The sequence below is a fragment of the Pseudomonas putida genome (genome assembly GCF_005080685.1).
GTDB lineage: Bacteria > Pseudomonadota > Gammaproteobacteria > Pseudomonadales > Pseudomonadaceae > Aquipseudomonas > Aquipseudomonas putida_V.
In genome coordinates this window covers 4291662-4347415 of record NZ_CP039371.1, presented here as the reverse complement: position 1 = coordinate 4347415, position 55754 = coordinate 4291662, and the positions used below count along the sequence as shown (strand labels likewise).

Below are 55754 nucleotides of genomic sequence, written 5' to 3'. Positions count from 1 at the left end.
ACGAGCTTTTGCCGATATTGGCTCGCACTGGTGCGACCTGATGGAGTTTGTCACTGGGGAGCGCATCGCGAGTGTGATGGCTTCGTTTAGTGTGACCGTCGCCGAGCGTCCGGTCAGTTCTGCAGTGAGCTTCACTCACGGCGATCCTGTGGAGCCGGTCATGACGGTGAATACCGAAGATGCGGCATCGGTGATGTTCCGTACAGAATCGGGTGTTTTGGGGGCCGTCGTGATTTCGCAAGTCTCCGCTGGTCGCAAGAATCGCTTGTGGTTCGAATTCGACGGCGCGCAGAAGTCGGCGGTGTTCGACCAGGAAAACCCAGAAACTGTCTGGCTAGGTAGCCAAACCAGCAACACTATCCTTGCTCGCGATCCTGGCCAAGGTAGCGCCGATGCCCGGCGGCTTTCCTCCTTGCCGGCGGGACATGCACAGGGGTATGCGCAGTGTTTCGAGCATTTCGTCGCAGATACCTACGCTGCCATCAACGGGGAGGTGCGGGAAGGCCTGCCTACGTTTGTCGATGGTTTGCGCGCAGCGCGCATTGCCGAAGCAGTGATTGAATCTGCTCGTAGTGAGCAGTGGGTCGCGGTCTCTCGCGTGTGAGAGTCGCGCGCCGATGCAGTTACAAGTCCTTGGAGAATCTTATGTTCCGCACTACTTCCCCAGTTACTCTGTTTACCGGGCAATGGGTTGACCTGCCTTTGGAGGAGGTCGCTCGACGAGCTGCCCAGTGGGGTTACGATGGCCTTGAAATTGCCTGTTCCGGCGAACACCTGGATGTCTGGAGGGCCAGTGAAGACCCTCGGTATCTCAATGATCGTCTTGATATTTTGAAACGTCATGGTTTGCAAGTGCGCGCCATCTCGAATCACCTTGCCGGGCAGGCAGTTTGCGATGATCCTATCGATTTTCGCCACAAAAATATCCTGCGTGGTCGGGTTTGGGGCGATGGCCAGAGTGAAGGGGTGCGCCAGCGCGCAGCGCAGGAGATGAAGCTGACCGCACAGGTGGCACGTCAGTTAGGTGTCGACACGGTCGTAGGCTTTACCGGGTCATCCGTCTGGCAATACGTCGCAATGTTCCCCCCCGTGCCGGAAACTGTCATTGAGCAAGGTTACGAAGACTTCGCCAGGCGATGGAACCCAATCCTGGATGTCTTCGACCAAGAGGGTGTGCGCTTCGCGCATGAAGTACATCCAGGCGAAATCGCTTATGACTACTGGACCAGTCAGCGCACTCTGCAGGCCCTGGATCATCGCAAGGCGTTTGGTTTCAACTGGGATCCATCCCACATGCTTTGGCAAGGTCTTGATCCAGTCGGTTTCATTACTGATTTCAGCGACCGCATCTACCATGTGGACTGCAAGGACACTCGACTGCGCCGTGGAAATGGCCGCAGCGGTCTGCTCGGCTCACACCTGCCCTGGGGGGACCCAAGGCGGAGCTGGGACTTTGTTTCTACAGGGCACGGCGATGTGCCTTGGGAAGACGCCTTCCGTGCATTACGCAGCATCGGTTATCAGGGGCCGATTTCCATCGAATGGGAAGATGCAGGGATGGACCGAGAGCACGGTGCGGCCGAGGCGGTAAATTTCATTCGTTCGCTCCTATGGAAGCTTCCTGAATCACGCTTTGATGCGGCATTCAGTACCAACTCCGCTGCTTAGCAGCTCAACAGCCCATTGAAGTAGCAACTACCGCCACCCCCAATCCCGCCTTCCAGAACCCGGTTTGTGCAAGGCATGGTCGCGACGGGATTGGGTGGCCTTGTCAGCGTTGCAGGAGTGGTGGCCTCAACTACGCCATCCCAGCGCCGGCGCAACCTGGGTCAACACTGTCTCGACAATGCGGGCACAGTATTCCACTCCCAGTTGGTTCGGTACTGTCAACAGAAGCGTATCTGCTTGCGCGATTGCCTCATCGTTGGCCAACTCGCGGATCAGCCGATCGGGATCTGCTGCATACGACCGGCCAAAAATTAACCTCACATCGCCAAAGTAGCTGATTTGGTCTTGGCTTTGTGCATCGCCACCGAAGTAGTGATGATCCTTTCGGTCCAGCAATGGGAAGATGCTGCGGCTGACTGACACCCTGGGCGCATGCAGGTGACCGGCTTCGCGCCAAGCTTCACGGTAAGCCCGAATCTGAGTTGCTTGTTGGAGGTGAAATGGGCGTCCGTCCTGATCATCCATCAATGTCGAGCTCTGAAGGTTCATGCCTTGGCGAGCGGCCCATTGTGCTGTGGCAAATGAGCTGGCTCCCCACCAGATGCGTTCCTGCAGGCCTGAAGAGAACGGCTCAAGGCGCAGCAGTCCTGGTGGGTTGGGATACATTGCCTGTGGGCTGGGTGCGGCGATGCCTTCGCCACGCAATGCATTCAGAAGTGTTGCGGTATGTTCGCGGGCCATGTCAGCGCACGTTTGACCTGGCGCGGGTATATGGCCGAAGTGACGCCACCCGTCCAGCGCCTGTTCTGGAGAGCCTCGGCTGAGGCCCAGTTGCAGGCGTCCGTTTGCAATGTGATCGGTGGCACCAGCCGTCTCAGCCATGTACAGCGGGTTTTCGTAACGCATGTCGATAACGGCGGTACCAACCTCGATCCGCGAGGTGCGTGCGGCGATTGCTGCTAGCAGCGGGAAGGGGGAAGCGAGTTGGCGGGCAAAGTGGTGCACTCGGAAATACGCCCCGTCGGCTCCCAGTTCTTCGGCGGCGACGGCGAGATCGATCGATTGATGCAGTGCGTCGGTTGCTGAGCGAGTTTGCGATTGAGACGATGAGGTCCAGTGTCCGAACGAGAGAAAACCTATTTTTTTCATGGTGTGGAATTGTCAAAGGTCAAGAGCGCACGACGGGATTGGCGTCGGCAGAACGCGGGGACATGCCTCGCAGTGGAGTTCGCCCTGCTCGATCATTGGTCGGTAACAATCGAGCAGGGAGGGGCACAGATGTATGTATTAGGTCCCAATGTGGCTGGGCGTGCTGTGCTGGCGGGCTCGACGAATCGAGTGGGGCGAGGCGATCAGTTGTAGTAGGGCAATTATCACCGCCAAGGTGATGCCAATAGGGAAAACCGATGCGTAACTGTGTAGGTGATCGAAGATTGCACCGGCACCCACTCCACCGACCGTGCCGCCAACAGCCCCCATCGCTAAGATGATGCCGTAAAGCACCGGGAAGGCCCGGGTGCCAAAATAGTTGGTCAGGGTTGTGATCCAGCACACTTGGGTGGCACCGTAACCCAGTCCGAATAAGGTCGCGAACAGCACCAGTGCATAAACCCCGTTGGGTGCTTCCGCCAGCGCCAGGCCGGCCGCGAGTATCAACATGGCGATTGCGCCGAGCAGGTGTGGCGCGAAGCGGTCCCCGAGCAATCCGGCCGCAACATTACCTACCAGCGATGCTCCGACAATGATCGATACGGCTGAGGCGGCGATGGTCGACGAATAACCCAAGTCCTGCAGGTGCTCGACCCCATGGGACAGAAAGAAAACCCAGATAATGCAATTAGTAAGGCTGTAGAGCAGAAGGCAGGAGAATTGGCGAGTCCGGATCGCGTCACTCACCTTCCAAGGTGTTGGGGTCTTGTACACCTTGGTTCCCGAGGAGTGCAGGTCCACTACCGGAGGGCTGACCTCCATCGTGTGCGGGTCCGGTGTGAGGTTGGTCGGTATTACCCAGAGAATCAGCACGCCGGCGACCAGCAAGCAACATATCGTTACCCACCAGCCTGCTCGCCAGTCGCCCGCTTGTTCGATCAGCCATGCAAACAGTGGCGAGCCGATGATGCCTGCGAAATCGATCGCCGAAAGCACCACGGAGACGGCAAGCGCGCGACGGTGTCGGAACCAGGAGGCGACCACTGTCTGGACGGGCAACACGCCAGCTGCGCCGACACCCAGCCCGAGAACCAGTCCGTAGATGACTATGAATTGTGCTCCACTGTTCACCACGGTGCCCATCAACACTGCGCCGATGAGTGCCAATAGCGTGCCAGCGATCGCCACCCTGCGAATGCCGAAGTAACTGAACCCGAGTGCAACGAGTGGCGCGGAAATGCTCATGACGGCCACGAAGAGGCTCATGCCGGCACCGAGCAGCGTGCGTTCCATCTGCAGCGCTTCGGCCATGTGTGCATTGATCACCGATGCGCCTATCATTGGCGAGGAGACTATCAACGCTACGATGAGCCACAGTGGTACCAGCTTCCAGGTTGGCTCCCTGGTGGTGACCAAATTGCCTTTGGAGTGCTTCATTACGGTCTCCATCTGCGATTCTGAGCCGGACGTAAAGCAAGTTGTTCCGTCGCGGCTAGGCTTTTGTTTTTGTTCTTGCTATCCGCAGCTCGTATCGGTCAGGTTGGCCTGTCCGATACGAGAAACGCAGTCGATCCTGGGCACGCAGCGCATAGGTACTACGGCACGGGGCCGTCTCTCAATCGGCGTTCCATGTGTCGTATGGGGCTGGCGGAGCAGGTATCAGCTGCGGGGCACGGTTAATGTCATAGCGCGTGTCGACCGATGGTGGTTCATCATATTTAGCCTTGCCGGCAGCCAGCGGTGGCTCCGGCGGTGGGGCACCATCTGCCCAGCTGCGATAATAATCGGCGGCGAAAGTCGGGTAGACGTTCAGGTGCCAGATGCGCCAGCCGTCGTCAGTTTTGATGAAGTCCACCGAGTACTTGCACCAGTACCAAAAGGCAATGCGCGGCGAACCCTCGACCCAGAAGAACTTGTGGGCTTCCTGACCTGGCGAGTTCCATACCGCCTTGGCGGTACGAGCGTCACCAGCGACCTCAATGATGGGGGTGGTCAGTGTATGTTCAACAATCTCGCCCCGCAGGTCTCGGGGTGCGAGATCCTCTTCGAACAGGATGCCGAAGCAACGCTGGGCAGCGTCGATGCCGAAATATCGGCCAAAGGGACCGTCGATGGTAACGTCTTCGCGCTCGGCGAATAGCTGTACGATTTCGGCATTGCGAAACGCTGAGTGAAGGTATTGGTAACGGCTCATCAGGTTTTGTACTTCGACGGCCGCCTCCAGGCGTTCAATTCTGGTTTCCAAGGATTGCGTATTCATCTGGTCAGCTCCGTGGTCAGTACATGGCGTCTGCGTGGGGCCCCAGGCCCTGACCGAGCAGCGCGCGGCCTGCAAGCATCTGCGCATAGCGCCAGTCGAGCACTGCGTGATTGCGCATTACCTGGGTGTTTCGGCAGATCAGCTCCAAGGGGTGGCCGTCACGCTGAATGCTGGCCCCGGCATTCTGAAGCAGTATGTCCACGGCCTTGAGGGCTTCAGTGCCGCTGGCCGTTACGCATAGATTTAACCGAGCACGTTCCTCCAGCGCAGGCTCGTCGCTGCCGCGGCGGTATAGGTGCTCAGTGCGGGACACCGCCTCGTCGAGCAGTAGCTGAGCGATTTGCAATTGTTGCGTGGCTTCTCCAAATGCTGACCAAGTACCTGGCTCTTCGACGAGCAACTGGCGGCTGGCCGGCCGCATGCGATGGGTCATGGCGGCAGGGTACATTTCAAGGGCTGCTTCAGCCGTGCCTACCGCAACCGCGCCGTGAATCAGTGACAGCACGCGGTACATGGGGTACTGCAACACGTGGTAAGACGGATAAAGGGCTGCACCATCGTTCTCGCGAGACGAATACCGGATGAAGTCCACCACGCGATGTTCGGGGATGAAGGCGTCACATAGTTCGAAGTCATTCGAACCCGTTGCTCGCATACCTGGGACATGCCAAGTGTCATGGATCGTTCCTTCGTCGATTCGAGCGATCACTGCCAATGGCCCGGTTTCCGGGCTTCCGGCTGAAACCACCACCCACTTCGAGTGCAGGATTGCTGAGGCGAAACGCCAGCGACCACTGACTCGATAGCCACCCTCGACGCGTTCGGCGCTGCCGGGAGGGGCCGCCGCCGCCGCTGCCAGGCCTTCGCCGTCAGAGAACACCTCGGCCTGGGCCTGGGCATTGAGCCGACTGAGAAGCCATTCGTGGGAGATCAGAAAGGCCGCGACCCAGCCCGTTGATGCATCGCCGCGGGAAAGATGACGAACGATCTCAATGAACGCGGCAAAGCTGATGGATGAACCTCCGGCCTCCACCGGGCGCATTGCCTTGAGCAGGCCGGCTTCGCGCATCGCGGCAATTACCGCCTCTGGGATCCGGCGTGATCGGTCGGCTTCACGAGCGTACTCTCGTACCATTGGCACCAGGTCTTTCGCAGCCTGAATCAGGCGTGCCTCACTGGAGGAATAGGGTGTTGGAAGCTTGGTATTGCTCAGGTTCATCGTTGTCATTTCAGGTCTCCTTTCTGGTTGCCAACGTCCGGCAAACCTCCTGCAAACATCGTCGGTGCAGTGCGGCCCAGTACGTCTCGACCACTCAACTCGGCGAGAGGGTCGAAGCGAATAGCACCGTGAGAGCAGAGCACTCGAATATCGCGATGGAAGCGTTGTACCGGGTTACTCAGGGCAAATGCCGAAGACCCGAGCGCTGCTTCGAGCTCGGCGATCGCGTCCGCACACAGCTGGATTGCGTACACCAACTCCATATGCAGACGGGTAGCCTCTGGAGGTGACAGATCCATTCCCGCTTCGCTGAGGCGATCAATCCCGTTCGCAGCATGTTCGATCGAGGCACGAGCCACGTCGATTGCGGCGCGCCCTTTGCCAGCACTAATTTGAGCGCCTGGACAGTCGGCAATGGTCGGGTAGGGCAGATTGAAAGGCGTGCGCTTGGGTGCCATGTCCATGAAGCATTCCATGGCTCCCTCTGCCATACCCAGTGCGACAGCGGCCAGGTTCAATGTGATGACGACGATGCGGGCCTGATCGCGCCAGGTGAACGCCGCGCCCTGGTATCGATCTTTGAGGGTGCCCATGCGCTGGGGAAGTTCTGACAGGTCGAACAAGCGATGGGCGGGTACAAATACATCATGCTCGGTGAGGATGGTATTGCTCGCCGTCGCCGCCATCCCTGCTGTGTTCCAGTCATCAAGAATGGTGTAAGCCTCGCGGGGAAGCAGGGCAAGCCCTCGGGCAGTGCTGCCCTCGATGTCGACCCCGACCATGGCCCACTGCGCGGTGCGACATCCGCTCGCAAAGCCCCAGCGTCCGCGTACCAGCCAACCGCCTTCTACGGCCTTGGCGCTGCCAACCTGGCGAGCGAAGATCGATGCGCCAACCAGTCGAGGGCCGCAGTTGCTCGGGCTGCCATCGAATACTTCGCGAACCGCTTCGGCAGGGTACGCGACTACCAACAGATGATTGTTTGCTGCTGTCGCAGTCAGCCAGCCTGCCGAACCATCTCCGCGTCCGACTTCGCGCAGGACCTCGACAAGGTCGCGGGCACCGGCGGCCAAACCGCCAAACTCCAGCGGGGTTCCAAGATCGAATACGCCAATTTCACCCAGGCGCTGGGAGGCATCTGTAGTAAGAAAACGTTGGCGTTCGGCTTCGTCAGCCTGCTTGCGTAGTAACGGAACCAACTCAGCTACTGCCATGCGCATTTGCTTGGCTGTAGTTGAAAGGGTGTCGTGGGGGGAGAGCAGCAGGGCTTTTGCGTCAATGGCGCTTTCGCCTGCCAGCGTCTCGAGTGTCCGAGAAATGGTGGTCATCGGGAGCTCCTTCAGTTCAGTCGATCTGGACCCGGACATCATTAATGCTCCGGCGGTGGGGGCGGGAGTGCGGCACTCCAGTGTTCCGTCATCTGTCCGGTGCGTACCCGGAACATGGTGGGCACGAAGCGCTCGACGTCGCCGCTTGGTGCCCCCTGAAGCAAGAGAGAAACCACTTCCCCCGCGTTCATGATGCAGATCGGCATTGGGGGCCAGAGGTCGATGCCGGCCTCAAGTGCACCACGGAAGAACGCAGCCAAAGGCGCCCTGCCATTACCCAGGTGTGGGTCATGCTGACGGTAGTCGGAGCTGAGGAAGCGTTCGAGCAATGCATCGATGTCCTCGGCTAATCGGCCGCTGGCGATTAGCCGAGCGAGTTCGCGCTGAAAGTCCACGACAACTCGCCGACGAGCAGTGTCCTCGGGGGTGTCGCTCTGCACCAGTCGGTCGATGTATTCCTCGTTGTCCATCCAGCACCGGAAAAATGCGGGATCGAGGATGGTTGCGAGGTTGCCTTCGAAGCGATAGGGAGGCGAGAGCGAAGTTGGATCTGAGTTCAAGTGCAGGTCTGCCACTGGGCTTTCTCCTGAGTGCTGTTTTTATTGTTCTGCGCAGCATTAGCTGGCGTGCGATCAGTCTATTAGTGAACGGTACTGTTCTGTCAACATTTACTTGCCTGCATTTTTTGGTTGTTGCGCTCTGTAAGCACCTGAAATTTCGGCAGTGCAAAGGTGATTTTTGGTAGTTAACCTATTAAAAACAGTGAGTTAAACGTTAATTTTGGCGAAATTTTTGATTGGGTGGGATAGCCGGATTGGCTAAAGACATGGCGCTTGCAATGGCTCGAAAGCTTGTTTAGAGTACGAAACAGTACACACAAACAAGAAAGTGGAGATAGCCGTGGTAGAGCTTCCCGAAAAAAACGTACAAAAGAGCCCTCGTGCAATGCATGAGGTCGAACAGGCTGTGGAGGGGCTTGCTTCGGATGATTTTCGTCAGGCCTTTCGAAGCCATCCAGCTGGCGTGGCGGTAATCACTGCAGACGATGGCGGCGGGCCGGTCGGCCTGACCGCAACCTCGGTGTTCTCGGTAAGTGCCGAGCCTCCGCTGTTCTCGTTCTCGCTCTCGTCGGCATCGCCGACGGCTCAAGCAATTGCAAATGCCGACACGTTGGTCATCCATCTGCTGGGTGTAGAGCAGCGGGAAATAGCACAGCTGTTCTCTTCCCGTGGCGCCGACCGATTTGGCGATACGCGCCGATGGGCGCGCTTGGGCAGTGGCGAGCCGTACCTGGTCGACGCACCTATCTGGGTCCGAGGCCGGGTGGTTGAACGCCTGCGGATGCAGGCAGGCGCATCGATTGTGATCGCTTGCCATGCGCTCGAAGCGCATTTCCCAGCGGCAGATGAATACTCGCCCTTGGTCTATCACGACCGCGCCTGGCATCAGCTTGGAGCGCACTCCAGGTTGCCCGACTGATTCGTCGGCTTCCTCAACTCCCGTTCAATGAAATCAGCGAAGGAATAACCATGCCCAAATTACTGATCGTCATCGCCAGCACTCGACCAGGGCGCCTCGGGCTACCCATTGGCAAATGGGCCGCTGAGGCGGCGGCAGCACATGGTGGATTTGAAGTCGAAGTTGCCGACCTTGCCGAGCTTGACCTCCCCTTGTTCGATGAGCCCTTTCCTCCGCGAATGGGCAAGTACATCCATGAGCGCACCCAGCGTTGGAGCGAGCGGGTTGCCGCTGCTGATGCGTTTCTGTTTGTGACGCCAGAGTACAATTACGGTCCTCCCGCTAGTCTGCTCAACGCCATTACCTACCTGTACTGGGAGTGGACCTACAAACCGGCTGGTTTCGTCAGCTACGGGGGCATGGGGGCAGGCCTGAGAGCGGTGCAAGCGCTCAAGGATACGGTCACCGCTGTGCGGATGATGCCGGTTGCCGATGGTGTCGCAATCCCATTCGTGATGAAGCAGGTGCAAGACGGCGTATTCCATTCGACGCCCATCATCGATGAAACCTTGCCTTTCCATCTCAATGAGTTGCTGCGCTGGTGCAATGCTCTGGCACCATTGCGTGCCGAAGTGCCATTGCGCCGCCGTGAGCTGCCACCTGGAGCACCACCACCTCCACCTGCCGGCGCACCAGTCGCAGCGAACATTGCTCCACCTCTTGAAGGAGTGCGGCAGTGATCATCATCGAAGACATTGCCTTCGTCCGCTACCAGGTAACCGATCTTGGGAAGATGCAGGGTTTTCTTGAAGACTTCGGGATGCAGCGGGTGGCGCTTACCGCCACTGCGCTGTACATGCGCGGAGCGGGAACCGCTCATCATTGCCATATCAGTGAACTCGGCAAACGCAATGCAGCCGTTGGCTTCGGCGTATTCGCCCGGTCTCTAGCTGATTTGCAGAAGCTCGCCGCGCAAACGGGGATGCCTGTCGAGGATAATCCCGAACCTGGAGGAGGTAAGCGGGTACGGTTACTTGATCCTGCCGGTTTTCGCCTGGACGTCATCCATGGTCAGGCTCGTCATGAGCCTTTGCCGGGAAGAGCTCCGGTGCTTATGAACGCCTCGTCCGAGCGCCAGCGTTTTGGCCGAACGGTGAGGGTTGGCAGGGCTCCGAGCCAGGTCATGCGCCTTGGGCATGTCGCGGTGCTGGTGCCGGACTTCACCGCGTCGTTGGCGTTCTACCGTGACGTGCTGGGTATGCGTATTTCCGATACCTACTGGGCGGGCGAAGAGAGCAACACGATTGCTGCGTTCCTGCACTGTGGGTTAGGTGATCAGTGGACTGACCATCACACCGTAGCGTTGATCGCAAGCGAGGAGCCTAATGCCCGCTTCGATCATGCGGCCTTTGAAGTGCTCGACCTGGATGACCTGCATCAGGGGAGCGAGCACCTGAAGGCCCAAGGTTACAGGCACTCATGGGGCGTTGGTCGTCATGTTCAGGGCAGTCAGATCTTTGATTACTGGCGCGACCCGTTCGGCAACAAGATCGAACATTGGACGGACGGGGATCTAGTCAACGATAGCACGCCCACCGGTCACGCACAGATAAGCAATGACGAGCTCAGTCAGTGGGCTCCCCCGCTGAATCCCGAATTCTTTAATTGAATACGCTGTATCCCACTTCCCTGGAGAACCCATGAAACTTGCGCGCTACAGCTACAACAACAAGACCATTATCGGCGCCATTCACAATGAACGTGTGGTGCCTTTGTCCGAGCTGGATCCTGCTGCACCTGCCACCGTGCGTGAGGTCCTGGCTGCAGGTCCGGAGCTGCTTGCAAGGCTCGAGAAGGCACTGGTCACCAGTCGTGGCGGCGTGCCGCTGGTGGAAGTACGCCTTGAGGCGCCAATTCCTGATCCGCAGAAGTACCTTGCCATCGGCATGAATTATCACGACCACGCAGAGGAGTCGCGGCGTGCTGGCTTGAAGGTGCCGGAGCATCAACTTTGGTTCAACAAGCAGGTCAGTTGCATCACTGGCCCGTTCGACCCGGTTTACAAGCCCCGTGTAAGTGAGAAACTCGACTATGAGGCTGAGTTGGGTGTCGTGATTGGCCGTCGTTGCCGCTATATATCCGTCGAAGAGGCTGCCAGTGTAATTGGGGGATACTTCGTTGCCAACGATGTATCAGCGCGCGATTGGCAGTTCAGGAGCCCGACCTTCACCCTGGGTAAGTCGTTTGACAGCCATGGCCCAATCGGTCCGTGGATCACCACAGCGGACGAAGTCACCGATCCTCATGCCTTGCAGATGCGCCTGTGGGTGAACGGTGAATTGCGCCAGAGCACCTCTACCGGGGGCATGATCCACAACATCTGGCAGCAAATAAGCGAGCTCTCTCAAGTCATGACGCTTGAGCCTGGAGATCTGATCGCGACCGGCACCTGCGCTAATGTCGGCATCGCCCTTGGCAAGTTCCTCCAGCCTGGAGATGTGGTGCGCGTTGAGATCGAAGGACTTGGCAGTATCGAAAACCCTATTGCGGTTGACCCTCTGTAAGTCACGAAACGGTGCGTGTTATTGCGCACCGATCGTACTAAGGACTCTGATATGTTCGAAGTGTATTTATTGATCGATGGAAAGCCGAAAGCGTCGAGCAACGAAGCGAAATTCGAGCGGCGTAATCCTTTGTCGGCGCACAGTGTTTCACGTGCAGCTGCGGCAACGGTAGAGGACGCGCAGGCAGCGGTCGATGCGGCTTTCCGGGCCTTTGGGGCATGGTCGAAGACAGGTCCAGGCGAACGCCGAGAGTTGCTGTTAAAGGCCGCGGAGGTTGTCGAGGCACGCGCTGATCGATTCATCGAAGCGATGGCGGCGGAGACCGGAGCTAGCGAGTCGTGGGCGCAATTCAACGTGCAATTGGCAGCCAACATCCTACGTGAGGCCGCTGCGCTGACCACTCAAATAACGGGTAGCGTGATTCCCTCGGATCAACCGGGCAATCTGGCGTTGGCTATGCGTCAACCAGCAGGTGTGGTTGTCGGCATGGCTCCCTGGAATGCCCCGGTAATACTTGGTGTCCGCGCCCTCGCAGTGCCGTTGGCCTGCGGTAACACAGTGGTATTGAAGGGCTCGGAGCTTTGCCCTCACACCCATGAGCTGATCGTCGACGCATTATTTGAGGCGGGTTTACCTGCTGGAGTCGTCAACTACCTTACCTGTGCGCCGGGAGATGCAGCGTCAGTGGTGTCATCGATGATTGCGCATCCAGCCGTGCGCCGAGTGAACTTCACGGGCTCTACCAGGGTTGGTCGCATGATCGCGTTGAGCTGCGCCGAGCACCTTAAACCTGCCGTGCTTGAGCTCGGGGGCAAAGCTCCTCTGTTAGTGCTTGACGACGCGGATCTGGATGCGGCGGTGGATGCTGCAATCTTTGGAGCGTTCGCTAACTCTGGGCAGATTTGCATGTCGACCGAGCGGATCATTGTCGATCAGAGCGTTGCCGATGAGTTTGTTGAACGACTGGCAGCTCGCGCCAAGAGCCTGCCAATGGGTGATCCCCGAGAGATGACGCCCGTTGTGCTCGGCTCATTGATTGATGACGCTGCGGTGGCTCGCTGCAATGCGATGATCGATGATGCGCTGGCCAAAGGCGCCACCTTGCTGTGCGGGGGCAAGGCTAGCAACACATTGATGCCTGCCACGCTGCTCGATCATGTCACCTCGGATATGAAGATTTATCACGACGAGTCGTTTGGGCCGGTGAAGCCAATAGTGCGCGTGAATGGGGTGGAGTCGGCAATCACTTGTGCCAACGATAACGACTATGGGTTGTCCGCTGCTGTCTTCGGGCGCGATGTTTCACGTGCATTGGAGGTGGCCGGGCGCATCGAGTCGGGGATCTGCCATGTCAATGGTGCCACCGTTCATGACGAGGCGCAGATGCCCTTTGGCGGCATCAAGGCCAGCGGATACGGTCACTTTGGTGGTCAGGCGGGAATCGACGCCTTTACCGACCTGCGTTGGATTACGCTCCAGACCACTTCACGTAAATATCCTTTCTAACACTGCAGCCCAATAGGAGTATGACAATGACAATCGAATTGAGGCCAGGTGTGCGTTATCGGATGCCCGTGGTGTTCGGCCCGGCTCCAGGCCCTCGGCAGAAGGCCGATGGGACGATGTGGACGGCTGATGAAACCGGCATCATGCAGGCCCAGTGGATGACCGTGAAGTACCGTACTGAGCGAGCCAGTCTTGAACGTATCCTGCCGCCCGGTTTCGAGTTGCGTGGAGAGCCCGAGGTGCACGTTTCCCTGGCTTACTTCAACAATCTTTACTGGCTGGCCGGCCGCGGCTACGGGATCCTCAACGTGGAAGTGCCTGCGGTGTATACCGGAAAATCGGAGCGTATTGAGGGAGCCTTTTGCCCAGTGCTGTTCGAAGGTATCCCGGACGCGATCATGACTGGGCGCGAAGAGTTAGGGTTCCCTAAGTTGTTTGCCGAAATTCCGAAGTTGGCAATCAATCACCAGGCCGGAACTGCAGGCGGCGAAGCTTCCTGGTTCGACTTTCGCTTCTTCCAGATGGAGCTTCAGGGCTTGAAGGAAACCCACGGCGACAAAAAGCTGCCAGGGCCAGGCGGTGCAGCGCTGTTCTATAAATACCTACCGCGCACGGGTAGTTCAGGTTCCGGTGGGTGTGACGTGGCGTATGTGACGACCTCTCAGCCGTTGCCAGATGCTGAAGGGGACAGTTCGCCGATCAAATTCAGCGATGCAAATTTCAGGAAGTGGACTGCCGAAGCCGGATCGGTGGCTTGGAATCGTGCGACGTTTGAGCAATTGCCGACAACGTTCCATATCATCAACGGTTTGGCCGATCTGGAAAATTTGGAGTTCCTGGGCGCTGAAATGATCGAGTTCTCGGCGCCTGGCGTCGCAGTGTCTGCAAATGTGCTTCGGCCAGTGGAAGGCTGAAACATATACGAGGTGACGTCCTCAGTCAGGGCCCAGGTTCCAATTTGGTTCCTGGGCTTTTTGCTCTCGTTACTCAGGCGCGGCGGACCAGCTTCATGAGCACGTCATCTACCAGTGAAGTGAGTACACGCTCATCGATGATCTCATCGAGCATTGCCCGATGCAGTAGGGCAGGTAGTGCAAGTTCCGCGACGAGGTTTAAGTCTGCCTCGGGGGAAACCTCGCCGCGGGCGATGGCGCGTTTGAGTGGGCGTTGAAGAGACTCGCGATAGTTTTCTCGGGTTTCCTGACGCATGACGGCCATGATGGTCGAGTCTCTTTGGGCGCCATCGATTAGGGCAATGATCAGGCGCTTGTTGGTTTGTAGCATCGCTGCTGCAGATTGGAGAATGGCGAGAAACTCCTGGCGCAAGGAGCCCAAATCACCAGGGTCGCCAGGACTTGCACCTCCAAAGCTCATGCGAATGGCATCGCGGATCAGCTCCGATTTGGTAGCCCAACGCTTGTACAAGGTTTGTTTGGACGCCTGTGCAGCAAGAGCAATGGCGTCAATGGTCACCCCCTCGATACCACGGTCCGCTACGAGTTCGAGCACGATGCGCTGAATGTCCTCAAGCCGTGATTCCCCGCGCGCGCGTGGTGTTTGTGGTTTGAGAGTGGATTTGTCGGATGCTTTTTTCTGGCGTTTAGGCGCCTGGGCAATGGTATCGATCACGTTTTCTTCGGGCGTTTGCACAATGCTCTTTCCGTATCTGAGGGCAGCGGTGGCGCGGGTGGCCAAGCCCTCGAAGAATGTCTGCAAGTAGCGGGGCTCGGAAGGTTAGATTACAGGATGGCGAACCACAGGGTGAGGATAGCACGATAAGGTCGCAAAAACGGTACTGGCTTGTTTGTTTTGTCGGATTTTAGTGGCAGTCTCGACGCCGAGGTTTGGGCTGGAAAGCCAGAAGCGTCCTTTCTGGTCGGGACTCTCGTGGTAAAAAGAGAATTTGATATTTGCTCCTTTTTAAAAAAATTTTATGGAACGAGTAAGTACAAAATCCGTGAGCAGTTGCTCTTCAGTCATCCTTGCCTTTGGGCTCACCGCTGCCAAATCGACATGCCGTCGACGGTACTGACTTGAATGCTGCAAGGTATGCGGGAACTGCTTCGGATTATTAGCTCTCCCCGGACGACTTCATGAATCGCTGGTGTGCTGATGTCCTCCAGTTGCGCTTGAATAACGTCCACGGCCTTTCTCGCCATGCGTTCGATCGGTTGAGCGTAGGTAGTCAGCCCTAGCAGCGGCCAATTGGCCATTTTGATGTTGTCGAAACCGACCACAGAGATATCCTTGCCAGGTGAAATGCCAGACTCGAACATTACATTCAGTACGGCAATAGCCGTCAGGTCATTGGCGCAGAAGATCGCATCCGGCGGCTCCGGCAAGGCTAGCAGTCTCTGCGTTGCGGCCATTGCCTCGAGCATGTCGAAATTGCCCATTTCTCGTAAGGGCTGGTTTTGGCCCAGTTGTGCAAGCCTTGCATAGAAACTCTGTTCCCGATCACGGCTGGTAGAGGAGTGAGCTGCACCCGCAATGAAAGCCGGTCGACGATGGCCTGTCTGAACCAGGTAGTCTGCTATCAGGGCGCCACCGTCGGTATTGTCACCCGTAACGCTCGATATTGCCGGCGAATCGACTTTGCGGTTGAGCATCGCAACAGGCAGGCCAACCCTTTTGCACTCATCAGCAAAGCGTGAAGAAAGACTTGCTGAAACCATGATTAGAGCATCAACCCGGTGCCGCAGCACATCTTCCATGATCGGGTCGGAATTTTCCTGGTGGGCTGTCGAAAATAGCAATACCCGATACCCCTCAGGTTCCAGTGCTTTGGACAGGCACTCCAGCACTTCCGCATAGAAAGGGTTGGTCATGCTCGGTACCACCACACCGATCAGCCCTGATCGACGTGTAATCAGTGAGCGAGCCACCAGGTTGGGGCGGTAGCCCAGAGTGGTGGCTGCCTCCATCACCTTGGCTCGAGTTGCCTCGGCCACACTGGCGCCCTTGGTGAAGGTGCGGGAAACCGCTGATTGTGAAACACCGGCAAGCTTGGCCACATCATGCGCGGTCACTGGTCGACGGACTGAATCAATCATCTTGAGCCCAGCTCTAGGCAAATCACTATCGTAACGATTGCAGGGCGACCCAGTCATCCAGGTCCTACAGGAAAACTTGGCTATGCCCCTTCTCATGGTGACGAGACTGATTTAACATCGGCTTGCATACGTATGCAATCGTCCTCAAAAAATAACAATCGTGGAGGCTGCACATGGCCAAATGGCTCAAGAAAGGCGTAGAAGCACAGGTCATCAAAGAAGCAGACCAAAAGGTTAGGGAAACGGTCGAGCAGATTCTCGCTGACATCGAGGGCCGCGGTGACGCCGCAATTCGTCAGCTCTCGATTCAATTCGATAAATTCGAACGCGACAGCTACCGGCTCACCCCGGCAGAAATCGATGCGTGCTATTCGCAGCTGAGCAAGCGGGATTTGAATGACATCTCCTTTGCCCAAACCCAGGTGCGCAACTTCGCCCAGCATCAGCGAGACAGTATCCGAGACTTGGAAGTCGAAACGCTTCCTGGCGTCATCCTCGGTCATAAGAACCTGCCGATCAATGCTGCGGGCTGTTATGTGCCTGGTGGCAAGTATCCGTTGCTGGCATCAGCACACATGTCGGTGCTGACGGCCAAGGTTGCCGGTGTGCCACGGGTTGTCACCGCCGCGCCGCCGTTTCAAGGTAAGCCGGCACCTGCCATCGTGGTTGCGCAGCACATGGCAGGGGCAGATGAAATCTATTGTCTTGGCGGTATTCAGGCCATTGGTGCCATGTCAATCGGTACGGAGAGTATCGCTCCAGTAGATTTCCTGGTGGGGCCGGGTAACGCATTTGTTGCCGAGGCAAAACGGCAGCTGTTTGGTCGTGTGGGGATCGACCTGTTTGCAGGGCCAACCGAGACCCTAGTGATTGCAGATGAAAGTGTCGACGGCGAACTTTGTGCCACAGATCTGCTCGGGCAGGCCGAGCATGGTCCGGATTCTCCGGCAATACTGCTCACTACCAGTGAATCTCTCGCTCGCGACACGCTCGCCGAGATCGAGCGTCTGCTGGCGATCCTGCCAACTGCCCAGATTGCCCGCAAAGCGTGGGACAGTTTCGGTGAGGTAATCGTCGCTGACAGCGACGAAGAGATGCTGGCTATTGCTAACGAACTGGCCTTCGAGCACGTGCAGGTGATGACACGTGATCCTGACTGGTTCCTCCAGCACCTGCGCAATTACGGTGCGCTGTTCCTAGGACCGCGCACGAATGTCGCATACGGTGACAAGGCTATTGGTACCAACCACACCTTACCGACGAAAAAGGCGGCGCGTTACACCGGCGGATTGTGGGTTGGCAAATTCCTTAAAACCTGTACTTATCAACGGGTGATTAGCGACGAAGCCTCAGCGCTGGTGGGATCCTACTGTTCGCGCTTGTGTGCGCTTGAAGGTTTCGCCGGACATGGCGAGCAGGCCAATATTCGCGTGCGTCGTTATGGAAAGCGTAACGTGCCGTACGCCGGGATCGATGAATAACGAAGACCACATAACGCCAGGTTTGGCTTCATTCGTGACCACGGTGTTCTCGCAGAAGGTATGTGCAAAGCCGTTGTCGCGAATGGCCAGTTCAGTCTTGACGTGTGCAACTAGAATGCAGGAAACACCAATGTCTAAACATCACCCATTCTCGCCACCGTCCTTTCGACTGGACGGTAAGATAGCCCTGATCACCGGCGCCAGTGCTGGCATCGGTGCTGGCATTGCGTCGGCGTTCAGCGCCGCAGGGGCAAAAGTAATTATCCTGGCGCGCAAGCTTGAGCCGTTAAACGAGCTTGCTGCCAGTATCGAGGAGCAAGGCGGTCAAGTGGAAATCGTGGCTTGTGACGTGACGGATCGCATTGCAATTCGTTCTGTTATTGCTGCTATGCCGCGCCTGGACATCCTGGTTAACAATGCAGGCACCAATTTCCCTGAGCCTGTTCTTGAGGTGACTGATGAGCACCTAGACACCATGCTTAATCTTAACGTCATGGCTTGTTTCGTAACCGCTCAAGCGGCGGTGAAGAAAATGCAAAGCAACCCTGGGCCCAACCCCGGAGTGATCATCAACATTTCCTCGCAAATGGGGCACGTTGGCTCGCCCAACCGTACTGTTTACTGCATGACCAAGCACGCGGTCGAAGGCCTTACCAAAGCGTTGGCAGTGGAGCTTGCCGGCATTGGTATTCGGGTCAATACAATCTGCCCCACATTCGTCGATACTCCCTTAATCCGACGCATCGTCGATACCCCGGAAAAAGTAGCATTCCTGCTGTCGAAGATACCAATGGGGCATATGGCGCAAGTGGAGGATGTGGTCGGGGCGGCGCTTTACCTTGCAAGCCCAGCCGCTCGTATGGTCACGGGTACCTCATTGATGGTAGACGGAGGCTGGACTGCACAGTGAAGGGAGGTCGATATGGCTAGGAGTCGCTGCCCTGATTTGGCAACGCTCCTTGTCATTTCGAACTTCATCAAGTCGGCACCCGCATTTGTAATAAACAGCCTGATTCAGGGGCGCTCCCTAGCACTTCAAGTTTCAACGCATGTCGTGCACTTGTGATAAACAATGTGCGTCCATCTACCCCTCCGAAACATAAGTCAGTAGGGCTGGGTACTGGTAAGCCAATCATACGGTCGAGATTGCCTTCTGGATCGAAGCGCGCAAGGCTCCAGCCGTCGAGTTGAGTCGTCCAAACTCCACCTTCCGGATCCAGTGCCAAACCGCTTAAGGTGCCACCGCCACGTGGAAGGGAGGCTAAGCGGCGAATGGAAGGGTTGTTGGTGTGAAGCTGCAGAATATCGCCATTGGCAGGCACTAGTGCATGCACCGTTTCGCCTTTGGCATCCCATTGAAACGCGCAGATTTCTTCTGGTAATGACCATCCGTGGCGTAGTTCACCTTCGGCGCTGACCTCGCCGACAATGCAGCCATTGCTATTTTTTGCGCAGGCCCACAGTGCACCAGAAGGGTGGGTAGCCAAGGCTAGTAAGCGGCTGCCCAACAGGTCTTGGCGCGGGTGTTCTCTACCTTCCCAATCAACTAGGGACCAGCCGCCAGCTTGAGATATCAATAATCCGTCTGTTTGCAGTTCCATTCCTCGCACACCGTCGAGAGCTGGCTGCAGTAACCGCTTGCTCAATTGCAGTGGCCGATGCTCGGCGTTGCAGGCAAAGCAAAGGCCCCGGTAGGGGCCTTTCTATTCAAGTGAAAAGTCACGCCATGAGCCGTTCGGTGGTCTCGCTGGCGTGATTCGACTGCAGCGCCACTAGGTACTCGGACGCCTCACGGGCCTGACCGCTGGCGCGGAAGATGGCCCGCTTATCTTCCTTGAGGATCTTCAACCACGACGCCAAATACTCTTCGTGGCGCAGCTCGCCCTGGGTGCCGGTGAGGGCGCAGAGGAATGCCGCGCCCATTTCGGCGACCAACTCCTCGAAGGCGTACGCCGTGGAGCCGAAGGCGTGCCCACCCGTGATGCCTTCCCGGTTGAGGCGGCCGTGGTGACCCGACCAGTGCGTCAGTTCATGTAACGCGGTTGCATAGTAGCTGCCGACGTCCGTGAACTGGGCCTTCGTGGGCAATTGGATGAGATCCCGTATCGGTAGATAGAATGCGTCATCCCCGTAGCGATGCTCGATACGGGCGCCGCTGGCGGCCAACAGTCACTCGGCAGGTGCATGATCGATGAACGCCACCGGATCGTCACTCTCATCGTGGTGCTGCTCGTCGTTGGGTAGTCCCTCGGTCTGCTCAATGTTGAACAGGCAATGCGTCCGTAGCAGTGCGAACTGCACCATCTTGACGTTACCTTGCTCATCAAGGACGACCTGACCGTCTTCGTCGTGCGCTTCCTTGCTCATGGGTTTGTACAGCACCCCGAGGGTCGATTGTTCGCCCTTGCGTACGTGACCACCAGCTTTGCGGGCCTGGTTGTAGGTGAGCCAGCGATCCTGGTGGTATCCGCGCAGGCGGGCTTCGGCCCACAGTAGTGGAATGTTGATGCCGGCATAGGGGCGCTGGGTGATCGCGTTAATGGGGAAAGGTGCGTCAGCACTTGAGCCTGAAGTGGTCCAGGGTTTGATCCACGGAATGACCCCGTGGCTCAGGGCACTGACAATCTTGTTGGTGACGTCCAGGTAGATATCGGACATGACGTTCTCCAGTCAAAGAAGGGGAACGCTGCCCGGCCGGGAAGGGTTCCCGGTGGGGTTAGTGGACAGTGGTAGTGTGGGCGTTCAGGCCGATGAGATGTCCACACCGATCTCATGTGGCAACCTGATGTGAAGAAAAACAGGGCCGGTCTCTGGCGTGATGTGAGTCACCAGTAACTGAGGGGCAGTTGCCGATGAGCGTGAGTCGTTCTGGGAAGGTTGGCTGAGCGGTAGCTCGAGCGACTGGTGCAGGTGGCGACGGTCTACCGATGCCAGGGCGATGCCCAATACGGCTTGCAAGCGCTGCCCTGATTGCTCGACTGCGTCAGTAGCCGTACCAACCTCTGCGATGAATTGCCATATGCCTGGGCTTAGGACAATGGCGGGTAAGGAGCGGTTCTTACTGGACACTGTTGCCTCCCGGGAGCTGATCCTGCGATGGCTTCACGCGTAACTCGAGGGAAGTCCCATCGCCACAACTCACACTGCGAACTGGGCGTGTCTAGGCATTAAAACGCGCTTGCCTGTGGGGTCAATGCTCAATCTAGGGCACCGAGCAGGTCGAGTTTCCAGCCGCTTCCAGCGAAGGCTTTCCATCCCAAAATTCCAGATGAATGGCTCGCTGCTGTTGGCGTGGAGATTGATTGGAGCGATATCCCAGAGAGACACAAACTCGTGCTTCCCTGGAACATCGTATGTGTCTCCAAAGCAGTCAGGACTTCCCGGGCAGGGCAATCTCAGCAGCGATGTACAGGTGTGTGGATGTGGCCTCAATCACCAATGCCCCGTCGGTGCCGCGTAGGCTTTCCAGAACGGGATCATCAAGGTCGAAGTACTCGGCGAAATCGTCGCCACCGAATTCACTGCGTGCGCGATTCCACCAGGCGTCAAAGTCGTCGACGTCAGGGTTGCAGCCCATGGCGTAGGCAATGTGTTTGCGGCTGCCTCCGTCGGGTTTGTTTTCGCCGAACTCGGACATGAGGTAGACACCCTGGTCTTTGACCAGGACGACTCGGCAGCCGATGACGGCAGCTTCAGTCAAGACAGCATGAAGTTCTGTTCCTGTGAAGCGCAACATGGTGAGTTCCTCCGGGCAGTGCAGAGGAATGCCACCCATGCGGGAAGAATTCCCAGCACGGAAATGGAAAAGGAGCTTCAACGGAGCAGGGCTCAGTGAGGCCGATGTGAAAGGGCGCTCATCACCGCGGGGGCGGTAACCGGGCGAGCCACCGAACGCTAATCGCCCTTGGGACAACCGTCACGGGAGTGACGTGGCCTTGAAGGTTGAGGCCACCTGGGGTGCTGGAATTCCAGCGCTTGCAGGTCCGGTTTATCAAGCGGGTTGGCATAGCGTCAATGGTTATTTTCAGAAGGGTGCACTGTGTCAATCCATGCAGTGCCACTGACGATGACCAGCGTAAACCAAATGATCAACGGTCATGGAAATCCTCGGGAGAGGAGTAAGCTAAAGCTTGGATCCAAATTGTCTGTAGCGGTTTGGCCGCAAGTGCGGTGAAGTAAATGGAGGTACGAAAATGAAGGCCCCAGCTACTTCAAACTCTTGCCGTACTCCATTCGGCAGGTACTTGATTCGTGCCGCAGGTCGAGCGGGACGATTGGTGAGTCAGCTAGAAGTCAGCGTTATGCACTCATCGATTTTGGCGAGCGTGCCGTTTGGGTATCGTCGGCTCGGTATGCAGACCGTTAAGTTGATTCTCTTGCTTGCTGTCGCATCAGTCGCATTAATCCTGGCTATCGGAATGGTTGCTCTGTGGACCATCGCGGCGCTGCCTATCAGTACTGATAGGCAACCTCGGATACATGAAATGAGTCACCCTCGACATCATCTCAGATATCCAGAAATGTACGATGACGATGGCACCCCGAGGTAAGCAGTCATTTCGATTTGGGGGCTGCCGACATTAGTTGCGATGTCCCTTTTCAGCCTGTGCCTGAGCCCCTTCCGTTGCGCGCGTCAAGAGAGTTTGTACGCCACTGCCCACGTTGTATCCAGCCCAGCTCATTACGCTGAGGAAAAACATCGGCAACACGACAAACATTACTCCCATCACATACTCGATGACTTGTGCAGTGACCGTCCCATCCATGAACCCTGCTGTTGGCAATGACATTAGCGCCTGGTCCGTGGCAGAGACCTGGTGGTACAGCGTGTCGAGCATACTCGAGTCGATCCAGCGGGCCAGCTCCCACCAAAACGTCAGCATGTGCAGCGTGAACAGCGCGAATGTGATCGTCATCAACGCCTTTAGCTGGTAGGTGCTGATCAGCAGCACCAGCGGCAAGCTGATGATCGTGCCCATGATCAGGAAGGCCTGCACCATGGGCAATGCAGCGCGCAGTGCATTCATCGCTGGGAAATTGCTGAAAGAACCCAGTGCCAGGCCGGTATTGGTGGCGAGGTTGTTGAGCCCTTGCGTCAACGAGCCGCCTCGCGCACTGCTGCCGTAGTCCTGGAACACCTGACCAGGCGCCATGCTCAATGACTGCTGGCGCGGGCTCACCAGTTCACGCAGGGTGGCATCTTCGATTTCGGTCGAGCTGCGCCCGGTCAGCCAGCCGCGCAACTGCGTGAGCAGATTGGGATCGACCTTGGCGACCAGGCGATCGCGCAAGCCGACTGTGGCATCACTCCACCATTGCTTGCAAGTCGGGTAACCTGCTCCGTTGTCCAACTGGGGCAGAGAGGTATCTCGCGTCTCGTTATATGGCCAATCAACCCGAGGCGTGCGCGAGCGATCCGTGTCGTAGTAACCCGGCGTGTCGAGTAGGTAAGTCGAGCCAATCCAGGACGCATCGTAGCTCTGCGATTCGTCCAGCTCGGGGCGGTTGGTAAATAGTCGCGAGCGCGAAAAGCCATAGCAGTCGCGAGTAAAGTCGGCGACCTCCTGCAGTAGTACCTGGTCATTGATCCGCGAGCTGTCAATCTCCATGCGCATTGCACGAATGTCGGGTGCGCAGGGAATCGACGCTGTGGCAGCGGCGGTGATGCCCTTGCTCATGGCATGCACCAGGTACCACCACACCGGCACGTTGGCGGATTTCTCGCCGATGGTATTGAAGGTGGTTCCCCAGGCCGTGTCGGCGGGCTTGGCCATCGACACGCCACAGCGCTGGCTCGCCGCATCGTCGAAGGTCACGGAGGACAGGTTGAGCGGGAAAAACGGCATGCAGCCAAACAGGATGACGACGTAGCTCATCCACAGCCGGTTCTCGACGCGGGGGATCGACAGCAAGCCCTTGTTGCCCTCGTCGGCCCCCTGTTGGCGGGCGGATAACCACTCCTGCAGGATAATCGCCCCAAACGGCGCAGCGAACAGCCCGGTGTCCGCCAGCGTGTTCCAGATGCCGTTGTTGATGATCCACGCCAGCAGCGACAGGTAGTATTCGAGGTAGCTGTTGGTGCTCATGTTCATGGCTGCACCTCACACGCGCGACAGTTCGACCAGGATGATCGAGCTGAAGCCGATCAGACCCAAACGCAAGAGCCGTTGCTGGTCTTCAGGGGGCGGCCGCAAGCGGAGTGCTCCGGTCCAGCCGGCGAAAATCAGGGTGTACAGTAGGGCTCGCCAGTAGGCGAGATACGGCGTACTCCCCCGTGACTCCTTGATCCATTCCAACTGGGGGCCGCTCAATTGCAGCGCCATCGAGGCCATCAGCAACATGACCATCACGACGCCGAGGATCAGCAGGCCCCGAACGACCGAGCTCCTCACAGAAAACGGCATCATGGCGTGCTCCTTCCCTGATTCGCTCGCTGCAGGCGGTCTGGGCGTGGATCGCGCTGGTCGATATTGCGTGAGGCATCGGCGCCACCGGCGTGGCGATCAAGGACCAGGCTGGCGGTATTGGTGGCCAGCGCTTGGCGCACTTGCAACTCCGTTTGCAGCAGGCGGATCTCGCGCTCCAGCGTTTCGACGTTACTGTTGAGGGCGGTAGTGGCGGGCTGCGCCGACGCCACATTGGGTTCACGGCTACCGGCCAGCAACGTGCGCTGCAGCAGCATCGCCTTGTAGATCACGCTCGACAACGCGGTCTCGCTGGCCAAACGTCGGGCCAATAGGTTCTGATCAGGGTCATCGCGCAGGCCCTCGATGACGCCGCGCGAGACCTGCAGCAACGGGCTGGAGACTTTACCGAGGTTTTCTGGCGTGGGCTCCTCTGCGCCCGACAGCATGCGCTGCAAGCCCTCAAGATGCTGCGTGTAGGTTTCCTGGATCAGTGGCGTAAGACCGGCGCCCGCGCTCACGCGCAGCGTCTCGCAATCGTCACAGGTCTCCACCTCGGTTTCGCCGAGCACGCGAGCGGCCCATTCGGCAGCCTCCTCGGGGCTCGCCCAGGCCTGGCAGATCGCGCCGTTCTGACAACTCGAGCCGACGGCCGAGGTGTCTTCGACTGAGCGGTTGTGCAGCAGGTTGTAGCCCGCTTTGACCACGTCCGAGGTCACCCGGATCGGCGCCTGGCCATGACCGCCGGCTTTTTGCCCGCCGACCCAGCTGACCCCGTTGTTGCCGTTGTTCGATTCGGTGTCCTTTACCGCAGTCACGGCATCACCGTCGGACTGCTCCAGGTTGTGCTGCATTTCCTGGTTCTTCGCCAGTGCCCCCCAACCGGCCTGGTCCACCTTGTCAGCCATCTTCGCCGCCATCGCCTGGCAGGTGAGCTTTGACCGGTCAAAGTCGATGCGCCCCTGCAGCACGCCGTTGCTCAGCAGCTCGTACAGCCCGGGGTTGGCGCGCTGGATGATCATTGCCGGCAGCGACATCACCGCCTGGGTGGCGTTCTGGATGACGTTGCCCATGATCTGCTGGAAACCCTGGGTGGCACCGTTGAGCTGGTTCTGCAGGGTGTTGGAGAGGTTCATGTTTCCGCACATCATGTTTGCCCGCCAGGACAGGCCCACTCCGAGTCCGCTGGGACGGTAGAGCGAGGACGGCGCGCCCGCCGCCGACCCGCCACCGATGGTGTACATCACCCGGTCGTCCAACACCTGGGCCTGGTCGCCCAGGTGGTAGCCACTCTCGGCGGCGTGGCCGACGGTGCAAACGAAGAGACATACCAACCCGATCGAGAGGGTGTTCATCACTGGCCTCCATCAAAATCGATGCTGAATAGGAAGGTCTGGCCCATGCGTTGGCAGCACCTGTACGGGCGCCACAGCGACCAGGCGTAGGCGCCCTCGGCACTCTGGATCTTTGGGCTGGGGAAGATGGCGCAGGTGGTCTGCACCATCGGTGCGAGCAACTGCCAGCGGTGGTTGTTGAGGTTGTTCTCCATCACCGGCTGCGGCGGCCAGTAACCGGGAGCTGGCATCGGCTGCAGCGGCAGATACACATGGGGTTGGCCTACGCGGGTGATGAAGTCACTGGCGCGCTGCGCCATCACCGCAGCGGCCTTGAAGTCGTCGGGCTGTACCAGGAAGCCTTGCCGTGGATAGACGCTGCCCCACATGTTGCCGAGGGCCTGGCTCCCGATCTCGCGCACGCCCGGGACAAGCGCCTGCGGGTACACGGACTCGGGAAGGGCGTGGCGCCACGCCAGCGGATCAAGCGTGCTGAGGTAGTAGGGCGCAAGCGGCACCGCTCCACTCGGACACGCATAGCCGAAGCTGTTGGCCAGGGCCGTCAGGGCAGCGCCGCCGGGATGCCCGATGCCGTCGACATTCTTGAAACGGGGCAGGTTGTTGCGCTGCGCCGAGGGCGTGATCAGGTTGCCCCCGCCTTGCGCCATGGGCGTCGGTGCCGACAGGGCAGACATCTCGCTCCAGGGGTTGCTGCCGGTGTCGGAATAGCTCGACACCACTAGCTCGGGAATGAAGTGGCGAATCTTGGGCGAGGTTCGCACCGTGCAGCCGAAGGGCGTGCACAGCAGCCAATAGCAGACCCCGACGACGCGGTACTCCAGACACTGCAGTGATCTGACTGAGGCAATGATGGCGGGGGTGGTCAGCGCCAGGCACTGCTCGGCAGCCATGAGCAACGCGATCGCGAGAAAGGCGCGACCTCGGCCAGGTTTCTTCGGCTGTGGCGTTCGGCATGGGGTAATCAGGTTCATCGGCAGCGCTCGGCAAGGGACAACGGTGTGCATCCATGCGCCGAGTTGCAGCATCGCGGATCAGGCTAATGAGGGGGACGGACAAACCGAGACTCGTACGTTCGGTTTCTTCAGCCGGCAGGATCAGGACAGCAATCTGTCCTAAATCACCGATTGAGTACAAATGTACTCCTGTCGATTTTTATTGATCAGCAGGCCCAGAACATCGTGTGTTCCGAGGTTCAGGACATGCCCCGCAGGCGGTCGATTTCCGCCGCAATCTGCAGCGCAGCCTCCAGCTCGGACAGCTGATGCGCTTCCATCAGCCGCCAGCGTTGAGCCTTTTCCTCGGGCTCGGTCATGGCCAGGGCGAGGTACAGGCTCGGCGGAACTGCGCGAAATAGCGTCTCCAGTTGCTTCGACAAGACTACCCCCTCGGTGTATTTACCCGAGGCTTTGCTCGCCGACAGGAGCAGGGTCTTCTGTGCTGGCGTGAGTTTCTTGAAGCGCGCGATCTCTTCGATCTCCGCCGGCGGCATGTTCAGGCAGATCCACCACTCGATCATGTTGAGCATGGTCTGCGCCGCGTCGGGGAAGTCGGCCAGGTTTTGCGTTGCCAACCAGAACCAGGCGCCGAGCTTGCGCCACATTTTGGTGCCTTTGACCACGAAAGGTGCCAACAGCGGGTTCTTGGTGATGATGTGGCCTTCGTCGGTGACCATGATGATCGGGCGACCGAGGTATTGGTCGCGTTCGGCAAGGTTGTTCACCGTGTTCATCAGGCTGATGTAGCTGATCGACATCTGCGCTTCATAGCCCTCGCGGGCATAGGTGGCGAGGTCGACGATCGTGACATCGCTTTCCGGCCAAGGGGTGCCAGGCCGATCAAATAGCGCACCCTCAAAGCCCTGGCAGAACAGGTCGATGGACTCGGCCATTTCCTGAGCCCGCTCGCGACGCTTGTCGGGCAGGTGGGCGTCGCTGGCCACCGTGCGAAGCGCATCACGGACATGGCGCGTCATGACCTGCTGGCCGCGGGCCGCACACTGCCTGGCGGCGTCGAGGATGCACTCGCGAATCAGGCTGCGGTCTGCCCGGGTCAGTCGCGCTTCTTCCTTGGCTTCGCCCCCGGTGATCATCAGGCGGGCGGTGATCTCCAGCTCGCCCAGCACATCGCGTTGCTCTTCACTGCCCGAAGCGTCTTCATCCAGGTCTTCGGTCGACAGACTGGCGACCTGGTCGGGGCGTTCGATCAGCCGGCGGGCATCGGCGAAGGGAGCCAGGCTCAAGCCGCTGCCCGGTTTCAGTTGGACCTTGTTGACGGTCAAACCGAGGGTGGCGAAGTAGTCGCCCTGCAGGCCAAAGGAGTTGCCGGCTTCGACAATGAACAGCCGAGGCCGGTACACGGCCATGACCTGCATCAGGATAGAAACCAAGGTGGCCGACTTGCCGGCGCCGGTCGGGCCGAACAACAGCAGGTGACCATTCATGGAACGGTCGAAGCGTGACAAGGGATCGAACGATAGCGGAGCGCCACCTCGGTTGAAGAAGGTGATTCCCGGATTGCCGGTACCGATGCTGCGTCCCCACAGCGGCAGCAGGTTGGCAACATGCTGGGCAAACAGCAACCGAGTGTACCAGTTGCGCTTGTCGCGTGCGGGGTTGTAGACCATCGGCAGCCAGCGCAGGTAGCTGTTGCACGCGGCCACTTCATCGCCCTCACGCACCGGCTGCAGGCCGGCACCGAGCAGTACATTGGCCGCCTGGATCGAGCGCTGGCGCAATTGTTGTTCATCGGCGCCGCGCAGGTACAAGGCCAGGGTACCGCGGTACAGCTTGTGCTGGCGGCCGATCAGTGCGCGGGCCTCTTCCACGTCCTGGCGGGTCTGGGTCGAGGCCAGGTTTTCACCGATGGCTTTGCGCGCCAGGCGGTTGAGCTGCTCCTCAAGCACATCTTGGGGCGTAATCACCAAGGTCAGGCTGAGGATGGCCTGCTCGGGTAGTTGATCGAACAAGGCATTGAGCGCCTCGCCCTTGCGGGTCTCGCCGGTCAGCTGGCCGATATGGGGCGGCCTGCGCAGTTTGTCGACCACCATCACCGCGTGTGGCTGCCGATCGAAGTACCACAGCCCCTGCTCGATGTTCGAGCGCGGCTCGTGGAAGAACAGCCGTTCGGCAAAGTCGTGGTCGAATGGCAGTGACAGCCCATCGCCGTCATGGGTCTCTGTGAAGGGGACGCGCTGATAGAACGCCGCCGGCGATTCGCCAGTGAGGGTGGGGGCCGGGTTGAACCAAGGCAGCAACCACGCGTAGAAGTCACGCCCATTCAGCCGACGAGGATTGACCCCGCAGGCCTGCAACGAGGCCATCAGGCGGTCACAGGTCCTTCCCAGCAACTGAGCAGGGTTTTGCCCTTCGTCGTCGGCCTGGTCACCGAGCCAGCGATAGACCACTAGCCGAATCCGTCGATTGCTGCCGCGCCAAGGCAGGTGCGACACAACAGGGTCGTCAAACAGTCCGCCGGGCTTGGCAATGGCGCCAAGGTGACGCCGAATCGACGTGAGGAAGGCGGTGGTGAACGGTGTGCCTGTCGCCCGGGGTGCAACGTACTGCCCCAGGCGCTCCAAGTACGGGGAAAAATCACTGTCGTCCTGGCAGAAGAACTGGACCACCCAGGGCGCTTGATCAAGCTCATCGAAACTGTCCTGCAGCGCATCTTCCAACGCATCGCGCGCCGCCATCAGCCACTCGGGCTCGCGGCCCTCGGTGCCGATCGGCTGCAATTCGAACACGGCGCCCACCGAGCGGTTGTCGTCGAGCAGAAAGCACTGTTCCTCCTCGAGGTATTCGACCCAAGGCAAGTGGTCGGTGAAGCTGGGGTAGTGCGCGTACTGCGCAGCCTCGTCTGCACGTGTTGCGCGCCGACGCTGCGCCGCGCGCCAGGGCTTCCAGCGCGGTGGGGTGCGATCGGCATCCTCATCCATCACAGATCGTCCAGGCGTTCGCCGGGCAGCGCGTACTGGACCTTCTCGTACAACGGGAACACGGTCGAGTAGCCAGGCACGGGTGCCTGTTGGGTACCGGCCAGGTGCGGATAGACGTACATCACCAGGTCAGGGTTGGGCAGGCGTGGGAACTGAGCGCGGATCTCGTTGGCGGCCGTACGAGTGTAGGCACTTTGGTCCTTGATCAGACGCTCGGGATCGAGAACCGGCCGGCGCAGCTCACCGCGGGCCTCTTGCAACTGCTGCGTGCCGACGGTGCCACCGCTGTTCCAGATATCCAGCATGGTGTGGTCGCCGTGGGGCAGCATCTCATCCTTGCTGGTGGTGCAGCCTGCCAGAAGTAGGGACAGCAGCAGGCTAATCCAGGTCCAGTACCGAAACGGATGGGCGTTCATGATTCACTCTCCGGCCTTTGGGTTCGTAGTCGATGCTGATTTCGTGATCTAGGTGCAAGGCCACTTTGGCCCCGGGCGGAACGTAGATGGCGGCAAAGGCTTCGCCGTAGAGCTTGTTGACCCAGTCACGAATGTCGCCGATGCCACCGCTGATGACCGAGTTCAGCGCGCTGTTGCCACTGTTCTGGCTCAGCCCCAAGCTGCCGCTGGCCGAGTTGATGAACGAGGTGTTGGTCTGTTCGCTGCCCAGCGCTGCGGCGAAGCCGGCGCCGGCTGCGGTGATCAGGCTCTGGCTGCCCAGGTACTGCTGGGCATTGGAGCGGCGCTCGCCGGCGATGCAGGGAATGCCGTAAGGGTCGGAGATGTAGCCCAGGCCCCCGCGGATTTTTTCGGTGTCCGAGGTCTGTGCGCTGCTGCGGTTGCGACTGACCACCTTCTGTGGCTGCGGCACCGTGCGAACGGTGCCGTCGCTGAAGACAAAGGTCATCGACTCGACCTGGCCGCGCACGCAGGACAAGGTCCAGTCACCGGCCGCGGTACCGCTCATGACAGCACCGACCACGTCCGGCAGGTCGATGCCGTTGGCGGTGAGGTTATCCGGTCCCACCAGCACCTTGAACGGGTAGGGATCATTCACCGTGCCGTCCACCGGCACCCGGCCAAGCAGGGCAGTCATGGCGATCGAGCCCATCAGGGTCGAGTTCTCGGGGATGGTGTAGACCGGCTTGGCGCCTTCGGCCCGATCCTGGGTGTTTTCCAGGTCGCGCTTGCCCTTGGCCACGGCGCGCAGATGGTCTTGGCTCCGGTCGATGGCGTTGTTGTCCAGGCCATGCAGATCCTTGAACTTCGACGTCAGAGACGACAACGGCCCCTCCGCTTTGCTGGCCCCCTCCTGGCCGGCACGTGCATTGGAAGGCTCGACCCACTGCACCGCATCCGCTGACGGTTGGGCTCCGGAGAATTGTTGCTCGTCACCCGGCTCGAGACCGAAGCCCGCGGGTACATCGGACTTTGCTGCCGGCTTGCTGGTGAGCTGGTCCTTGAGTCGGGACAGCAAACCCTGGGTCTCGCGGTGCTGTTGCTCGGCCTTCTGCCGAGCAACGTTGGCCTGCTGGCGCTGCTCGGTGACTTGTTGGGTGACACTGCTCAGCGTGCTCTGGATCCGGCTGTCGATATTGCCTTCGCGCGTGCGCAGCCGGTTGTTCTCAGTCTGCAGGGTTTCGTTGCCTTTCTTCAGCGACAGCATCTCGCTGCGCATCGCCTTGACCTGGCCAATCAGCGTCGCCACGGTGTCGCGCGGCGTGTCGCCAGCGATGCCGAGTGCCTTGGCCTGGTCAGGGCTGAGTGCGGTGTTCTCGGGGTCGTGGGCAGGTTGTCCATCCGGCGCCGCCATCCAGGATCTACCGATGATCAGCACAATCCCCAGCAGGACTGCTGGTACCAGCCATTTCAGCAAGCCGTTAGCTTTCATGATCGGCGGCCTCCGGTGCAGGTGGTGGCAGCAGCAGTGCGTGCTTCAGGTCGCCGCCGCGGGTGACGAGGTACGCCACGGTGGTGTCTTCAGGTGTGCCGGTGTGCCCCAGGTACTCGTGCTGGAAGGTGGCGGCATACAGGGTGGCCTGCAAGTGACGCGGGTCCAGGGTGATCTTGCCTGGCCCACGGTTGACGATCTTCACCGCCGTCACCCAATAATCACCCAGCCGCCAGGCCGCGAGCCCCTTAACGGATACGTGCTCGGTCGGCAGCAGTGTGCCGAATCCAGAGGAATCACCCAGCGGGACCCGACGCACTCCGGGCAAGGGCGCCACGGTACGCAGAGGCGCATACAGGTTCTGCGCCGCATACCGAGTCAGCACAACTGGTACCGGCGTGGCTGCAGGGGCTGCGTCCGGCTTGGTGTCCACGTCCGGCGTCTGCGCCTGGACCACGATCTTGACCGGCTCAAGTGACTCGCTACCTTCGAGCGCTTCGATATCGATCAAGATGATGTCCCCCGACTTCACCGACTGCAGCTGGAGGCGGGTAGGGGGAATGGCTTCTGACGCACGCAGGTACACCGTCCCACCCACCGATTGCACGCGCAGCTTGTTGGTGATCGCACTGGGCAATCCGACCCGGACATCTTCATCCAACATCAGGACACGTTCCTGACCCACTGTCAGCGGCACGGCCAGCGGCAGGCGGTCCCAATATTTGACCTCGACGGCGGCTGCGGCTGAACACCATCCGGCGACCGAGACCAGCATCAGGATCAAGACACGCATCATCATGCACCTCCAGGCAGCGTCAGCTTCTGCGGTGTGCCTTCGTAGCAGTCCAGGGCCAGGCCCCACTTGTTGTGCTCAGGGTCGACATCGAAGCGCACCACGCGCAGGGGATACCGCACGACCACGCGCTTCACTGGCTCGGCGGCGTAGTATTCGTCAGCATTCAGGTCGAGCTTGACCAGCCAGCTGTGCTTATCCAACTGCTTTACCCGTAGGTCTGGATCATCGCTGTAGCCGCGGCCCAGTACCTCGTACACACCGCGCACGCGGCCGCGCAGTTCGCCGGCGGCCTTGCGGTACTCGAAGTCGCCATCGAAAAAGGTTTTGCAGGCCGGTGTCAGGTAGGGCTGCAGGGCGAAGATCGCGCGGTGGTAGTCGACCTCGCCGTCGGTGGGCCAACGGTTCAGTTGGCCGAAGATGTAGAGGGCAAAGGCATAGATGTTCTCGGGAGGAACATCCCACCATTTGCGCGTGCTACCGGAGCGTAGATCCGGCGGTACGTGAATGGTCAGTTCAGACGGTGCGGACTGCCAGCCATACCAGAGCCCACTGCACAGCAGCGCTAGTATCGCTACGGCCAGGCGTAGGCTGAAGATATGCGCCTGCTGCGCATCCACCTTGTTGCGGAAGCGGCTCATGGGGTGGACCTCGTATGTCGGCGCGTACGGCGGACTGTCCATGGGCCGGAGTGCAGTATCAGGAGCTGAGAGCCGACGCCCCAGTTCACGGCCAACTGCCACTGAAGGCGTCGATACAACCAAGTCTCGGGGCGGGCGCGTTTGGCACGACGCAGCAGCTTGCCGCCACCGAGCAGTACCAGCGCCATACACAGGAACATGCAGGTGGGGAGGGTGGCGATGGAGGCAGTGGCCACCGCCAGCGGTGCGCCGAGAATCAGGCCCAGTACGGCACCCACGATCAGCGCGACCCACATCTCGTCGTTGGTGAGACCGCGCAGGACGGCCGGGTCGCGGTTGAGGCGCTCCGGCAGAAAGGTCAGCGTGCCGTCGGGGAGGGTACTAGGGACGTCTGACATGGCAACCTCACAGGATCGTCGCGGCTTTGGTGAGGAACCACAGGATCACCACCACTAGCAGCGCACCGACGCCGACCACGGCACCGAGGTCCTTCCAGGTCTTGCGCTGGTTTTGTACGTCGGCGTAGACGGTAAGCGAGTGCCAAGCCACTCCAAGGAAGGCGAGGGTAGCGATCAGTAGACCGAGCAGGATGCCGCCGTCGTAGGCATAGTTTTTGATGGTGTCGATCAGGCCTGAGCCTTCGCCGCGGGACGGCGCTTCCATGGTCGGCAGGTCAGCCCTGGCCAGCGTCGAGCTCAGCAGCACCAAGCCGCCGAACAGGGCTTTTCCATAGGTAGCCCGCAGCAGGGGCAGCGGAAGGAGGCAGCGACGGGAGAGTTTCATGGCAGGTTCTCCAGATTACGACAGCATGAAAAACATCAGCACGATCAGGGCTAGGGCCAGACGCAGCGTGCTGCCGCCGAGCGCACCGAAATTGAGATTGCCGGCCGCCCAACCGCGGTAGCCCGTCCACAGGGCCCAGGTGCACCAGAGCAACGCCAACACCAGCACCGAGGAGCGCCACAGCACCGAACTGAGCTGCGGCGCAAACCCGGCCACGGCCGAGAACGCGCTGAGTTGAGCGTCAGTCATGCTCATCGGAGGGGCTCGAGTGGGGTGCTTCAGCACGGTACTGGCCAGCCAGCTCGAGCAGGTCAGACGGCTGCGCGCGGGAGGGCGATAAGTATTGTTGGATGCCTTCACGCACACGTTCTAGGTCTGCCGCAAACCTCGGATAGTCGAAGCGATAGCGCGTTCCAACTGCATCGTCTGAGCTGCTTTCCGCACGCTCGGCCAACTGGTCGATGGCAGTGAACTGGCGTTGCACGAGCCCCAGATCCGAGCGCTCGCGACTTTCTTGCGCAACAGCCGGAAGGGTTGCTAGACAAATCACAAGCAACGGGAAGGCATACGTCCTCATGGCAGGCTCCAGAGCAATCTCTGGTCGCCACCATTACCGAGCGGGCGAGTTGAGGCACGAGTTAAAAGGATTCTTGGCCTTTCGCTTTCTGGCGACGTTGGGCAGAAGTGGGGTGAGCCTGGAGTGAGGTATTGAGGGGCGATGCGGACCTGTCGGCGCTGCAGGCTTATTTCTAACGCTGCAGCGAGCACCTGAAAGGCTAGTCAGTCATCAGTCGGAGAATGACAGCTCCGCCTGAATTGCGCACGGAGCGCGCGAAGGCATCTTCGGTCGAGGATTGCGTGAACTGGCCGGCAAAGGGGGCTCAGCTAAATTGTCCCCCAGCGTGGCCTGTAGTCCTGGAATTTGACCCTCCGACTCAAGTGCTCGAATCTCGTTCCTGGTCCTGCCAAGCAACTCATTCGCCGTCTGCCCCGTATCCTCGCTCAGCGTCAACGCCAGCAGCGTCAAAGGGCTCAGTTCCAATCTCTCGCTAAGCTGCTCAAGTTTGTCCAGTGTGATGCTCGATCTACCAGTTTCGAGCTTGGACAAGTAGGTGCGGCTGGTTGTGTCGGAAAATCCGCGCTGGGTGATGTTGCGCTGACTGCGTAGCACTCGAAGCACATTGGCAAACGATGACTTCAATGTCATGAAATTACCTGAGGAGTCGGGCGTTTAGGTGCATTTTGCGGCGACCGTAGATGGGAAGGCAACCCGCCCAGGCCTTCTGGTTCCACTCTTACCAGGTCCTTTCGATGCCAGGGACCATCCTGCGGACGTCTGCTTTCGACCCAGCGCGGACTTTGGGTAATGCTCAAAATAAAGCAATCAGGGTGTTGAAAAAATAATGAGACGTAGTGTGCATAAACTGTTCTGGCCGAGCTATGATTTGTCGGCCCGATTGCAGGTAGCGTTCAATCGAGATCAGGGAGGGCGGCACATGCTCAAGAGCATTGATAAAATAAAAGGGCTCGGGGTTTATCAAAATTACAGCAAGCCTGCGGGCACCCAAGAATTTAGAATCAAGAACCTTATCTTCGGTTGGAACTATTCTGGGAAGACTACCCTTTCCCGTCTGTTTGCCCAGCTTGAGGCGAAGACAGCCAATCCGGACTTGTCTGGATGCGAGTTCTCCTTTGGTACCGGCAATGATACGATCACCGAGAAGAACTTCACTCAGAGCAATATCTCAGTTCGCGTTTTCAACTCTGACTTTGTAAAAGCTAACCTGCACTTCGATGGCGGAAGCTTTAACCCCATTCTTCTGCTCGGCAAAGATTCTGAGGAAGCACAACGGAAGATCGACTATCTGGGGGAGCGCATCAAACGTTCTGATTCAGTACAGCGCAAGCTGAATGGGGAGGTCGAGACTCTGAAAACACGCATTTTCCAGGCTAAGACAGAGACGGCAAAGTTTATTCGACAACGCTTAAAGATTCACCCCCTATACAGCCGCACATTTGGGGCAGGATGTGCTGGCAGTGAGTCTTCTCGACTCTCAGCTCTTGATGGATAAAGAACTCTCCGACGCCATTGAATTGGCATTGACGCCTGACTCCAAGAGGCCAAACACTGTTGATGAGCTTCACGCAGCTCCCGCAATCGAGGAGCTGTATAAAGAGGCATTGACGGTGCTTGCCGAAACGCCAAGCTTCTCCAGCACTCTAAAGCATCTTGCGGAGCAACCCGTTATAGAGCGCTGGGTGCAAAATGGCTTGCATCTACACCCTACTGCTGGCGCATGTGAGTTCTGCGGTAACGATCTTTCACTGGAGCGCCTTGAGATATTGCACACTCATTTTTCGAAAGATTTAGCAGACCATCAAGAGAAAGTGGACGGATTGCTTAAGCGAGTGAGCGCGGCCGAACTCAGATTGACATGGCCGAAAGCTGCGGAACTAAACCCGCAATTTCGAGATGGATACAACCTCGCAATTGATGTGTTGCCAGCTACTATCGATGCTCTCAATCAAGCGGTCAAGAAACTCGCTGGCGAAGTTCAATGCAAGGCCGATGACCCACGCAAGGCTATGAAGCCCAGCACATTGGCGCAAGGCCTAGAGGTAGAAGTCAAGGGTGCAGTAGCAGCTGTCAATGCAATAATAAAACAAAACAATGAATTGGCCTCAAACTTCACCAAGGCCAAAGCTCACTCCCTACGGAAAGCAAAGCTTCACTATGTACAACAGTTTCTTGATGGGCAGAATGCTGCTGGCCTGGAGGTGAAGAGGGAACGGCAGAGCACGCGGTGCGAAAGGCTGAAGGCCTACGCCACGAAGCTCCAGGCAGAAATCGACAGACTCCAAGCCGAGATCAGTAAAGCTCAACAAGGCAGAGAGAAAATTAATGAACGCCTTGCTACTATGATGGGGAGTGAGGCCGTTCAAATAAAGGTCGTCAAAGACGCAGCAGGCCAAGATCGATTTCAAATGATCCGAAAGAGTGGGGTCGTCGCCAAGAACCTGAGTGATGGTGAGCGAACCGCCATTGCCTTCTCATACTTTCTTACAAAGCTGCAAGAAATCAACCCTGCAGAGTTCCAAGAGACCATCGTCTATATCGATGACCCGATTTCAAGCTTGGACGCTAACCACATTTTCCAGGTGACTGCTGCTATACGGGCGCTGTTCTTCATCCAGCAGGATAAGAACGAACCGTGGCAAACGACGTGTAAACAGCTCTTCATTTCCACGCACAATTTTGAATTCTTTAATCTGCTCAGGGAGATTAAGCCTGTGGCGAATAAACAGGGGGCACGGCTCTTTCTGATCAGGCGGATTGCTGAGAAGTCGTCAGTGCTGGAAGACATGCCTGGATCGCTTGCACGCTATCAGTCCGAATATCACTTCCTATTCGAAGTCATTCACCGCTTCAGCTAGGCACCTGACAAAACTGCACATGACGTGCTGATGTTGCTCCCGAATGCGATGAGGCGATTTATCGAGCTCTACACTTACTCTAGGCTTCCTGGGCCGAAGGATGCAGAGCAAGTGGACGATCGCGCAGAGGCTCTGTTTGGCGTCGAGCGGGCAAATCGAATCCTCAAGATTTTCCACTATTTCAGCCACGGCAACACGCTTGATCGGCTTGCAGGCAACAACGAACTGATTTTCGATCTGGAGCACGCCGTCAGGGATCTAATTGAAGCCATTTCTGAAAGAGACAAGCCGCATATGGATGCCTTGATTGCAGCGATACAAGCGTGACCGCATATGCGAATTCCGAATGCTTTCACTGGACCGCCCCTGCCGTCGTGGATAGTTCTAAGCGACAGCTTGGAGGGCGGAGCCTTCATCAGACGAGCTTCTGTTCCTGGTCGACGGTTGTCTTTCACGAAGAACATATTGGGATGATTTCAGCCATTCAAAGATATTTTTTGAACGTTGTAGCGGTGATCGCCACCATGAAACCCAGCAATGCAGCAGAGGGAAGTAATACCCAGTTTGGATTCAGTGACCAAGGGAGCGACAGATAGATTACCCAAGGGCTGATCATCACCGGCAGTAATGTGCGCTTGGCTCGGTGATAGACAAAGCTGCTCTCCCTGTCCGCCCCGAACTTGCGGAGGTCACGGCGCATCAACCCGTCGACTACGCCGGTGAGCACCGCAAGCAAGAACAGGGGCGTGGCCAACGTGAGCACGGTCAGGCGCACGACGAAAGTGCAGACTGTGAACAGGGCCGCCAGCAGGTATTCCTGTCCTCGGACGTATGCTTGAGCTAGCTGACCTTGCAAAGACGCCTCGCGACTGAGCAGTTTCAGCTGGATGTCAGATTGTGCCCAGCCGGAGCGGACCACAACCCAATCGTTGAGGCGCTCAAGGATTTTCGCGGTTGCTTGCGCTGGCTCCTGCACTAGTAGCGAGCTCCTGAAGTGGTTGCTGAGCCATCCGAGCTCCTTCAGCCACATGGCATGGCTGTGATGCCAGCCTTGCTCTGGCCAGAACCACAGGATGCCCACGAGCTCCACAATGATGGAGAACACCAAGGAGGCGAACAGCAGGCCGAGCAATCGCAGGCACAGCTCAAGCGTGCCGAAGATCAGCCCAGGTCGTCGTTGTGTCTGAGGCGGGTTGGTTGCGGTAGTAGGCATTAGAGGCTCCCAGGTGTTGGCTGGCTACCAGGTGATCACGGGGCCGATTTGCGTCCCGGTGGCGGCATCTCGGGATCGAAATTGACCGTCGGCGCACCGCCGGCACTGCTCCACCAACTCCCCGCATTGGCGTTGTAGGACTCGCGCATACGCGCAGCCAGGGTCTGCAGGTCAGCCGGCATCGCATCGTCAATGGCCGGCTTTGGCAGGGGCATGCGGACCTTCCACAGTTGCCCGCCTTCCTGGAACGAGAACATCTGCCCCTTGGGCAAAGCGATAATGTGCGCCGGTTCGATCAGCGGTACCGACGTTATGGTGACCCGGTCCTGCGAGGAGGAGGTGAAGTCGGTGCGGGCGTCAGGATCGGCGGTGTCCGTTGCACCGGAGACCAGGGTACGGGTCTGCACGTTGACCTTGGGCAATTGATTGGTCAGCAGTTCGGCGGTCGCGGTTTCCCGTACGCGTAGCATTTGCAGGGTGTTGAAGTTGCCGATGACCTGGCCGGCTTTGGCTCGGCTGCCGATGCGCGCCTCGATGTCGCTCAAGGTCTGGGTGTAGGCGGTTACCTGGATACCGGCACCGCCGCCCTTATTGATCAGCGGGATGAACTCATCGCCCATCAGCTCGTTGAACTCGTCGGCGTGTAGGTTGATGGGCACCTTGTCGGTCTCCCTGGAGGAGTTCGGGAGACCGTGGTCGATACCGTGTTTGTAGATGTGCCCGGCGACGGAGACCAGATCGGCAAACATTGAGTTGCCGACCGCTGCGGCTACCTCGGCATCGGACAACGCATCCAGGCCGACGTAGACGATGCCGCGCTTGCGGATGATTTGCAGCCAGTCGAAGATCGGCCGTGGATCGTCCAGGTCGGCATAGTTGGGGGCCAGCAACTGGGCCGTCTTGCCACTGGTGAGCTTTTCCAGCAGAGGCAGCAGCGAGGCGACGATCTTGTCGAAGTAGGTGCGGTCGTAGCGCACCGCCGAGCGCAGGCCATCCATCACCGGGTCGAATAGGCGCTTGGCAGTCAGGTACTGCTCGATGGCGACCACGCGTTTCTCGCGGCCGATCATGTGCCGTGGCACGTTCTTTTCATTGAGGCGAGCCTCGAGATCCACGATGGTCTCCCACGCCTGCGGATCATGGCGGGCGAAGAAGTGCTGGGCGTACTCGATGAACAGCGCGTCGATGTTCACCACATGGCGCTGGATCTGCAGGTAGTCTGGGCGCCGGCCGAGCTCGATCAGGGCTCGGGCGATGATATTGACGAAGCGCCAGGCGAACTCGCGAAATGCCGCTGAGTTGCCTTCACCGCTCAGCTGGCCAGCGATGCGGGTGGCCACTTCCGAGATGCGACCGAAGCGGCCGATGGCATTGTAGCGCGCGGAAATTTCAGGCCAGCCCAAGTGGAACACGTAGAACTCATGTTCACGGCCAGCGAGTCGCGCTTCCACGTACATGCGCTTGAGCAGGTCGGCATCACCTTTGGGGTCGAAGACAATCACCACTTCCTGGCTTGGCCGATGAATGTCCTGGGTGATGTAGACCTCGGCCAGGCGTGTCTTGCCGACCCGCGTGGTGCCCAGCACCAGGGTGTGGCCCACGCGTTCGCCCAGTGGCAAGGAGGCTTCCTGCTCGCTGGGCTCGACGCCATGCAGCAGCGGTGAGCCACCCACGGGCGGCAGCGGTCGTACCGGGTTGAGCGGACTGTCCCAGGCGGTCAGCCGTGGCAGGAGGGAGAGCCCTGGCGGCGCTTTTTCCAGGAAGTGCTCCAGACGCCGTGCCCACTGGTAGGCCGCTGACTGGTTGACGTAGCGGGCGAGTGCGGGATCCTGTGCTTCTAGCAAACGCTGGGTATGCAGGCGGCTCCAGCGAAAGCCTCGGCCCATGAACAGACGCTTGCTGCTGACCGGGATCTGTCGGCTGGTCAGCGAGTAGCGGGGCAGGCGGCGGATGTTGCGCCGATAACGCAAAACAATGCGGGCCTCATTGAGGCGCTTGAGACCGAAGGCGGTATAGGCCAGGGCCATTCCGGCACCGACCTCCGGCGACAGGGCTACCGCCCAAGGCGAATGCAGGCACAGCGCACCGGCACCGGCGCAGATCCCCACGGTGTACAACTCCACTGCCGGGCGCAGCAGAGATTCCATCGCATGATCACCCATAGCGGTTCCTCACTGCTCCAGGGCGGTCGGTGTGATTAGTACCGGGTAGTGCTCCAGCTCCAGCCGCTCGGCGATGTCGTCGCCACTGACCGGCCAGATGGTCAACCCAAGTGCTGCCGCCTGGATGCGCTGCAGCGCTGCAGCATCGGGGACCTCAACGGCTAAGCCGTTGGCGCCCAACTGCTTCAGCGCTGGCGCGTGCTGAGTCAGCCACCCCAATGAGGCGGCGTCCGCACCAACCAAGAACAGCGGGACCATGCCTGGCAGATCCAATGCTCTGCGCGGCACCTCACCCGGCGTGAGGCGCGCACTGTGCACTGGCAATACCCAGCTCAGTTTTTGTGGGTCGAGCCGTTCAACCGGCTCGGAGGGTTCGGCGGCCAGGGCTGGGTTCGTTGGCACAAGCCATGCCCCGACAGTCAATGACCCCACCAGCCCGCAGATTAGTGCGCCCCGGCGAGCGTCAATCATGAACGTGGCCCTCCGCGGCTGGGTGTGGAGATTTCAAGGCGCTGCCAGTGCTGGTTGAACTGCATGCCGTAGCGCGCCGCCGGGGGCCCGCCCGCAGGCCGGTGGTAGCGGCCGGCGGCGATGACCCAGTCACCGACGTCGGCATAGTGCTCGCGCAGCAGGTCGGCGGTGACAGCGAGGTTGCTACGCGGATCGAGGGCATCGCAGGCGCTGGGGTAGCGCTCCGGGTGATACCCCAGGTTGGTTTGCCCCAGGCCGACATCGATGCGCTTGGGGTCGTGCCGGCTGAGCGCCACGGTCAGTGCGCTACAGGCCTGGTCACGGGTGGAAAAACGCTGCGGCGTGCCGGCCACATTCAAGGTCCACGGCCAGGGAACAAGCTGCCCACGCAGCGGAGTGCCGCTCTCCTGCTGGGCAATGGCGAACAGCACCGAGGCCGGTATGCCGGCCTGGGCGGCGGCCAACTGGTACGCCGGCGGAGGGAGGCCGCCTGCTTGGGCGACAGTCATCCCCGTCAGGGCCAGGGCGAGGGTCAATCGACGCGCTGCCATTTCCCTTCCACCTGTTGAAAGCGCGCGGGCAGGGGGCGGCTGGCGCCGAGGGTGAACCAGCGGCCCCGGTCGTGATTGAGGGTGACCTGGCCGCTGCCAACCTGGGCAGGGGTAATGCCCACCGTGCGCGCCCATTGCCGAATGCGCGCATCGTCGCCCTGGCTGCCCACTAGGTAAACGTCCAGGTGGGCGCCCGTGCTCAGCCATTGGCGGAGGCTGGCCTCGCAGGTCGAGCATGGGTCCTCCACAAACACCGTATAGCGCGCGTTGTCCGAAGGGGATGCGGCATCACTCATCCCCTGCACCGGCAGCAGCCCCGGGAACAACCGCTCCCAGGCAGCGGTATAGGCTTTCTGATAGGCCAGTTCGCGCTCGGCGCGCTTGGCTTCGAGTTGCACCTGCAACTCGGCATAGCGCTGACGCTCCTGGTCCGAATCGGCTTCCACGCCCAGGGTGGTCAGCGGGTCGAGTTGCGGTGACCAGTACTGGCGGGGCCCGCTCTGCAGACGCTCGAACTTGGCCCATTCATCATCGGTCAGCCCCCAGGCCTTGGCCTGTGCTTCAGATCGCGCTTGCTGCAACGCGGCCTGCTCGCTGGACTGCTGCTGCGTTTCGACCGTGGCAGGTGCGCTCCATCCCGGGCCTGTCACCAGGCAGATGGGGAGTAGGAGCAGCGAGAGGGTGGTGAACCGGACCATACGCACCTCATTACGGCAGGGGCAGCGAACGTTCGCCGAGGCCAGGCACATGGAACACGGCCTGATTCCGGCGAATGGTCTTGAGCTGCCAACCGTTCAAGCTGTCACCGAGCTGCAGCAGGTGGACGGTCGACAGGGCATGCGCGCCGGCCGGTTGAGCCGAGACAAACCGGACCTCGCCACGGGTCTCGACACCCAGCAAGGTGAATGGCGGCGTCGGGGCTTGGGCTTTGGCGGCCGGTTTGGCGGGAGCTGCAGGCTGGGGTTGTGCGGACGGCACAACCGCTCGAGCCTCGAAGGCGTGGACGGCGGTTTCGGCGTTGCCCAATCGCTGTTCCAGCGCGGCCAGATCGGCATTGGTCGGACCCAGCGGCACCGCTTCAATGGACTTGAGCGAAGCGCTCACCTCATCCAGCTGTTTGCTCAACGTCGCGAAGGTCGCGTCCTGCTGGCGCTGGTGCTCGCCCAGCACATTCACTTGCGCTGGGAGTGCCGCAAGGTCGGCGTTGAGTGCATCGAGATCCCGCCGCAGCGCCGGGGCTGGATCGGCTGGCGCATTCTCCGCGGCGACCAGGAGCGCGGTCAGTTGTTGCTGGTGGTTGTAGGTCACGGCGGCCAGTACGGCGGCGCCGAGGCACAGGGCCCCGAGCACCAGGGCCTGAAAGTGATGGACCTTCATGGCGCGGTCTCCAGGGGCGGGCGAGGTGGGGCGGGCACTGGTGCGCGAAGGGCGTAGCACACGCTGCGTTCGACTGGATCGATCACGAGCCGCCAGGCCGGGCCGCCGAGGATGGTCAAGGCGTCCAGCAGCGCCATTGGCCCGAGTTGGTGCTGCACGGCCGGCAGAGGGCGGCTGAACAAGGTGGTGACCTCGGCGCGGTTGGCGCAGAGTGAGTAGCCTGAGCGCTGCAACACGTGACGTAGGGCATCACCGACCGTCGCGTGCAGCGCCGGTGAAATCTGCACGGTGATGAGCTGGAACAACGGCTGACGCTGTTCCAGCGTCGGCCGCGTGCTGACCAGGGTGTAGCGGTCCTGGCGGACCCACGCTGGTGACGCTGACAACTGCTTGGACGGGATGGCCGGAGCTGGTACGGCCTTGGCTGGCGCCGTCGGTGGGGTGATGGCAGGCGAGGTGTTGCAGCCCGCCAGCGCGAGCATCAGAACAAGGCAAGGGAATGCGGGCGTGTGCATGAGCAGATCTCGACAGTAGGTGCCGACACCTTGCCAACGCGCGCTAGCTGCACCCACTGATAAACCGAAGTTGGCCGGCCGGTTTATCGAGCCCAACACATGAAAAAGGCGCCCTCTAGGGCGCCTTGGGTCAATCGACAGTAAACTCCGGAAGTCCTGCCAGAGGGGCTGCATCGGGATCGAACACCAGGAAGCGCGTGTCGGCTTGGCCGGCCAACAACAACAGGGTCATCAACACCGGCGGCACCTGTTCATCCAACAGGCGAATGCAGACGTCCGCCGCTGAGCAGCCGAAGCTTTCTACATGGGCGCTGCGGTGCCAGGGTGTCGAGTACAGCTTGCAGCCGACAGAACGGTTGCTGACCAACTGGAAGCATTCAAAGAAGCTGCCAGGTCGTTCGCTGCGGGCAAGCTGCTCAAGGTAGGCGTACTCGTCAGCCGGTAGGTGGGAGGAGCTGATCTCCCAGCTGCGGCTGTACTGGCCGGTGGCAAAGGACAGCTGCTGCATCAGGTGCTCCGCCGCTTCCAAGCTGGGAAGGTCGCCAACGTGTACCGAGCCACTCAGCCGCTCAGCGGTGACTTGGTACAGCACGGTGGTGACCACACCGTCCGCGGGCAACTGCATGCGAAGAAAACCTGAGACATCCTGGCCTTCCGTGATGACCACGCAGTCGTCATCGAACACGCAGGCCTGGCAGTTGATGTGATCGTCGTCAAGGTCGAGCTGGGCGGTGTGTAGGGGGCGGTAGCAGGGCGGGCACTGGTCGTCGTAGTGGATCTGGACCACACGTTCGCAGGCGAATGCATGGAAGCCGCGGGCAAAGGGGTTGGGGGTTGAGGTGAGCATGGTGGCGCTCCAGTTGAAAGAGACGCCACCCCATGCAGGCGGTGGCGAGTGAGAGGGTTAGATCCAGCCATATTCGGCCAAGGACAGGGGCTGACCTTCGCCGACGATGATGTGGTCTAGAACGCGCACCTCGACCAGCGCCAAGACTTCGATCAGGCGGGTCGTCAGTACGCGGTCGGCACCGCTGGGCTCAAGGCAGCCGGAGGGGTGGTTGTGGCTGAGGATGACCGCTGCGGCGTTGTGTGCCAGTGCCTTGACCACCACTTCACGGGGGTAGACCGAGGCACCATCGATGCTGCCGAAAAACAACACCTCGAAGTCCAGCACGCGGTGGCGTGAATCGAGGTAGAGCAGGGCAAACACCTCGTGGTGATAGGGCGCCAGGCGCAGCTTCAGGTAGGACGCGGCGTCGGCAGGTGTGATCAGCACTTCGCCGCGCTGAAAGTAGCGTTGGTCCAGCAACTGCATGGCTTCGCTGATCAATGCATCTTCGTGGGCGCGTTGGGTCAGGACGGGGTCGAGGGGCTCGACCAGGGTCAATGGCGTGTTCATGAGCAGAACCTCGTGTGCAGGGGCGCTCCGGGAGGAGGCCCCTGTGGGTAGGGTCAGGCGGTCACAGGCGGGTGAAACGATGCCGGGTGCCGTGCAACGCGGAGTGGCAGCCTTCGCAGGGGTGAGTGGAGAAGGGGTCGATGCCGACACCGGTGTCCGGATCGAAATCAGCGCTGAGCGGCAACAGCACCTGCAGCTCTTTACGCATCTGCGCGATTCGCTGATCGACTTCGGCCTCGCTGTAGTACAGCGACAGTGCGCTGAAGTCGTCGTAGGCCACGGCGTGCAGGCAATCCTCACAGAGCCAGTAACTCTCCATAGCAGCCTCTGGGGGTGAGAAAAGGCGCTCATGTGAGCGCCTCTGTGGTGGGGCATCAGTCTCAGGCAGGCTGCGTCGCCTGGTTCGGAGCCTGATCGGCACTGCGTGAAGAGTCCGGCGCATCCTCACCAGCCGCTTCGGACGGCTGATCAGGCGAGGAAGCATCCTGCCGAGTTGGCGCTTTGTAGGTGAGCTGACCGTTGACCTTGATCCACTCGATGAAGATCAGCCGACCTTTGAGGCTGGCACCGGGTTGGCCTTTGCGCTCACCTTTTTCGTAGGTGAAAGCATCGACCCAGAGGTCGCCAATGCGAAACGCGATCAGCACCTTGCGTTCGGCACGGACATCCTCGAGGTGTTCGCGGATCAGCCGTTCGGCTTCACCGCCAGCGACCTTGCAGTCGAAGCGGGTGTACTCGACGTCATCCGACGCACCGTGCAAGGCGGCAATGTCGCAGGCCATAAAGGGCTGGCCTCGCCGCACTGGCACCTCACGCACGCGGTTCAAGTAACCAATGCCTTGGGTGTGCAGGTTGAAGTAGGTACTGGGGGCAGCAGTGTTTACCGAGGTCATGGTGAATCTCCTGTTTGCGAGAAACGCGGATATTCACCGGCCCTGGCGGGGGTGAGTCCGCAAGGGAAGGTCAGGTGCAACAGCAGTGGTGTAAGAGCGCTCATCATCGCGGGGAGCGATAACCGTGCGAGCCGCCGAACGCTAGTCGCACTTTGGGAGGAACCACTCTGGAGAGAGCGTAGCCTTGCAGGTTCCGGCTACCTGGTGCTGTCAACGACAGCGCGGTGCAGTTCATCTATAGAACGGTGCGCAGCGCCCGTCAACAGCGGTTTTGACTGGGTTCAGAGGTGTGGGCGTGGGTGGTACACAGTAGATTCAAACACGCGAAAAAAAAGCCCAACGGTTGTCGGGCTAGGAACAGAAAGGCCACCCTTGATCCGGTCCATTGACAGCGAAGTCGTCGCTTCACTTCAGCTGTCTCCTCACCCTGATCAACCGACCCTTGTCGTGGCCTGGGTCGGGATAACTGGCACGCATCCGCGCACAAACGGCGCCCGTTTTTCGCCGGCGGGCACCGGCACTGAGCATCGTCGCCGAGGCGGATGACCCCTGCAGCCTAAAGCAGGTCGCACGGGTCATCCGTCTCGGGAATCTTGGACATCCGGAACAGTGATGCAGCGTAGTGAAAGAGGCTCCGAACTCAACGAGTCTGGCCGAGCTGCCCGGAGCGAATCGGCCTAGGGTCGCCAACGGCGAGGGGCCTGTCCACTACATCAGCGACTGGCCCCAGCGTCAAGCAGTCATGTCCGCTTCGGCTTGGCGGGCGCCGCGCTGGCCTTCACTGGCTTGGTGCCCTTGCAGTCCGGGTAGCGCACACAGGACCAGAAGTTGCCGGTGCGGCCTTTGCGCTGGCGCATGGGACTGCGGCACACGGGGCAGGCTGGACCTTTCGAACGGGGTAGCTGCAGGTTCAACGAGGCTTGGCTGCGCACGACCTGGGTGAGCCAGGCCGACTGCTTGGCGAGAAACGCCTCGACACTCAGCTGCCCGGTCTCGATCCGTGCCAGTGCTTGTTCCCACACTGCTGTCATCACCGGGTCAGCAACCTCACGCGGAACGGCTTCGATCAACGTGTGGGCGGCGGCAGACGCCGCCAGGCTGCGCTTTTTCTTGGTCAGGTAGCCGTGATCGATCAGGCCCTGGATGATCGCGGCGCGAGTGGCCTCGGTGCCGATACCAATGCTGTCTTTCAAGGTTTGCTTCAGGCGCAGGTCGGCCACCTGGTTGGCGATGGTTTTCATCGCTTTGACCAGTGTGCCTTCGGTGTAGGGTTTGGGCGGCTGGGTGCGCTGCGTGTTGACCATGGCGTCGCGTACAGCAACCGAGGCGCCTTTCTGCAGGGTGGGCAGCCGCTGCGTTTGCTCGGTCGGCTCAGTGGCATCGGTTTCATCGATCACGGCTTTCCAGCCACGCACCTGGATCTGCTTGCCGCGGGCCAGCAACTGATCGGCCCGGCTGCGCAACTGCACCTGGGTCTTCAGGTATTCGTGGTGGGGCAGAAACTGCGCCAGGTAGCGGGCGCGGATCAACGTGTACACGGCGCGCTCGCGCTCGGACAACTGATCCAGCGGGATCACCACGGCGGTGGGGATGATGCCGTGGTGGGCGGTGACCTTGCTGCCGTTCCAGGCGCGGGCCCGCCGTGTCGGATCGAGTTCCTTGAAGCGCTGGCCAAGCGTCGGGTCTGCTGCGGCCAAGGCCTTTAGTACGCGCGGTACCTCGTCCAGCATGCTCTCGGGTAGGTAGCCACAGTCGCTGCGAGGGTAGGTGGTGACTTTGTGGGTTTCGTACAGTGCCTGCGCCACACTGAGGGTTTCCTGCGCGCCCAGGCCGAGTTTGGCCGAGCAGATCTCCTGCAGCGTGCCCAGGTCGAACGGCAAGGGCGGCCCCTCCGTCACGCGTTCAACGTCGACCCGCTCGACTTGTACGGAATGCGCCGCTGCCAGGCGCCGGGCAGCCTGCTCGGCCGCCACCTGATCAACGCAACGACCGGCATCATCGCAGTGCGCAGCGGGTGGCTGCCAGCGTGCCCCAAACTCCGCCCCGTCAGCGTGCAGCACAACGTCCATGGTCCAGAACGGCCGGGCGACAAAGCTGGCGATGGCGCGATCACGCTCAACCACCAGACGCAGGGTCGGCGTCTGTACACGGCCCACGGGCAGCGTGCCGTCGAAGCCGGCGCGTCGACCAAGCAGGGTGAACAAGCGGCTGAGGTTGATGCCAACCAGCCAATCGGCCCGGGACCGGGCGAGGGCACAGTGGTACAGCGGCAGGGTTTGCTCCCCCGGGCGCAGCGCCTCCAGAGCCCGGCGGATCGAGGCGTCATCCAGGGCGGACAGCCACAGGCGAAGGATCGGCCCCTGATACTGGCAGCGCTCAAGGATCTCCCGGGCAATCATTTCGCCCTCGCGGTCCGCGTCGGTGGCAATCACCACCTCGGCGCAGGTTTGCAGCAGCCGGCTGATGGCCTTCAACTGCGCGGCGACCTTGGGTTTTACCACCAGTTGCCAGTGCTGCGGGATGATCGGCAGGTGCTCTAGTGACCAGCGCTTGAACTGATGGCCATAGGTTTCTGGCGGCGCGGTCTCTAGCAAGTGCCCCACGCACCAGGTCACGGTCACTCCCGTGCCCTGCAGGCAGCCATCGCCGCGACGATGGGCTTGCAGCACCCTGGCAATATCGCGGGCTTGGGACGGTTTTTCGCAAATGTAGAGACGCATGACGTGGCCCTCTCGGTCAGGTACCGACAGGGTGGTCGCGTGACAGGGGAGCGCTAGAGAAAAGCTGAACTGGTCGAGATCATATCGGTGTAGCCACCAGCGGCGAGCGACTTACCGTTGCGTGAGGTGTGCGGTCACGGTCTGCAGAAGGTCCAGGGCAAACTGCTTGTCCGTCTCGCCAAGGTCCTTGATCAACGAGGCAATCTTTTGCTCCTGGTCCTGTGGCCGAGGACTGATGGCCAGCAGCAGTTCATCGGCCGGACAGCCATACATATCCGCCAACTGCAGCAGCTTGGGCACGGTCAGCTCGACCTTGCCACGCTCCATGCGCGACACCGCTTCGGTGCCGATCTCCAGGCGTTCACCGACTTGCGCTTGGGTAAAGCCCTGGGCACGGCGGTACTTGGCCAACTGGCGGCCGATGTGTTGTGGGCTAGGCTCTTTGACTGGCAACGGGGTGGCTCTCCAATTCAACCCGTATGGTTGACCAACCACCCGAAGATATGAACGCCCTTAAAGGTTGACTAACAACCTATTGGGGCGTATCACCCAATGAGAGTACGGTGACCTGACCGTCACATGGAGATAGCGGATTGGACGAACTTGAGCAGCATGAAGCGGATGCGTTAGCGATCAAGGCCTGCGAGTTGTTCATGGCCACCCATCAAGAACCTGACAATCAGGCCGCACGTGCTAGGTTGATCGCGTGGGTCAAGGAAGCGCCGGCGCACTGGCGGGCGTTCCTTGCCCTGGACCAGTACCTGGCGGAAGTCAAAGGGTTGATCGAGGGGGACGACCTGCGTGGCGTTGCCCGCGGCGTGGGGCCCCGCGACTGAGCGGTATCGCGCTGACGGGCACGGTTCCACTGACGTCCACCCGCTCAGGTCGACTTGCGGGTGGTTTTCTTGCTGGCCGGCTTGCGGTTACTGCCAGCGCTTTCACTCGCCTTCTCGCGCATGGACACGCTGGCCAGGCGATGGGGCAGGATGCCGATGTGCCGTGCCTCCACCTTGAACGTCACCCGGGCATTGTCCTCGCTGTCTTCCCACTCATCCTTCACCGTTCGGCCCATGACCAAGACGCGCATGCCTTTCTGGTACAAGGTGCTCCAGTGCTCGGCATCGCGGTGCCAGAGCTCGACCGGTGCCCAATAGCCGCCGCGATCTTCATAGCCGCCCTCGCGCGGTACCGGATTGTCGAAATAGACATTCAACCGCAGCAGCCGCTTTGGCTCGTCCGGGTTGTTGTTGAACTCCTGAAACTCAGGCGGACTGCCGATATTGCCTTCGCCAACAAAGAACGTGCTCATGGGTGTTTCTCCTCGGTGGTGGTATCGAAAAGGACGTCATCGGCATGCGCGAGCTTGAGGGCGCCCAAGAGGACCTGGCGATAGAGCGAGTTCAGGCTGCTCATCTGCAGGTTGAGGACGATCCGGTTGGCCTCCAGCTGGTACAGCGCCTGGCGCAACTCCGGCTGCAGCAACGGATGCTCCATCACCTGCCCCCAGACCTCCACGCCCATGCGCTTGAAGTCCGGGCTGCGCCAGCGGAGGAAGCAGGCGCCCTGGGAGCTGTGCTGGACGCTCAGTCGCAACTCGAGCAACGAGAAGGGTGGCTGCGCCATGATCGCCAGCATCGCGGCCATCAGCGTCTCGAGTTCGCCGCGCAGCTGTTTGATTGTCTCGGCGAACTGGAACAGCTCCCCCTTACCCTTAAAAGGCTTTAAAAGGCCTTTTAGAGAGGCACTGTGTTCAAACTCGCGATAGGCCTCCGATGACAGGCAATGAGCGATCGCTTCGGCCAGGGTCATGCTTCACCGCCTTCGGCGGGGGCGCCGGGCGAGGGCTCCACGCCGGTCTCAAGTGGATCGGCCTCGACGGTCAACGGTGCGTTTGTTGGACGGACGATGGGCGGCGCGAATTGCGAGCGCCGCGTGCCTTCGAGAATGTCTTGCGGTGGGATGCCGAACTTGTCGATGGCTTCCCGAGCGCGGGCGTTGTTGGCGGCCATGTCATCTCGGCTGACCCCAGCGAGCCGGTACAGCTGCGCCATGCTGAACAGGCTGCGCAGCAGGTGAGCGCCACGATCGATCCAATGCTCCATGTCGACCCGGCCAATCAGCGCCGTGTGGTGGGCCAGCAGGACCCGGCGCACCAGGCTATCGTAGTCGGTCAGCAGGTAGACGGCGAGAAACCCCAACTGGCTGCCGATGAACAGGGGCAGGGTGACAGGGTGGATGTTCAGGTTGTCGCCGATGCTGACCTGGGAGGGCAGGTCGCGCTCGACCAGTTTGACTTGCTCGGTCAACGCCAGCAGCTCGGCCTTGGCCTGCAGTACCTTGTCTTCGAGTTGCAGCATGAACCAGTCGGCGAAGGGGTCGTCCTGACTGCTCGCCTGCTTGAGCAGGTTGGTGACGCTGATGTAGCCCGCCATACCCATGATGGCGAACACGCCTTCGCGTGCGGCACGGCCTTGCCACAGTCGTGCTGCGTGATGCGTGTGCAGGGTGAGTGTGATGCTGCTGCGCAGTGAGCCCAGGTTGAGCTGGTAGTGGTCGACCATCGCCAGATCCTCGCCGTCGGAATGACGCCGACGATCTGCGCTCTCGGGCAACCTGGCAGTGATCAATTTGAACGCGATGGGCTCACATTGCCCCTACTTTCGATGGTCCTGCCATTGATGCCACTGTGATCAAATCCACTGAGTGCCAACGCAGCTAATTGCTTCCTCCTGGTATTGGTCAAAGCTGCGACCTTACAGCCATCACGCAGATCACACTCCTTGAATGATCATGTCTGACTAGAACACGTCACTGGAGTGATGCCACTGTGATCAAATCCATCGAGGTCCGCTGAACGCTGGAGACTTGGAATACTCAGCGCGCTGTTAGGTTGCCCCGTTGACGACACCGCAGCGAAGCTTGAGCTGCTCCAGGTACGCCTTGGCCAGCGGCGAGGCCACGCGGCTTCCGGATTCCCGTGAGCGCTCATCAGCCGGCTCAGGCGGGCGAATGCGCTTGCGCGGTGCTGGTGGTACATCGCTTCGTGCGGCCCAAAGCGTGAATTCGCCCTGGCAGGCTCGCTTGATCAGCCCCAACAAGTAGGCAATGGGTTTGCGAATGTCGCCGCGGCTACAGCGAACCGCTGCTTCATTGATCACCGCTTGTCGCTGTTCGGGCTCGAGCTGGCGCAGCGCTTGGTTAGCCCGGCGTTGTTCAGTCGGGCTTAACTGCAGACCCGCTGGCCAAGCGGCGCTGCCATCGGCCGAGGTGGGCGGTACTGTACTTTTTTTGCTTTGTTTTTGTACGGTACGGTACTGCGCTGGATTCCGAACGACAGCCGCCGTCGGGGCATTCACGCTGGGTTCGGAATCGGTCGAGGACGGTGCGGCAGACCGAACGCTGTGCGCTTCTCCCAGTTCGGAATGCTCGACCTGGCTGTCGGTCTGCAGCGGCAAGGCCTGTTGAGCGCCTGTTGCGGGGAGCGAAGCCATCATGGCCAAGGCCTCGTCAGCCACCTCCGGATCCGCCCGCAGTTCCTGGAGGAGGTGCTGAGCGAGATCGCGCACACCTTTGGTGGCGTGGGACAGGTTTTGGCTGATCAGGGACAGGTAACCGGCATCTTGGTCGATGGCTTGCGCCGGCGTTAGTGGCGCGTCGTGTAGCACGTAGACGCAGCCGCGCAGGCAACCCTGCTCATCGCGATAACGTTCGCTCAGGCTGAGCCAGCGGGTGGCACGCAGCACGTTCAGCGCTCGGGCGAGGGTCTCGCGTGAGGCCTGTGCGCCACAGGGACTGGTCGCCAGGTAGGGCTGTAGGTCCTGGTAGCGCGGGGTTCGCATTTGCCGCTCGGTGATCAACCAGCGCAGCACCAACCAGAGATTGCGCTCCACGGGCGTGAGCCGGCGATCCTGTAGCAATCCCTGCGGTAACGGATCGTGGCTGCCGTGGTATACGAAGCCTGGCCCCTCCGCCAGCGCACGGGCGACCTTGGCTTGTTCGGCCTGCTCCAGACAGCGCTTGAGCGTGACCATGCTCTGGCGCACCACATCAGCCCAGTCCACGGTGTAGAAGTTCAGCATGGGATACCTCCATAGAGCTCTATCTGCTGCCAGATCAGGGTCAGGCTGATCTGTTGTTCCTCGGCCAGCATCATCATCGCGTCCAGCGGCTCGCTGTCCGGATCTTCAGCCCGCAACTGGCGCCAGCGGTTCCACACCGCATGTTCCTGGACTTCACTGAGCTGGACGGGGCGACCACGGTGGGTCTCGATCTTCAAGATGCGTCGGCGCAATGCCGTGTCGGAATGGTCGAGGCCGAAGCAGCGGTACATGATGTTCGAACTCGCCCCCAACTTCAGGGCACGGTTGATCAGCCGCTCGTTCAGTTCGTCGCGTTCGGCCTGGGCGATCAGGCGACGCAGCACCGTGGTGTCGACCTTGATCTCGACCCAGGCGATCGTGGAGTGCGCCAGGTGGGACAAGGTGGTGGGCGGCAGCGACTGCAGCACCTCGATGTCCTCGTCGCCGAGGCCCAAGGCCTTGCACCGTTGCAGTCGGCCATGGCGCAGTTCATGCAGGACCTGGTTCAACATGGCGTGGTTCAGCAGATTGAACGGCGTGCTCATGCGGTACCTCCGGGTGTCAGCGGGTGGACGACAGCGTGAGTTCGATCAGGCGTCGAGAGAGCCGGATAAGTGAAAACAGTTGCGCCAATTGAGGGTCGGGGAGCCGCTCAATCCCGATCGCGAGCGCTGGGCGCTCGATCAGCGGAAGATCGTAAGCACCCAGTAGCAGTTGGCCGAACAATGCCGCCGGGAGTTGCTGACGTTGCTCCCAAGCAACGTCATCCTGCACGCGTAACAGCGCACCCAACAGCAGCTGAATCCCAGTGCGGTGCGGTGTCGAAGGCGCTGCTGTATCGGGCGCCAACGAGAAACCCAGGCCTTCCTCCGTGGCGCAGACCATGTGTGGCGCATTGGCGTAGCCGGCCAGTTCGCTGGCCAACTGCGCGCAGGCCTGGCGCAGTTGCACCAGGTCTTCTATAGCCGGCGGTATCGGCCAGAGGGTATCCAGTGAATCGGGCAAGCACAGGCGCCCAGCACTGCCGATATCGGCAGACTGAGCGGGCGGTGGCGCAGTTGGAGTGCGTACCTGTTCACGGGTGACGGCAGGAGGCTGCTTCAGGTCTGCCTGTTCGGGTTGCCTATCAGCAGGTTGCGGAGGGCAGACCAGCTCCGGTGAGTGGAGCCCCGTGGGGGCTTCAGGCTCACTACCGGAAGTGGTATCGGTGTCTTGGCCCACGCCCAGCGGCGAGGGCAGCGACCGGTCGGGCGTCAGTGGCTGACGTGATGCCTGGCCGCTATCCTGGAACAGCTCCAACGCCAGCAGGCGTGGTGACTGGTCCAAGGATTTCGCCATGTGCGCGAGCAGTTCGTCCTGCAGCTCGGCGGTGTCCAGCTCGGCGGCTGTGCAGTCGAACGTAGACAGCACCTCCAACCACAACGCGGTGAAATCCAACCGTGTCGCAACGTACCGATTCCACACCGATTCGGCACGTCGACGCAGGTTAAGGGTCCGCTCGATCGAAGGTCTGCCCAAGCCGGCGTACAAGGTTTGCGGGATCGCCGGCAGCAGGTGCTCCAGGGTGTCCAGCATCCGGCTGATGTGCGATTGCGAGATTGGGTAGCCGCCGGCCGATAGTTGCGCCGCCAGTTCACGTTGACTCAGGCTACCACCGTCTACCAGAAGCATGTCGCGGAACTTGGCCACGGCCAGGGCCCGCTCGATGAAAGTCAGTTGGCCGTGCAGGTCACTTTCGGCCAGATGGCCCAGCAGCGTATGGAGCTCCGACTGCCAGGGGCGAAACAGGCAATGGATGCGGAAAAAACGGTCGTCACGGGTTTCTTGCCACAGTTCGCCGAGGATACTCAGCCGTGTATTGCCGCCATTTCGGATGATGAACTGCGGCTCGCCGGGCCGGCGCGTGATAGAGGGGGGCTGGTCCAGGCCGCGGTCGCGGATGGAGGCCTTCAGTTCCTCGTACAGCGGATTACGGATGAAGCGTGGATTATGCTCGTAGGGCCGCAGCTGCTCGAGGGTCACCACCATCGGCGTGTCGCAGTCGGGATCGGTGGGCGATACCTGTGTTGCCCGCTGTGGGAAGTGCCCGTGCTGGAGCTGGCGTGTAATGTCTTCGGAGGTTGGTGGTTTCATGGGTTTGCCCCTGATCTGTCAGTGCAGGCGGCCCCGCCCTGGCCTTCCCAGTTGTCTGCGTGGGTGGGGCAGCGGGGGGAAGGGCAGGGCACTAGGCGGGTCGGCCGGTGACGCATTCCTCTGAGGCAATGCTGTCGGGATAAGAGCGCGCACGGCCCCTGGGCTGGGCCAGTCGCTGCTCCCACTCCGGGAACAGTTCATTGGCCAGTGCCCGCATGACATCGGCCGCGCAGCGACTGCGCGATCGAGGGGCGGCTTTCGACTCGATCCGATGCACCGGCAATCCCAATGACGCGGCATTGAGGTACGCGACGCGATCGGGAATCACCGTTTTACAAACGCTGACATGCGGGTCGGCGGCAAAGGTGTTGCGCAGGCTCTGCATGATCAGGCAGGTATCGCGCCGGTTGGCGTTCACCTGATTGAGAAGCAGTTTCACCGGGGGCAAGTACACGCCGAGGTAGCGGTAGGGTTCCAGCTCTTCGAACAGGCCGAGCGTGCCGCGGCGCAGTTCGCGTGCCGCGAGCATTTCCGGTGGCAACGGGCATAGCGCACAATCGGAGGCGAGGATGGCCATTTCCACCACCACGCTGCGCGCGCCCTGGGTGTCGACGATCAGCACATCGTACTGATCGGCAAATGCGGGTAGCAGGTTGCACAGGCGCAGTCGGCCATCGGGCGCGTGCAGCAGTACGGTGCCCAGGTGGCCCGCGCGGTCGTTGGAAACGATCAGTTCAAGCCGCGGGATGGTGGTGACGGAAATGATCTGCTCGGCAACCGTGAGCCGCTGCGAGATCAGTTCGTAACTGCCCGCTTCACGTGACTTGCACAGAGCGTAGTAGCTGGACAACGTCGGTTGACTGTCTAGGTCGAGCAGCAGCACCTTCAAGCCCGCGTCGGCAAGCAGGCCGCCGAGGTTGGCGGCAACCGTGGTCTTGCCGGCCCCGCCCTTGGTCGAGATCAGCGAAAGGACTTTCATGGCACTACTCCCGAACAGACAGGCGATCCTGAACCCACTGCTCAATCTCCAGCGAGTCCCAACCGACCGCGCGCGTGCCGATGCGCCGGCATTGCGGGAATAGTCCGGCCTTCATCAAGTTGTAGATGTGCGAGCGTTTGAAGCCGGTTTTTTGTTCCACCTCATCGCGGCGCATGATGTGGCGATCGGCGGAAGCTGGGGCAGGGCTGGCCGGTTGCATGGTGTCACTCCTTAGCGCCATGTGGCGCGCAGTGGGATGTGACAGTCAGTGAAGGTCCGTGGGGGTGAAAAATCATTGCCAGGCAATGGCCGCCATTGCCTGGCTATTCGGAGTTAGGCCTGCT

General features: G+C 60.1%; 59 protein-coding genes and 2 pseudogenes (2 of these 61 cut by a window edge). 14 read left to right on the top strand and 47 right to left on the bottom strand.

The annotated features are described in order from the left end of the window. Positions 1–604: the 3' portion of a Gfo/Idh/MocA family protein gene (locus E6B08_RS20090; RefSeq protein WP_136915633.1), read on the top strand. 512 nt of this gene lie to the left of the window's left edge; only the last 604 of its 1116 coding nucleotides appear in the window; its start codon lies off the left edge, out of view; it ends in the stop codon at positions 602–604. A 41-nt stretch (positions 605–645) separates the two neighbouring features. After that, positions 646–1668 (top strand): sugar phosphate isomerase/epimerase family protein, encoded by a 1023-nt coding sequence (locus tag E6B08_RS20085; RefSeq protein WP_136915632.1) that lies wholly within the window; start codon positions 646–648, stop codon positions 1666–1668. A 126-nt stretch (positions 1669–1794) separates the two neighbouring features. Here E6B08_RS20085 and E6B08_RS20080 read toward each other — a convergent pair whose 3' ends face one another. The 6 genes from E6B08_RS20080 to E6B08_RS20055 form a co-directional block, all read right to left on the bottom strand. Next, on the bottom strand, positions 1795–2817 hold the full coding sequence (locus tag E6B08_RS20080; RefSeq protein WP_136915631.1) for an LLM class flavin-dependent oxidoreductase: 1023 nt from the start codon (positions 2815–2817) through the stop codon (positions 1795–1797). Between the two features lie 138 nt (positions 2818–2955). Then, complete coding sequence (locus E6B08_RS20075; RefSeq protein WP_192938572.1) at positions 2956–4254, bottom strand: MFS transporter; 1299 nt, start codon at positions 4252–4254, stop codon at positions 2956–2958. Between the two features lie 178 nt (positions 4255–4432). Then, positions 4433–5077, bottom strand: coding sequence for a nuclear transport factor 2 family protein (locus tag E6B08_RS20070; RefSeq protein ID WP_192938571.1), 645 nt, complete (start codon positions 5075–5077; stop codon positions 4433–4435). A 16-nt stretch (positions 5078–5093) separates the two neighbouring features. Continuing rightward, complete coding sequence (locus E6B08_RS20065) at positions 5094–6305, bottom strand: acyl-CoA dehydrogenase family protein (RefSeq protein ID WP_136915628.1); 1212 nt, start codon at positions 6303–6305, stop codon at positions 5094–5096. Continuing rightward, positions 6302–7624, bottom strand: coding sequence for an acyl-CoA dehydrogenase family protein (locus E6B08_RS20060; protein WP_192938570.1), 1323 nt, complete (start codon positions 7622–7624; stop codon positions 6302–6304). The genes E6B08_RS20065 and E6B08_RS20060 overlap by 4 nt, the downstream gene beginning before the upstream one ends. Before the next feature lie 41 nt (positions 7625–7665). After that, positions 7666–8199, bottom strand: coding sequence for a hypothetical protein (locus E6B08_RS20055; protein ID WP_136915626.1), 534 nt, complete (start codon positions 8197–8199; stop codon positions 7666–7668). 370 nt (positions 8200–8569) lie between these two features. Here E6B08_RS20055 and E6B08_RS20050 point away from each other — a divergent pair, with 370 nt between their 5' ends. The 6 genes from E6B08_RS20050 to E6B08_RS20025 are packed head-to-tail and all read left to right on the top strand — an operon-like array spanning position 8570 to position 14066. Continuing rightward, a complete protein-coding gene (locus tag E6B08_RS20050) occupies positions 8570–9103 on the top strand; it encodes a flavin reductase family protein (RefSeq protein WP_136915625.1) in 534 nt (177 codons plus the stop codon). Positions 9104–9153: 50 nt separating this feature from the next. Further along, positions 9154–9822, top strand: coding sequence for an NADPH-dependent FMN reductase (locus E6B08_RS20045; RefSeq protein ID WP_136915624.1), 669 nt, complete (start codon positions 9154–9156; stop codon positions 9820–9822). Beyond that, on the top strand, positions 9819–10751 hold the full coding sequence (locus E6B08_RS20040) for a VOC family protein (RefSeq protein WP_136915623.1): 933 nt from the start codon (positions 9819–9821) through the stop codon (positions 10749–10751). The genes E6B08_RS20045 and E6B08_RS20040 overlap by 4 nt, the downstream gene beginning before the upstream one ends. Positions 10752–10782: 31 nt before the next feature. Continuing rightward, positions 10783–11646 (top strand): fumarylacetoacetate hydrolase family protein, encoded by an 864-nt coding sequence (locus E6B08_RS20035; protein ID WP_136915622.1) that lies wholly within the window; start codon positions 10783–10785, stop codon positions 11644–11646. 51 nt (positions 11647–11697) lie between these two features. Continuing rightward, positions 11698–13152, top strand: a complete 1455-nt coding sequence (locus tag E6B08_RS20030; RefSeq protein WP_136915621.1) for an aldehyde dehydrogenase — start codon at positions 11698–11700, stop codon at positions 13150–13152. 26 nt (positions 13153–13178) lie between these two features. Continuing rightward, on the top strand, positions 13179–14066 hold the full coding sequence (locus E6B08_RS20025) for an acetoacetate decarboxylase family protein (RefSeq protein WP_136915620.1): 888 nt from the start codon (positions 13179–13181) through the stop codon (positions 14064–14066). Positions 14067–14139: 73 nt separating this feature from the next. Here E6B08_RS20025 and E6B08_RS20020 read toward each other — a convergent pair whose 3' ends face one another. Together E6B08_RS20020 and E6B08_RS20015 are read right to left on the bottom strand one after the other, a co-directional pair. Further along, positions 14140–14802: a TetR/AcrR family transcriptional regulator gene (locus tag E6B08_RS20020; protein ID WP_238349248.1), complete on the bottom strand. Its 663-nt coding sequence runs from the start codon at positions 14800–14802 to the stop codon at positions 14140–14142. Between the two features lie 344 nt (positions 14803–15146). Further along, the gene (locus E6B08_RS20015; protein WP_136915618.1) at positions 15147–16205 is read right to left on the bottom strand and encodes a LacI family DNA-binding transcriptional regulator; all 1059 of its coding nucleotides are present in this window, start codon (positions 16203–16205) and stop codon (positions 15147–15149) included. A 173-nt stretch (positions 16206–16378) separates the two neighbouring features. Between E6B08_RS20015 and hisD the strand changes: the two genes are divergently transcribed. Together hisD and E6B08_RS20005 are read left to right on the top strand one after the other, a co-directional pair. Next, entirely contained in the window at positions 16379–17686 is a 1308-nt protein-coding gene (hisD, locus tag E6B08_RS20010; RefSeq protein ID WP_136915617.1) for a histidinol dehydrogenase, read from the top strand. A 130-nt stretch (positions 17687–17816) separates the two neighbouring features. Beyond that, a complete protein-coding gene (locus E6B08_RS20005; RefSeq protein WP_136915616.1) occupies positions 17817–18596 on the top strand; it encodes an SDR family NAD(P)-dependent oxidoreductase in 780 nt (259 codons plus the stop codon). A 67-nt stretch (positions 18597–18663) separates the two neighbouring features. Here the strand turns inward: E6B08_RS20005 and E6B08_RS20000 are convergent, their stop codons facing one another. From E6B08_RS20000 to E6B08_RS19910, 17 genes and pseudogenes are all read right to left on the bottom strand, one after another. After that, complete coding sequence (locus E6B08_RS20000) at positions 18664–19287, bottom strand: SMP-30/gluconolactonase/LRE family protein (protein WP_136915615.1); 624 nt, start codon at positions 19285–19287, stop codon at positions 18664–18666. A gap of 118 nt (positions 19288–19405) precedes the next feature. Further along, positions 19406–20344, bottom strand: a pseudogene (locus E6B08_RS19995) (ArdC family protein). A gap of 712 nt (positions 20345–21056) precedes the next feature. Next, on the bottom strand, positions 21057–21422 hold the full coding sequence (locus E6B08_RS19990; protein WP_136915614.1) for a DUF3085 domain-containing protein: 366 nt from the start codon (positions 21420–21422) through the stop codon (positions 21057–21059). Between the two features lie 818 nt (positions 21423–22240). Beyond that, positions 22241–23778: pseudogene (locus E6B08_RS19980) on the bottom strand (conjugal transfer protein TraG N-terminal domain-containing protein). A gap of 9 nt (positions 23779–23787) precedes the next feature. Further along, positions 23788–24093 carry a hypothetical protein gene (locus tag E6B08_RS19975; RefSeq protein WP_136915612.1) on the bottom strand — a complete coding sequence of 102 codons (306 nt, stop codon included), beginning with the start codon at positions 24091–24093 and terminating at the stop codon, positions 23788–23790. Continuing rightward, positions 24090–25445, bottom strand: coding sequence for an integrating conjugative element protein (locus E6B08_RS19970; RefSeq protein ID WP_136915611.1), 1356 nt, complete (start codon positions 25443–25445; stop codon positions 24090–24092). Before E6B08_RS19970 ends, E6B08_RS19975 begins: the two co-directional genes overlap by 4 nt. Next, entirely contained in the window at positions 25445–26416 is a 972-nt protein-coding gene (locus E6B08_RS19965; protein ID WP_416194358.1) for a TIGR03756 family integrating conjugative element protein, read from the bottom strand. The genes E6B08_RS19970 and E6B08_RS19965 overlap by 1 nt, the downstream gene beginning before the upstream one ends. A gap of 221 nt (positions 26417–26637) precedes the next feature. Continuing rightward, entirely contained in the window at positions 26638–29379 is a 2742-nt protein-coding gene (locus E6B08_RS19955; RefSeq protein ID WP_136915609.1) for a conjugative transfer ATPase, read from the bottom strand. After that, complete coding sequence (locus E6B08_RS19950) at positions 29379–29795, bottom strand: TIGR03751 family conjugal transfer lipoprotein (RefSeq protein WP_136915608.1); 417 nt, start codon at positions 29793–29795, stop codon at positions 29379–29381. The genes E6B08_RS19955 and E6B08_RS19950 overlap by 1 nt, the downstream gene beginning before the upstream one ends. After that, complete coding sequence (locus E6B08_RS19945; RefSeq protein WP_136915607.1) at positions 29758–31266, bottom strand: TIGR03752 family integrating conjugative element protein; 1509 nt, start codon at positions 31264–31266, stop codon at positions 29758–29760. The genes E6B08_RS19950 and E6B08_RS19945 overlap by 38 nt, the downstream gene beginning before the upstream one ends. After that, positions 31256–32062 (bottom strand): TIGR03749 family integrating conjugative element protein, encoded by an 807-nt coding sequence (locus E6B08_RS19940; RefSeq protein ID WP_136917454.1) that lies wholly within the window; start codon positions 32060–32062, stop codon positions 31256–31258. Before E6B08_RS19940 ends, E6B08_RS19945 begins: the two co-directional genes overlap by 11 nt. Then, positions 32062–32700: a PFL_4703 family integrating conjugative element protein gene (locus E6B08_RS19935; protein WP_136915606.1), complete on the bottom strand. Its 639-nt coding sequence runs from the start codon at positions 32698–32700 to the stop codon at positions 32062–32064. Before E6B08_RS19935 ends, E6B08_RS19940 begins: the two co-directional genes overlap by 1 nt. Further along, a complete protein-coding gene (locus E6B08_RS19930; RefSeq protein ID WP_136915605.1) occupies positions 32697–33098 on the bottom strand; it encodes a TIGR03750 family conjugal transfer protein in 402 nt (133 codons plus the stop codon). Before E6B08_RS19930 ends, E6B08_RS19935 begins: the two co-directional genes overlap by 4 nt. 7 nt (positions 33099–33105) lie before the next feature. Further along, the gene (locus E6B08_RS19925; protein WP_136915604.1) at positions 33106–33483 is read right to left on the bottom strand and encodes a TIGR03745 family integrating conjugative element membrane protein; all 378 of its coding nucleotides are present in this window, start codon (positions 33481–33483) and stop codon (positions 33106–33108) included. Positions 33484–33498: 15 nt separating this feature from the next. Then, the gene (locus E6B08_RS19920; protein WP_016488085.1) at positions 33499–33738 is read right to left on the bottom strand and encodes a TIGR03758 family integrating conjugative element protein; all 240 of its coding nucleotides are present in this window, start codon (positions 33736–33738) and stop codon (positions 33499–33501) included. Continuing rightward, complete coding sequence (locus E6B08_RS19915) at positions 33725–34060, bottom strand: RAQPRD family integrative conjugative element protein (RefSeq protein WP_136915603.1); 336 nt, start codon at positions 34058–34060, stop codon at positions 33725–33727. Before E6B08_RS19915 ends, E6B08_RS19920 begins: the two co-directional genes overlap by 14 nt. 210 nt (positions 34061–34270) lie before the next feature. After that, a complete protein-coding gene (locus E6B08_RS19910; protein WP_136915602.1) occupies positions 34271–34690 on the bottom strand; it encodes a helix-turn-helix domain-containing protein in 420 nt (139 codons plus the stop codon). Positions 34691–34979: 289 nt separating this feature from the next. Between E6B08_RS19910 and E6B08_RS31345 the strand changes: the two genes are divergently transcribed. From E6B08_RS31345 to E6B08_RS31205, 3 genes are all read left to right on the top strand, one after another. Next, positions 34980–35555 carry an AAA family ATPase gene (locus E6B08_RS31345; protein ID WP_265411718.1) on the top strand — a complete coding sequence of 192 codons (576 nt, stop codon included), beginning with the start codon at positions 34980–34982 and terminating at the stop codon, positions 35553–35555. Next, positions 35521–36918 (top strand): AAA family ATPase, encoded by a 1398-nt coding sequence (locus E6B08_RS19905; protein WP_265411717.1) that lies wholly within the window; start codon positions 35521–35523, stop codon positions 36916–36918. The genes E6B08_RS31345 and E6B08_RS19905 overlap by 35 nt, the downstream gene beginning before the upstream one ends. A 111-nt stretch (positions 36919–37029) precedes the next feature. Continuing rightward, positions 37030–37245, top strand: a complete 216-nt coding sequence (locus E6B08_RS31205; RefSeq protein WP_238349247.1) for a hypothetical protein — start codon at positions 37030–37032, stop codon at positions 37243–37245. A gap of 157 nt (positions 37246–37402) precedes the next feature. On the opposite strand, the gene E6B08_RS19900 is transcribed toward E6B08_RS31205, so the two are convergent. From E6B08_RS19900 to E6B08_RS19840, 13 genes are all read right to left on the bottom strand, one after another. Beyond that, a complete protein-coding gene (locus E6B08_RS19900; protein WP_136915601.1) occupies positions 37403–38131 on the bottom strand; it encodes a TIGR03747 family integrating conjugative element membrane protein in 729 nt (242 codons plus the stop codon). Positions 38132–38166: 35 nt separating this feature from the next. Continuing rightward, the gene (traD, locus tag E6B08_RS19895) at positions 38167–40293 is read right to left on the bottom strand and encodes a type IV conjugative transfer system coupling protein TraD (protein WP_136915600.1); all 2127 of its coding nucleotides are present in this window, start codon (positions 40291–40293) and stop codon (positions 38167–38169) included. Between the two features lie 9 nt (positions 40294–40302). After that, complete coding sequence (locus tag E6B08_RS19890) at positions 40303–40695, bottom strand: integrating conjugative element protein (RefSeq protein ID WP_238349246.1); 393 nt, start codon at positions 40693–40695, stop codon at positions 40303–40305. A 65-nt stretch (positions 40696–40760) separates the two neighbouring features. Continuing rightward, positions 40761–41315: a lytic transglycosylase domain-containing protein gene (locus E6B08_RS19885; RefSeq protein WP_136915599.1), complete on the bottom strand. Its 555-nt coding sequence runs from the start codon at positions 41313–41315 to the stop codon at positions 40761–40763. After that, positions 41297–42013, bottom strand: a complete 717-nt coding sequence (locus E6B08_RS19880; RefSeq protein WP_136915598.1) for a TIGR03759 family integrating conjugative element protein — start codon at positions 42011–42013, stop codon at positions 41297–41299. The genes E6B08_RS19885 and E6B08_RS19880 overlap by 19 nt, the downstream gene beginning before the upstream one ends. 10 nt (positions 42014–42023) lie before the next feature. Further along, positions 42024–42692 carry a hypothetical protein gene (locus E6B08_RS19875; protein ID WP_136915597.1) on the bottom strand — a complete coding sequence of 223 codons (669 nt, stop codon included), beginning with the start codon at positions 42690–42692 and terminating at the stop codon, positions 42024–42026. Next, a complete protein-coding gene (locus E6B08_RS19870; RefSeq protein WP_192938569.1) occupies positions 42689–43207 on the bottom strand; it encodes a PilL N-terminal domain-containing protein in 519 nt (172 codons plus the stop codon). The genes E6B08_RS19875 and E6B08_RS19870 overlap by 4 nt, the downstream gene beginning before the upstream one ends. Positions 43208–43337: 130 nt before the next feature. Continuing rightward, entirely contained in the window at positions 43338–44054 is a 717-nt protein-coding gene (locus E6B08_RS19865) for a hypothetical protein (RefSeq protein WP_136915596.1), read from the bottom strand. Between the two features lie 57 nt (positions 44055–44111). Continuing rightward, on the bottom strand, positions 44112–44606 hold the full coding sequence (locus E6B08_RS19860; RefSeq protein ID WP_136915595.1) for a JAB domain-containing protein: 495 nt from the start codon (positions 44604–44606) through the stop codon (positions 44112–44114). Between the two features lie 61 nt (positions 44607–44667). Then, entirely contained in the window at positions 44668–44925 is a 258-nt protein-coding gene (locus tag E6B08_RS19855; RefSeq protein WP_136915594.1) for a hypothetical protein, read from the bottom strand. Between the two features lie 61 nt (positions 44926–44986). Beyond that, a complete protein-coding gene (locus tag E6B08_RS19850; RefSeq protein ID WP_136915593.1) occupies positions 44987–45499 on the bottom strand; it encodes an STY4534 family ICE replication protein in 513 nt (170 codons plus the stop codon). Positions 45500–46239: 740 nt separating this feature from the next. Then, complete coding sequence (locus tag E6B08_RS19845; protein ID WP_136915592.1) at positions 46240–48219, bottom strand: DNA topoisomerase III; 1980 nt, start codon at positions 48217–48219, stop codon at positions 46240–46242. A 111-nt stretch (positions 48220–48330) separates the two neighbouring features. Then, positions 48331–48672, bottom strand: a complete 342-nt coding sequence (locus E6B08_RS19840; protein ID WP_136915591.1) for a helix-turn-helix domain-containing protein — start codon at positions 48670–48672, stop codon at positions 48331–48333. Positions 48673–48872: 200 nt separating this feature from the next. Between E6B08_RS19840 and E6B08_RS19835 the strand changes: the two genes are divergently transcribed. Further along, entirely contained in the window at positions 48873–49055 is a 183-nt protein-coding gene (locus tag E6B08_RS19835) for a hypothetical protein (RefSeq protein WP_136917451.1), read from the top strand. Positions 49056–49099: 44 nt separating this feature from the next. Here the strand turns inward: E6B08_RS19835 and E6B08_RS19830 are convergent, their stop codons facing one another. The 9 genes from E6B08_RS19830 to E6B08_RS19790 form a co-directional block, all read right to left on the bottom strand. Next, a complete protein-coding gene (locus E6B08_RS19830) occupies positions 49100–49528 on the bottom strand; it encodes a single-stranded DNA-binding protein (RefSeq protein ID WP_136915590.1) in 429 nt (142 codons plus the stop codon). Next, on the bottom strand, positions 49525–50028 hold the full coding sequence (locus E6B08_RS19825; protein WP_136915589.1) for a DUF3158 family protein: 504 nt from the start codon (positions 50026–50028) through the stop codon (positions 49525–49527). The genes E6B08_RS19830 and E6B08_RS19825 overlap by 4 nt, the downstream gene beginning before the upstream one ends. Next, the gene (locus E6B08_RS19820) at positions 50025–50780 is read right to left on the bottom strand and encodes a PFL_4669 family integrating conjugative element protein (RefSeq protein WP_136915588.1); all 756 of its coding nucleotides are present in this window, start codon (positions 50778–50780) and stop codon (positions 50025–50027) included. The genes E6B08_RS19825 and E6B08_RS19820 overlap by 4 nt, the downstream gene beginning before the upstream one ends. A 324-nt stretch (positions 50781–51104) precedes the next feature. Then, positions 51105–52298, bottom strand: coding sequence for an STY4528 family pathogenicity island replication protein (locus E6B08_RS19815; protein WP_136915587.1), 1194 nt, complete (start codon positions 52296–52298; stop codon positions 51105–51107). Further along, complete coding sequence (locus E6B08_RS19810; RefSeq protein WP_136915586.1) at positions 52292–52843, bottom strand: DUF2857 domain-containing protein; 552 nt, start codon at positions 52841–52843, stop codon at positions 52292–52294. The genes E6B08_RS19815 and E6B08_RS19810 overlap by 7 nt, the downstream gene beginning before the upstream one ends. 16 nt (positions 52844–52859) lie before the next feature. Then, positions 52860–54431, bottom strand: a complete 1572-nt coding sequence (locus tag E6B08_RS19805) for a ParB family protein (RefSeq protein WP_136915585.1) — start codon at positions 54429–54431, stop codon at positions 52860–52862. A 91-nt stretch (positions 54432–54522) separates the two neighbouring features. Further along, entirely contained in the window at positions 54523–55410 is an 888-nt protein-coding gene (locus E6B08_RS19800) for a ParA family protein (RefSeq protein WP_136915584.1), read from the bottom strand. Positions 55411–55414: 4 nt separating this feature from the next. Beyond that, positions 55415–55630, bottom strand: a complete 216-nt coding sequence (locus E6B08_RS19795) for an AlpA family transcriptional regulator (RefSeq protein ID WP_010799440.1) — start codon at positions 55628–55630, stop codon at positions 55415–55417. 113 nt (positions 55631–55743) lie between these two features. Further along, a protein-coding gene (locus E6B08_RS19790; RefSeq protein WP_063423924.1) for a hypothetical protein crosses the window boundary here: on the bottom strand, positions 55744–55754 show its end. Its footprint extends 727 nt past the window's final position; only the last 11 of its 738 coding nucleotides appear in the window; the start codon falls outside the window, past its right edge; its stop codon occupies positions 55744–55746.

Excerpts from the sequence above, each read along its gene's own strand:
- E6B08_RS20000 (WP_136915615.1), bottom strand. The coding sequence starts at position 19,287 with ATGGAACTGCAAACAGACGGATTATTGATATCTCAAGCTGGCGGCTGG.
- E6B08_RS19830 (WP_136915590.1), bottom strand. The coding sequence starts at position 49,528 with ATGAGCACGTTCTTTGTTGGCGAAGGCAATATCGGCAGTCCGCCTGAG.
- hisD (WP_136915617.1), top strand. The coding sequence starts at position 16,379 with ATGGCCAAATGGCTCAAGAAAGGCGTAGAAGCACAGGTCATCAAAGAA.
- E6B08_RS19910 (WP_136915602.1), bottom strand. The coding sequence starts at position 34,690 with ATGACATTGAAGTCATCGTTTGCCAATGTGCTTCGAGTGCTACGCAGT.
- E6B08_RS20065 (WP_136915628.1), bottom strand. The coding sequence starts at position 6,305 with ATGACAACGATGAACCTGAGCAATACCAAGCTTCCAACACCCTATTCC.
- E6B08_RS19950 (WP_136915608.1), bottom strand. The coding sequence starts at position 29,795 with ATGAACGCCCATCCGTTTCGGTACTGGACCTGGATTAGCCTGCTGCTG.
- E6B08_RS19815 (WP_136915587.1), bottom strand. The coding sequence starts at position 52,298 with ATGCTGAACTTCTACACCGTGGACTGGGCTGATGTGGTGCGCCAGAGC.
- E6B08_RS19880 (WP_136915598.1), bottom strand. The coding sequence starts at position 42,013 with ATGGTCCGGTTCACCACCCTCTCGCTGCTCCTACTCCCCATCTGCCTG.
- E6B08_RS19975 (WP_136915612.1), bottom strand. The coding sequence starts at position 24,093 with ATGATGCCGTTTTCTGTGAGGAGCTCGGTCGTTCGGGGCCTGCTGATC.
- E6B08_RS20070 (WP_192938571.1), bottom strand. The coding sequence starts at position 5,077 with ATGAATACGCAATCCTTGGAAACCAGAATTGAACGCCTGGAGGCGGCC.
- E6B08_RS19970 (WP_136915611.1), bottom strand. The coding sequence starts at position 25,445 with ATGAACACCCTCTCGATCGGGTTGGTATGTCTCTTCGTTTGCACCGTC.
- E6B08_RS20075 (WP_192938572.1), bottom strand. The coding sequence starts at position 4,254 with ATGAAGCACTCCAAAGGCAATTTGGTCACCACCAGGGAGCCAACCTGG.
- E6B08_RS19900 (WP_136915601.1), bottom strand. The coding sequence starts at position 38,131 with ATGCCTACTACCGCAACCAACCCGCCTCAGACACAACGACGACCTGGG.
- E6B08_RS19990 (WP_136915614.1), bottom strand. The coding sequence starts at position 21,422 with ATGTTGCGCTTCACAGGAACAGAACTTCATGCTGTCTTGACTGAAGCT.
- E6B08_RS19965 (WP_416194358.1), bottom strand. The coding sequence starts at position 26,416 with ATGAACCTGATTACCCCATGCCGAACGCCACAGCCGAAGAAACCTGGC.
- E6B08_RS20035 (WP_136915622.1), top strand. The coding sequence starts at position 10,783 with ATGAAACTTGCGCGCTACAGCTACAACAACAAGACCATTATCGGCGCC.
- E6B08_RS31345 (WP_265411718.1), top strand. The coding sequence starts at position 34,980 with ATGCTCAAGAGCATTGATAAAATAAAAGGGCTCGGGGTTTATCAAAAT.
- E6B08_RS19955 (WP_136915609.1), bottom strand. The coding sequence starts at position 29,379 with ATGGATGAGGATGCCGATCGCACCCCACCGCGCTGGAAGCCCTGGCGC.
- E6B08_RS19875 (WP_136915597.1), bottom strand. The coding sequence starts at position 42,692 with ATGAAGGTCCATCACTTTCAGGCCCTGGTGCTCGGGGCCCTGTGCCTC.
- E6B08_RS20015 (WP_136915618.1), bottom strand. The coding sequence starts at position 16,205 with ATGATTGATTCAGTCCGTCGACCAGTGACCGCGCATGATGTGGCCAAG.
- E6B08_RS19805 (WP_136915585.1), bottom strand. The coding sequence starts at position 54,431 with ATGAAACCACCAACCTCCGAAGACATTACACGCCAGCTCCAGCACGGG.
- E6B08_RS20005 (WP_136915616.1), top strand. The coding sequence starts at position 17,817 with ATGTCTAAACATCACCCATTCTCGCCACCGTCCTTTCGACTGGACGGT.
- E6B08_RS20030 (WP_136915621.1), top strand. The coding sequence starts at position 11,698 with ATGTTCGAAGTGTATTTATTGATCGATGGAAAGCCGAAAGCGTCGAGC.
- E6B08_RS20045 (WP_136915624.1), top strand. The coding sequence starts at position 9,154 with ATGCCCAAATTACTGATCGTCATCGCCAGCACTCGACCAGGGCGCCTC.
- E6B08_RS20085 (WP_136915632.1), top strand. The coding sequence starts at position 646 with ATGTTCCGCACTACTTCCCCAGTTACTCTGTTTACCGGGCAATGGGTT.
- E6B08_RS20050 (WP_136915625.1), top strand. The coding sequence starts at position 8,570 with ATGCATGAGGTCGAACAGGCTGTGGAGGGGCTTGCTTCGGATGATTTT.
- E6B08_RS19835 (WP_136917451.1), top strand. The coding sequence starts at position 48,873 with ATGGCCACCCATCAAGAACCTGACAATCAGGCCGCACGTGCTAGGTTG.
- E6B08_RS19935 (WP_136915606.1), bottom strand. The coding sequence starts at position 32,700 with ATGAGCCGCTTCCGCAACAAGGTGGATGCGCAGCAGGCGCATATCTTC.
- E6B08_RS20080 (WP_136915631.1), bottom strand. The coding sequence starts at position 2,817 with ATGAAAAAAATAGGTTTTCTCTCGTTCGGACACTGGACCTCATCGTCT.
- traD (WP_136915600.1), bottom strand. The coding sequence starts at position 40,293 with ATGGGTGATCATGCGATGGAATCTCTGCTGCGCCCGGCAGTGGAGTTG.
- E6B08_RS19850 (WP_136915593.1), bottom strand. The coding sequence starts at position 45,499 with ATGACCTCGGTAAACACTGCTGCCCCCAGTACCTACTTCAACCTGCAC.
- E6B08_RS19855 (WP_136915594.1), bottom strand. The coding sequence starts at position 44,925 with ATGGAGAGTTACTGGCTCTGTGAGGATTGCCTGCACGCCGTGGCCTAC.
- E6B08_RS19865 (WP_136915596.1), bottom strand. The coding sequence starts at position 44,054 with ATGCTCACCTCAACCCCCAACCCCTTTGCCCGCGGCTTCCATGCATTC.
- E6B08_RS19820 (WP_136915588.1), bottom strand. The coding sequence starts at position 50,780 with ATGGTCGACCACTACCAGCTCAACCTGGGCTCACTGCGCAGCAGCATC.
- E6B08_RS19940 (WP_136917454.1), bottom strand. The coding sequence starts at position 32,062 with ATGATGCGTGTCTTGATCCTGATGCTGGTCTCGGTCGCCGGATGGTGT.
- E6B08_RS19945 (WP_136915607.1), bottom strand. The coding sequence starts at position 31,266 with ATGAAAGCTAACGGCTTGCTGAAATGGCTGGTACCAGCAGTCCTGCTG.
- E6B08_RS19915 (WP_136915603.1), bottom strand. The coding sequence starts at position 34,060 with ATGAGGACGTATGCCTTCCCGTTGCTTGTGATTTGTCTAGCAACCCTT.
- E6B08_RS19860 (WP_136915595.1), bottom strand. The coding sequence starts at position 44,606 with ATGAACACGCCATTGACCCTGGTCGAGCCCCTCGACCCCGTCCTGACC.
- E6B08_RS19800 (WP_136915584.1), bottom strand. The coding sequence starts at position 55,410 with ATGAAAGTCCTTTCGCTGATCTCGACCAAGGGCGGGGCCGGCAAGACC.
- E6B08_RS19920 (WP_016488085.1), bottom strand. The coding sequence starts at position 33,738 with ATGAGCATGACTGACGCTCAACTCAGCGCGTTCTCGGCCGTGGCCGGG.
- E6B08_RS19845 (WP_136915592.1), bottom strand. The coding sequence starts at position 48,219 with ATGCGTCTCTACATTTGCGAAAAACCGTCCCAAGCCCGCGATATTGCC.
- E6B08_RS20025 (WP_136915620.1), top strand. The coding sequence starts at position 13,179 with ATGACAATCGAATTGAGGCCAGGTGTGCGTTATCGGATGCCCGTGGTG.
- E6B08_RS19885 (WP_136915599.1), bottom strand. The coding sequence starts at position 41,315 with ATGGCAGCGCGTCGATTGACCCTCGCCCTGGCCCTGACGGGGATGACT.
- E6B08_RS19795 (WP_010799440.1), bottom strand. The coding sequence starts at position 55,630 with ATGCAACCGGCCAGCCCTGCCCCAGCTTCCGCCGATCGCCACATCATG.
- E6B08_RS19930 (WP_136915605.1), bottom strand. The coding sequence starts at position 33,098 with ATGTCAGACGTCCCTAGTACCCTCCCCGACGGCACGCTGACCTTTCTG.
- E6B08_RS19825 (WP_136915589.1), bottom strand. The coding sequence starts at position 50,028 with ATGACCCTGGCCGAAGCGATCGCTCATTGCCTGTCATCGGAGGCCTAT.
- E6B08_RS19925 (WP_136915604.1), bottom strand. The coding sequence starts at position 33,483 with ATGAAACTCTCCCGTCGCTGCCTCCTTCCGCTGCCCCTGCTGCGGGCT.
- E6B08_RS19870 (WP_192938569.1), bottom strand. The coding sequence starts at position 43,207 with ATGCACACGCCCGCATTCCCTTGCCTTGTTCTGATGCTCGCGCTGGCG.
- E6B08_RS20060 (WP_192938570.1), bottom strand. The coding sequence starts at position 7,624 with ATGACCACCATTTCTCGGACACTCGAGACGCTGGCAGGCGAAAGCGCC.
- E6B08_RS19810 (WP_136915586.1), bottom strand. The coding sequence starts at position 52,843 with ATGAGCACGCCGTTCAATCTGCTGAACCACGCCATGTTGAACCAGGTC.